Here is a 57,671-nt window from a genome sequence, read left to right as displayed (position 1 = left end):
TGGCCAGGTCCAGCACGATCTCGGCGTAGTCGCGCATGACGGCGGGGTTGGCCCAGTTGACGTCCCACTGCCAGGAGTTGAAGGTCGTCCACACCCAGCCCTGCACGCCGTCGTCCCAGGTGAAGTTGCCGGGCGCGAAGTCGGGGAAGACCTCGGGCAGGGTGCACTCGTAGGCATCCGGACCCTGGGGCCCGCCGCGGTCGTCGAAGATGTGGAAGTAGTCGCGGTGGACGGCGTCGCCGGCCCGGGCGGCGACCGCCCAGGCGTGCTCGCGGGCCACGTGGTTGAGCACCAGGTCGAGCACCAGCGAGATGCCGCGCCGCCGCAGGGTGGTGGCCAGTGCGCGCAGGTCGTCCATCGACCCCAGATCAGGGCGCACGCGGGTGTAGTCGGCCACGGCATACCCACCGTCGTTGTCGCCCTCGCGGGGCAGCAGCAGCGGCATGAGGTGCAGGTAGGTGACCCCGAGCTCCTCGAGGTAGGGGACCTGCTCCCCGACGCCCTCCAGCGTGCCGCCGAAGCGGTCGGCGTAGGTCGCGTAGCCCAGCATGCGGGGCGACTGCAGCCAGTCGGGCTCGAGCAGGCGCCGCTCGTCGAGCAGGTGCAGCTCGTCGTCGCGGGCCCCGTATGCCGCCGCCGCCAGCGCGACCAGCTGCGTGGCCAGGACCCGCCCCTCCTGCGCCCCGTGCAGCCGCACGAGGGGCTCGAGCAGGTCGTCCCACCAGCGGTCGAGCCGCAGGGCGAAGGTCTGGCGACGGTGGGTGGGGGCCGAGGCGAGCGCCGTGGCGGCGACGTCGTGGGCGGAGGCCGGGGCGGCCGACAGTGGCATGTGGCCATCGTGCCGAATGCGCCCGTCCTCAGGGAAGGGACACGCGGAAACGTTTTCGCCGAAGCACCCGAGATGCGCCAGGCCTGCTGGGCGCGACCTGCACGCGGGCGAGGTCGTTCAGCGGCGCGGACGCTCGGGCTCCTGCGCTACGGGCTGTTCGTGCGGCTGCGTCGCCGGTGGCGGGCGCAGGACTGAGGCGCTCGGGGCGGCCCCTAGAGTGGCGCCATGTCCACGCTCCACCTCGGCGGTCACGTCGACAGCACCGATCCCGTCGCCGAGGCGCAGGCGCGCGGCGCCCGCCTCAGCCAGTTCTTCCTCGGCGACCCGCAGAGCTACAAGGGCCCCGTCATCGCGTACGCCGCGGGGCCGGCTGCGCTGAAGGCTGCCGCCGAGGCGGCGGGGATCGACCTCTACGTGCACGCGCCGTACCCGATCAACGTCGCCTCGCTCAACAACCGGATCCGCATCCCGGGCCGCAAGCTGCTCCAGCAGCACCTGCTCGCCGCCGCCGAGATCGGGGCGAAGGGGGTCGTCGTGCACGGCGGTCACCTCGGGGCCGACGACGACGCGCTCAGGGGCTTCGACAACTGGCGCAAGTGCGTCGACGGGCTCGAGATGCCCGTGCCGCTGCTGATCGAGAACACTGCGGGCGGTGACAACGCGATGGCCCGCCGCCTCGAGGCGATCGGACGGCTGTGGGACGCGATCGGTGCCGCGGAGGGCGGCCACACGGTCGGCTTCTGCCTCGACACCTGCCACGCGCACGCAGGCGGCAACGAGCTCGAGACCGTGGTCGAGAAGATCCGCGGCATCACCGGGCGCATCGACCTCGTCCACTGCAACGACTCCCGCGACGACTTCGACTCCGGCGCCGACCGCCACACCAACCTCGGGTCGGGTCTGATCGACGCCGCCGACCTCGCCCACGTCGTGCGGGAGGCCGCCGCTCCGGTGGTCGTCGAGACGCCCGGCGGGGTGCAGGGTCAGGCCGACGACATCGCGTGGCTGCGCGAGCACCTGGCCTGACCCCGCGGCATACCGGATGGGGGCGATGGTGAGGTGGCCGTCGGGAAGGGTCAGGCGGCGGTGGAGCCGGCCAGCAGGGCCCCGTGGAAGCCGCCGAGCGTGGTCAGCCGGGTCGAGGCCACCTGGGCCCGTATGTCCTGCACGGCCTGCGGGTCGGCGACGTGGCCGAAGGGCATCGCCCGGCTCCTGGTCGTGATGACGGGGACCGCCGTGACCGGCAGCCCCAGGGCCAGGGCCCGCAGCGCGTACTTCTCCGCGGGGGGTCGCCCACCCGCCAGGTTGCCCGAGCTCCTGGCGACGAGCGCGACCCCCCGCACCCGCTGGGTGACCGTGGCGGGGTGCAGGCCGGCATACGCCATCACCGTCATTCCGCCCATGGAGTGGCCGGCGAGCACCACCGGACCCTCGGGCGCGACGGACTGCAGGACGGTGTCGAGATCGCGGGCGAGGCGCCTGATGCTCAGGCCCCGGGCGCGGTAGCGACCTCCGGCGAGGGTCGAGCCCTCGTGGCCGCGCTGGTCCCAGGTGACCACCCGCAGACCGGGGCGCCGGTGGCTTCGGGCTCGTGCACCTGCACGGACAGCAGCGCTCCGTCGTCGGCCACCAGCCGGTGCGCGCGAGCGGGGTGCAGGTTGGTGGTCGTCACAGCGCGAAGCCTGCTCTCGGAACCAGTTGAGGGGGGTGACCGCCGGGATGCGGCCCGCGCCGGCCGGGGGTCGACCCTAGGGTGGGGCCATGTCGACTGCACTCGTCACCGGCGCGACCGCCGGGATCGGTCTCGAGTTCGCCCGCCAGCTCGCCGAGAAGGGGCACGACGTCGTGCTGGTCGCCCGCGACCGCGCCCGGCTCGAGGACGTCTCCGACGACCTGCGTCGCACGTTCGGCGTCGAGACCGAGATCATCGCCGCCGACCTCGCCGACCGGGCCCAGGTGGGCAAGGTGGCCGAGCGTCTCGACGACGACGCCCGGCCGATCGACCTGCTGGTCAACAACGCCGGCTACGGCCTGGGGCGCTCGTTCCTGCAGAACGACGTCGAGGTCGAGGAGCAGCTCTTCGAGGTGCTCTGCCGGGCCGTGCTGGTGCTGTCGCACGCCGGCGCGAGCGCGATGCGGAGGCGGGGTCACGGCGCGATCGTCAACGTCTCGTCGGTCGCCGGCTTCGCGGCGATGGGCACCTACTCGGCAGCCAAGTCGTGGGTCACCGTCTTCTCCGAGGGGCTCGCCACCGAGCTGCTGGGCACCGGGGTCACGGTGACTGCGCTCTGCCCGGGCTTCGTGCACACCGAGTTCCACGACCGGGCGGCCCTCAACATGTCGGCGCTGCCGGCCCGCCTGTGGCTCGAGACGCCCGCGTTGGTGCGACGGGCGCTCGACGACGTCAATCGCGGGCGGGTCGTATCGGTCCCGGGTGTGCAGTACCGCGCGCTCGTGGCGCTCATGCGGGCGCTGCCCCGTTCGGTGGTGCGGCAGAGCTCCGGATCACTGCACAGACGACGGCGCAGGACGGGGTAGTCGTCCGCACCGTCACCACGTCTGGCTGATCTCCCCCCAGCGTCAGGCTGCGGTCGGACAGTAGGCTCGGCTCTCGTGACCGCCGACGTGACCAGTGCCCGCAGCCGCCTGCTGGAGATCATCAAGGAGAAGGCGATCGTCCACGGACGGGTCACCCTCTCGTCAGGCAAGGAGGCCGACTACTACGTCGACCTGCGCCGCATCTCGCTCGACGGCGAGGCGGCCCCGCTCGTGGGCCTCGTGCTGCGTGACCTGACCAAGGACCTCGCCTACGACGCGGTCGGCGGGCTGACGCTCGGCGCCGACCCCGTGGCGACCTCCATGCTCCACGCCGCCGCCGCAGCGGGAGAGCGGCTCGACGCCTTCGTCGTGCGCAAGGAGGGCAAGGCCCACGGCCTCCAGCAGCGCATCGAGGGCCCCTCGATCAGCGGGCGGCGAGTGCTCGTCGTCGAGGACACCACGACGACCGGGGCCTCGCCGCTCACGGCTCTCGACGCCGCCCGCGAGGCGGGGGCGCAGGTGGTCGGCGTCGCGACGATCGCCGACCGGGCCACCGGCGCCGGCGGCGTCATCGAGGCTCGCGGGGTGCCTTACCTCTTCGCCTTCGGCCTCGACGAGCTCGGTCTGTCGTAGGCCTCCCCTAGGATCAGGGCAGGCCACCGTCGCACCGTGTGGCCCACCTCCGGAGGGAACGCGCATGGTCACGCTCATCGTCATCCTGGTCGTCGTCGTCGGTCTGGCCCTCGTGCTGGTCGGGATGTACAACGGCCTGATCAAGACGCGCAACCTCGTGCAGGAGGCCTGGGCGCAGGTCGACGTCGAGCTCAAGCGCCGGCACGACCTCATCGGCAACCTCGTCGAGACGGTGAAGGGCTATGCCACCCACGAGCGGGGCACGCTCGACGACGTCACCCGGGCCCGGTCGCAGGCCATGACCCCCGGTCAGAGCCCTGGTCAGGTGGCCGCGTCGGAGGCGCAGCTGACCCAGGCGCTGGTGCGGCTCAACGCCGTCTCGGAGGCCTACCCCGACCTCAAGGCCAACCAGGGCTTCCTGGCCCTGCAGGCTGAGCTGGCCTCCACCGAAGACCGCATCGCCAGCGCCCGGCGCTACTACAACGCCAACGTGCGCGAGCTCAACACCAAGGTCGAGTCCATCCCCACCAGTCTCCTCGCGGGGCCGGCGGGGGTCAGCAAGGCGGAGTACTTCGAGGCCGAGGGCATCGAGCGTCAGGCCCCGCAGGTCAGCTTCGGGTCGAGTGCGCCGAGTCCTGCGGCGCCCGCGGTGGCGCCGCCCCCGGTGGCGGCGTCCCTCCCTCCGGCCGCACCCCAGGACGCGCCGTACCCCCCGGCGTCGACGACGCCACCGCCGGCCTGAGCGGCAGCGGGCCGAGCGCATCGAGGAGGCCGACGGTGCCCAGCGCGCCGAGGGTGCCGACGGTGCTCCGGCGGCTGACCGGCTTCACCGTGCTGCCCCTGCTCTCGCTGGTCACGCCCTTCCTGCTGCTGCCGGTCGTGGCCCGGGTGGCCGGCCCGGCCGGCTGGTCGAGCGTGGTCGCGGGGCAGGCGGTCGGCACCGTCGGCGCCACGGTCACCTTCTGGGGGTGGAACGTCATCGGCCCGGTGGCGGTCGCCCGCGCCGCAGACCCGGCCGTCCGCACCGAGCTGTATGCCGCGAGCCTGCGCACCCGTCTGCTCCTGCTGCTGCCCGTGGTGCCGGCCGCCGCCGCCGTGGCCGCGGTCGTCGCGCAGCCGGGCTACCGGGTCGTCGGGGTCTCGATGGCCGTCGCCACCAGCCTGCTCGGGCTGTCCCCGGCGTGGTTCGGCATCGGGGTCGGCCAGCCGTGGCTGCTCTTCTGGTTCGACACGCTCCCCCGGGTGGGGGCGGCCGTGCTCGCCGTGCCGGTCGTGCTCGTGACCCGGGCGGTGTGGACGTATCCGGCGATCCTGGTCATCGCCACCCTCGTGGGTCTGGTCGCCTTCCAGCGTCGGCACGCCCCCGGCGCCGACTGGTCGCCCCTGCCCGTGGGCCGACCGGTGCGCGAGCTGCGCGAGCAGGGCGGTACGGCCGGGGTCAACCTCGTCGCCACGGCCTACGCCTCGACCCCCGCGCCGATCGCCACCTCGACCTTCGCCGCGCCCGTCGCCGCGGGGCTGTCGTCGGCGGACGCGGTCTACCGGCTGGGGCTCTTCGCGGTCGTCGCCGCCGGCAACGCCTTCCAGGGGTGGACCCTCGAGCCCGACCTCCCCGGGGCGGGCGACCGGGTGCGGCGACACCTGGCCGCCCTGGTGGCCCACACGGTGCTCGGGGTCGTCGGGGGAGCGGTCCTGCTGGGGCTCGGGCCCTGGGTGACCGGCCTGCTCTTCGGTGACGCCGTCGCCGCCCCGCGTGAGGTCTGCGCGGGCTACGCCGTGTCGTTCCTGCTCATCTGCGCCAGCACCCCCTTCGTGCGCAACCTGCTCATCCCAGCCGGCCGCACCCGGCTCGTGCTGGGGTGGACGGCCGCCTCCGCCGTCGTCGGCCTCGGCGTCATGGTCACGGCGGCCGGGGACGGCTGGCTGGCTGGTGTCGCCTGGGGGATGGCGGCCAGCGAGGCGGCGCTGCTGCTCGGGCTCGCGCTGCCGGCCTGGCGCGAGCTGCGCGCACCGGCGCTCACCTCGGGGGTCCCGCGGTGACCCTCGGGGCGGTCATCGCCTGTCTCGACCCGCCCGCGTCCCTCGTCGAGGCCGCGGCTGAGACCCTGCGGCAGCTGCGCGAGCTCGGGGCGGGGGCCCGTGTCGTCGCGGTCGACGACGGATCCGGCGCGAGCGCCGCCCCCGTCTTCGCCGCTCTCGAGGCGATCGGTGTCGAGGTGCTCCATCAGGCCAATGCCGGCATCGCCGCGGCCCTCAACGCCGGCATCACCGCGTTGCGCGACGGGGTCGGCCCTGCCGGGGCCGGTGCGCTGACGCACGTGCTCACCCTCGACCAGGACAGCCGGCTGGAGCCGGGCTACGCTGCGGCCGCGATCGCGGCGGCGGTGCGCCTGGCTGAGGCCGGGGCGGCCTACGGCTTCGTCGCGAGCGAGACCTACAGCGACCGGCGGGCGCCGACCGACGGGCCGGTGCCGGGGGTGGCGGGCCTGTGGCGCGCCTTCGACCCCATGCAGTCCGGGTGGGTCGTGCCGGTGTCGACCTTCGACGCGGTGGGCCTGCTCGACGAGGGCCTCGTCATCGACGGGGTCGACTCGGAGTTCACCGTGCGCTGCCGCGCCGCCGGGCTGTCCCCGGTTGTCGCACCGGGCGCAGGGCTCGCGCACGGGCAGGGGGAGCGGGTGCCCGGCCGCGTCCTCGGTCGCTCGGTCGGCGCGGTCAACCACCACAGCCCGACCCGCGTGCGCTACATGGCGCGCAACGGCACGCTCATCACCGTCCGGTATGCCGCGTCGCAGCCGCGGTGGGTCGCCCGCCGTCTGGTCGAGGAGGCCATGGCGCACCTGCTGCGGCTGGCGCTCGACCCCGACCGCCGGGCCCTCGGTGCGGCGATGCTGCGGGGGTGGCGCGACGGGCTGCTGGGGCGCACCGGCCCGTTGCCTGTGCGGAGGTCCTGAGCGCGGGGTCGTCCTGAGCGCGAGGTCGTCCTGAGCGCGAGGTGATCCCGGACTACCCGACGGCGTCGTCGATGGCCTTGCGGTGGCGCCACCACTCGATGGCGACCGGCAGCAGGGAGAGCGCCACGATGACGACGATCGCGACGTCGAGGTTCTTGCCGATGGCGGGGAAGGCCGACCCGAGGAAGTAGCCGAGCAGGGTGACGACGAGCACCCAGAGCACGGCTCCGACGCCGCTCCACACGAAGAAGTGGCGGCGTTGCATCCGGCTGGCCCCGGCGACGAGGGTGATGAAGGTGCGCACGAACGGGACGAACCGGCCGATCACCAGCGCCTTGCTGCCGTGGGTGTCGAAGAAAGTGCGTGACTGGTCGAGGTACTTCCGCTTGACGATGCGGCCGTTGCGCTCGTAGAGCGGCACGCCGATGATCCGGCCGAGCTCGTAACCCGCGACGTTGCCGAGGAAGGCCGCGACCATCAGGGCGGCCAGGGCGACCGGCAGCGAGGGCAGGTGCGGCTTGTCCGTGGCGATGAACAGGCCGATCGCGAAGAGCAGCGAGTCCCCGGGCAGGAAGGGGAAGAGCAGCCCGCACTCGATGAAGACGAAGACGAGGGCGAGGACGAAGAACGTCGCTCCATACGTCTCGAAGAGGTAGTTGGGGTCCAGCCAGCTGGGGCCGAGGGCGGGGGCCGTCAGGTGCGCGAAGGTGGCGAGGGTGGTCATCACGGTGCCAACGGTAGGGGACGAGTCCCGGTCCCGGCGCCACGTCTCGCCGCGCCCCTGCTGCGGGCGGCACTACGGTTCCTGCTGTGAGCCAGCCCCCAGCCGCTGCACCGCACCAGCCCGACGCCGGCACGGTCGGCGTCGGCCCGTGGGTCGGGCCCCTTCCTGTGGGGGACCGCTGGGATCCCGACCTGCTGACCGGGGGCGACCGGCGCAACGTCCTCGACCGCTACCGCTACTGGCGCCACGCGGCGATCGTCGCCGACCTCGACACCCGTCGGCACCCGCTGCACGTGGCGGTGGAGAACTGGGAGCACGACTTCAACATCGGCTCGGTGATCCGCACCGCCAACGCCTTCAACGTCGCGGCCTTCCACATCGTCGGCCGTCGGCGGTGGAACCGGCGCGGGGCGATGGTGACCGACCGCTACCAGCACGAGCACCACCACTCGTCCGTCGCCGACCTCGTGGAGTGGGCGGCGGGTGCGGAGCGGGTCGACGGGGGGCGGGGACTGCCGCTCATCGGGATCGACAACCTGCCAGGGTCGGTGGCGATCGAGACGGCCGTGCTGCCGCGGGAGTGCGTCCTCGTCTTCGGTCAGGAGGGGCCGGGGCTGAGCCACGAGGTGCGCGCCGCCTGCGAGGCCACCCTGCACATCACGCAGTTCGGCTCCACCCGCTCGATCAACGCCGGCGCCGCCGCGGCGATCGCGATGCACACCTGGGTGCGCCAGCACGCCGACCTGACTACGGTGAGCCGTATGGAGCCCACCCCGTGACCAGCGCGTCCAGCCCCGGTCTGCCGACCCTCGAGACGATGGGGCGCGAGCAGTTCGTCTCGCTGTCGACCTACCGCAAGGACGGGTCGGTGGTCGCGACCCCGGTGTGGGTCGCCTCGACCCCCGAGGGCCTGGTCGTCACGACCCCCGCCGGCAGCCACAAGGTCACGCGCCTGCGCGCCCGCCCCGAGGCGACCCTCCAGCCGTGCACCCGCAGCGGCAAGGTCGAAGCCGGTGCCCCGCTGCTGCCGGTGACGGTCGAGATCGTCGAGCCGGATGACCAGTCGACGACGGCGGCGGCGGTGCGGGCCCTCAGCGGCAAGTACGGCCTGATGTACAAGATGATCACCGGCGTCGAAAAGCTCATGACCGTCGCCCGCCGCACCAGCGGCGAGCGCGTGATCCTCCGCCTCACCTGACCTGACCTCACCCAGCCCACTTGTTGCGGCTGGCGCTGCGTTGTTGGGGCTGGAAGACTGAGATGTCCGGCGCCCACCGCAACAAGTGGGTGTGTACGGAGGGGTCGGGTCACGTCGGGTCAGGCCAGGTCGACGACGACGGGGGCGTGGTCGCTCGCACCCTGTCCCGCCCGCTCGTCCCGGTTGATGAAGGCGTCGGTCACCCGGGCCGCCACTGCCGGGCTCCCCAGCAGGAAGTCGATCCGCATCCCCCGGTTGCGCTCGAAGCGCTGCCGGTAGTAGTCCCAGTAGGTGTAGACCTGCGGCCCGGGCGTATGGGGCCGCGCCAGGTCGGCCCAGCCTGCGTCCACGAAGGCCTCGAACGCCGCTCGCTCCGGCGGGGTCACGTGCGTGTCCTTGGCGAACGCCGTGATGTCGAAGACGTCCTCGTCGCGCGGGGCGATGTTCCAGTCGCCGACGAGCACGGTCGGCTCGGCCAGCCAGCCCTGCGCCGCGACCTCGAGCCGGGCCAGCCAGTCGAGCTTGTAGTGGTAGTGCGGGTCGTCGACCTTGCGGCCGTTCGGCACGTAGAGCGACCACACCCGCACGCCCCCGCAAGTGGCGCCGATGGCGCGCGCCTCGGTGGCCAGCGGCTCCCCGTACCCCGGCTGGTCGGGGAAGCCGACCTCGACGTCGGTGAGACCGACCCGCGAGATGACTGCGACGCCGTTCCACTGGCTGACACCCGCCGCGGCGACCTCGTAGCCCGCCGCCTGCAGCCCCATCACCGGGATCTGGGCGACCTTGGCCTTGGTCTCCTGCAGCGCCAGCACGTCGACGTCGTGCCGCAGCAGGAAGGCCTCGACGCGGTCGATGCGGGAGCGGATGGAGTTGACGTTCCAGGTGGCGATGCGCACGGGGCGAGGCTATCCGTCCGGCCGGGCGCCGCCGACTCGCCGACGCGTTTTACTCGTCCGGGACCACCGGGGTGCCGATAGACCAGAGGTCTCGACCTGCTGCCACCACGACCCGGGCCCCCGCAGGAGGGACCGACGGAGGTGGGCCATGGCGCAGGCACTCAGGATCACGACGCGCGCGCGGCGTCTCGTCGTGGCGACCGTCGTCCTCCTCGGGGCGACCGGCACGGGCTCGGTCTGCGGCGCCACCCTCAGGCACCCGGTCACGAGCGTCCAGGGCCTCGCCGAGCAGGCCGAGGGCCGAGGGAACGTCGTGTGCGCGCGACCGGCCGCTCCCGACGTCACCGGGGCGATGTCCGTCAGCTGCGTCAACGCCCTGGGCGATCCAGTGACGCTCCTCTACAGCTCGGACGCCAAAATCCTCGGGGCGGCCAGGCTGGTGCTCGTGCGCTCGGGGTGGTCGGTCGCGGGGAGCGGGCGTGTCCTCGTCGGCGTCCGAGGAGCCCTCGCCCCCAGCATGGCCGCGGGCATCGCCGGAACCCTCGGCTGACCTCCCCCTCCCGCGCCCGGTCGTCGACTAGTGACGCCGCCCGAGCACGTAGAGCCGCCCGGTCGTCTCGCCCCGCCCGGCCAGGGGGCCGCGCAGGTACCACTCCACGTCGACGAGCCCCGCGCTCGCGAACGCCGCCCGCACGACCTCGGGGTCGTGCAGCACGACATCGAGGTCGATCTCGACGTCGAACCACGAGTCCGTGTGCCGCACGGACGCGCCCGCGTGCATGGCCACCACGAGCAGCCCTCCGGGAGCCAAGGGTCGCGCCAGCGCGCCCACGGCAGAGGCGATCTCGCTCTCGGCGAGGTAGATCAGCGAGTACCACGCGAGCACGGCGCCCCACCCGCTCGCCCCCGCGGGGCGCATCAGCTGGCGCAGGTCGCCGACCTCGAAGGTGAGCTCGGGGTGTCGCTCGCGGGCCACGGCCACCATGGCCGGCGAGAGGTCGAGACCCTGCGCCGCGACGCCCGACTCGGCCAGCCACGCCGTGACCTGCCCGGGACCGCAGCCGACCTCGACCACCGGCGCGTCGTCGACCTCGACCGCCACCCGGTCGAGCAGCCAGCGCTCGAACGGCAGCCCGCGCACCTCGTCGCCGTGGGCCTCGGCATACGGCACCGCCACGGCCTCGATCGAGCGGAGCACCCGCTCGTCGCGCGCGGCACCGCCCCCGCGCAGGACGCTCTCGCGGTCGACCACCGGCGCGACCGCCGTGCCCCCGCTCTCGTCGGTCGGCAGCGGCCCCAGCAGGTGCGCCCAGCGGGAGTCCTGCTGGCCCGGCCGCCGCTCGAGCTCGACGACCAGGGGGGCGAGGGGCTCGGCCCGTCCCGCCATCGCCTTCAGCGTGGCCTCCACGGCCGCCCGGTCGGCGAAGGCGTGCAGCCGCTCGGTGCGGGTGCGCAGCTCGCCCGGCGACTGCGGTCCGCGCAGCAGCAGCACGGTGAGCAGGGCCCGCTCGTCCTCGTCGAGCGGCACCACCTCGTCGAGGGTCTGGTGGTACTTCAGGGTGCGGCTGCCCGCACCCGTCCACACGATGCGCACGAGCGAGCGTGCCTTGAGGGTGCGGCACGCGTCCTCGATGCGCGAGTCGTCGTACGCCGTCACGGGGTCGCGGCTGCTGCTCTGGTTGCACGCCGTGCGCAGCGAGTTGAGCGTCATGGGGTAGGAGGCCGGCACGGTCTTCTGCTTCTCGAGCAGGCTCCCCAGCACCCGCTGGTCGACGGGATCGAGCACGGGGAGAGCGGTCGGGTCGTCCACAGTGACGACCCTATGCCGGACGTCGCCCCGGCGCGTCGTGCTGCCGTGGAAGGATGCGGACAGCCCACCACCGCAGACTCGAAGGAGAGCCAGTGCCCATCGCCACCCCCGAGGTCTATGCCGACATGCTCGACCGGGCGAAGGCTGGCCGCTTCGCCTACCCCGCCATCAACGTCTCGTCGTCGCAGACCCTCAACGCCGCCCTCAAGGGCTTCGCCGACGCCGGCAGCGACGGCATCATCCAGGTCTCGACGGGCGGAGCGGACTACCTCTCGGGCTCGCTGAAGAGCATGGTCAGCGGCTCGCTCGCCTTCGCGGCGTATGCCGAGCAGGTCGCCAAGGGCTACGACGTCAACATCGCGCTCCACACCGACCACTGCCCCAAGGACAAGCTCGACGGCTTCGTGCGCCCCCTGCTGGCGGCCTCGACCGAGCGCGTGAGGTCCGGCGGCCTGCCGTGGTTCCAGTCGCACATGTGGGACGGCTCGGCCGTGCCGCTCGAGGAGAACCTCGAGATCGCCCAGGAGCTGCTGACCCTGTGCCAGGCCGCGAAGATCGTGCTCGAGGTCGAGATCGGCGTCGTCGGTGGCGAGGAGGACGGCGTCGAGGGAGAGATCAACGACAAGCTCTACTCCACGCCGGAGGACGCCATCGCCACGGCGACGGCGCTCGGCACCGGCGACCGCGGCTACTACCTGACCGCCCTCACCTTCGGCAACGTGCACGGGGTCTACAAGCCGGGCAACGTCAAGCTGCGCCCGGAGGTGCTCGACGCCGCCCAGAAGGCCGTGCACGCGGCCTTCCCCGACACCGACGAGAAGCCCTTCCACCTGGTCTTCCACGGCGGGTCGGGGTCGGCCCCCGAGGAGATCTCGGCTGCGGTCGACTACGGCGTGGTGAAGATGAACGTCGACACCGACACGCAGTACGCCTTCGCCCGGCCCATCGCCGGCTGGATGCTGGCCAACTACGACGGCGTGCTCAAGATCGACGACGAGGTCGGCGACAAGAAGAAGTACGACCCGCGGGCGTGGGGCAAGGCCGGTGAGGTCGGCATGTCGGCCCGGGTCGTCACCGCCTGCGAGAACCTGCGCTCGGCCGGGACCCACTCATGACGGACGGCGGACTGCTCGGCATCCCGGAGACCCGACTGCCCGTCGATCCTGCGGCGGCGATGCTCGCGGGGGGTGACGACCCGGTCGCGGTGGCCACCTCGCACCCGACCTCGTCGCTGGCCTGGGCCACGCTGGCCGAGCAGGCGCTCGACGCCGACCACCCGGTCGAGGCCTATGCCTACGCCCGCACTGGCTACCACCGGGGTCTCGACACCCTGCGCAAGTCGGGCTGGCGCGGCCAGGGTCCCGTGCCATGGGCGCACGAGCCGAACCGCGGCTTCCTGCGGGCGCTCGCGGCCCTGGCGCGCGCCGCCCGGGCCATCGGGGAGTCGGACGAGGAGGCGCGCTGCTCGGCGTTCCTGCGCGAGTCGTCGCGGGAGGCCGCCGAGGCCCTCGGCGCCTGAGCCACCAGTGGGCGGCGCTCGGGCAGGCGCCGGTGCCGGAGAGCGGACCCCCGAACGTCCACTCCCCGGCACCGCCACCGGCTCGTCCGGCCGGGTGCGACCAGCCCATGTCGCCTTGTGGGCGACCGTCCACCCAGGACGGAATGAGCACATATAAGCATCGGTCACCCCTCGCGGGAGTGGTTTTTGCTGCCAATGGCCCTAAGATGCCACCATGACCAGCGGGGCGGGACCACGGCAGGGCACATCAGGGCAGGGCACACCACGGCAGGGCACACCACGCGCCTCCCTGGTCGACGAGGACCCCCGCGAGATCCTGCTGCGGGCCCTGGCCAACCTCCAGACCCGCGCCACGCAGGACGGGGTCGAGCTCGCCGAGGCGCGGCACGCCCTCGCCCGTCTGGGGGATCCCGCCCGGCAAGCGTCCAGCGAGGTCGCCCGCGTCACCCTCGAGGTCGCCTCGAGCCTGATCCACGACCTCGCCGGCTCGACGAGCGGGCCGATGCGCCAGCTGATCATGACGGACGAGGTGGGGGCCTCCGCCCTCGACCAGGACATGGACGCGTACACCCGTGAGGTCATCGCCGGGGGACGGGTGCAGCTGGCGATCTACGACTCGAGCCTGCTCGACCGGCCCGACGCGGTCGCCCGCGCCCAGGCCTTCCGCACGGTCGGCGAGCAGCAGCGGGTGGTCGACGGCGCGACCACGGAGTTCCTCACCTTCGGCACCGAGGCCGTGGTCTGCGTCGAGGTCTGGGGCGACCCGGCCTCCGACTACGTGCTGGTGCGCGACCCGATGCTCGTCTCGCTCTTCGTCGCCTACTTCGACGAGGTCTGGGCCCGGGCCCTGCCCTTCCCTGCCTCGCGCTCGGTCGACGACGACGAGGACGAGCAGCTGCTCGACCTGCTGGCCCGCGGCTTCAAGGACGAGGCGATCGCCCGCTACCTCGGCTGGAGCCTGCGCACCGTGCGGCGCCGGGTGGCGCGGCTGATGGACGAGCTCGGGGCCCGCACCCGCTTCCAGCTCGGGGCGCAGGCGGTCCTCTCGGGACGGATGTCGCAGGCCCCCCACCCGCAGGCCCTGCCGGGTGCCCGGTTGGGTCGTCCACCGCGCAGCCGATAGCCTCCTGCTTGCGCCCGGGCGAGCCGCCGGGGGGTAGTCGCTCAGGGAGCGCGCCGAAGCAACGGACGAGGGAGTGGCGATGCCGGCGATCGTGCTGGTGGGTGCCCAGTGGGGCGACGAGGGCAAGGGCAAGGCGACCGACCTGCTCGGCAGCGCGGTCGACTACGTCGTGAAGTTCAACGGCGGCAACAACGCCGGGCACACGATCGTCATCGGTGAGGGTGAGGCGGCGCAGAAGTACGCCCTCCACCTGCTGCCGAGCGGCATCCTCACCCCGACCTGCACCCCGGTCATCGGCAACGGCGTGGTCATCGACCTCGGGGTCCTGTTCGAGGAGATCGCCGGCCTCGAGGCGCGCGGGGTCGACACCAGCCGACTGGTCGTCAGTGCGAGCGCGCACGTCATCACCCCGTACAACCGCACGCTCGACAAGGTGACCGAGCGCTTCCTCGGCTCGCGCAAGATCGGCACCACGGGCCGCGGCATCGGCCCGACCTACGCCGACAAGATGTCGCGCACCGGTATCCGCGTGCAGGACCTCTTCGACGAGGGCATCCTGCGCCAGAAGGTCGAGGCCGCACTGGAGTTCAAGAACCAGGTGCTGGCCAAGATCTACAACCGTCGTGCCGTCGTCGCCGACGAGGTCGTCGCCGAGCTGCTGTCGTATGCCGAGCGGCTGCGGCCCATGGTCGCCGACACCACCCTGCTGCTGCAGCAGGCCCTCGACCGGGGTGACACCGTGCTGCTCGAGGCCGGCCAGGCCACGCTGCTCGACGTCGACTTCGGCACCTATCCCTTCGTCACCTCGTCGAACGCGACGGCCGGTGGCGCGTGCACCGGCTCGGGCATCCCGCCGACCCGCGTCGACTCGGTCATCGCGATCCTCAAGGCCTACTCGACGCGCGTCGGTGAGGGCCCCTTCCCGACCGAGCTGCACGACGCGCAGGGTGAGTTCCTGCGCAAGACGGGCGCCGAGTTCGGCACCACCACCGGCCGGCCACGACGCTGTGGGTGGCTCGACACCGTGGTCGGCCGCTACGCGACCCGCATCAACGGCGTCACCGACTTCGTCATCACCAAGCTCGACATCCTGACCGGTCTCGACATGGTGCCGGTGTGCGTGGCCTACGACATCGACGGCGTGCGCCACGACGAGATGCCGGTGGGGCAGAGCGACTTCCACCACGCCGTGCCGATCTACGAGGAGCTGCCCGGGTGGTGGGAGGACATCTCCGGCTGCCGCACCTTCGACGACCTGCCGGCCAATGCCCAGGCCTACGTGCTGCGGGTCGAGCAGCTCATCGGCGCCCGCGTCTCGGCCATCGGCGTGGGGCCGCAGCGCGACGCGATCATCGAGCGGCACGACATGCGCCCGGTGCGCTCGACCCCGGCCTCCGTGCCCGCCCTGTCCGACGCCCGCGGCTAGGCGGCCGACCTCCGTGGCGACCGCCTACCACCTGCGACCCCGTCGGGGCTGGCTCAACGACCCCAACGGCATGCTGCACCGTGACGGCAGGTGGCACGTGTTCTTCCAGCACAACCCCGCCGCGCCGCTGCACGGCGACATCCACTGGGGTCACGCCTCCAGCCCCGACCTCGTGACCTGGGTCGAGCACCCGGTCGCCTTCGGCCCGACCCCCGGGGCGCCCGACGCGGCGGGCTGCTGGAGCGGGGTCGCGCTCGACCTCGGCTCGCGCGTCGCCGCGGTCTACACCGCCTGCGAGGTCGACTCGCGCACGACCACCGTCTGCGTCCGGTATGCCGCTGACGCCGGGCTCGACGAGTGGTCGGCCCCGGTCGTGGTCGCCCACCAGCACGACGCGCCCGCCGCCGACCGCGTGCGCGAGATGCGCGACCCCTTCCTCTTCACCGCCGGTGGGCGGCGCTGGGCGGTGCTCGGCGCCGGTCTGGGCGACCCCGGCACGGCGCCCGCCCAGTGGAGCCCGGCGCTGCTCCTGTGGTCGTGCGACGACCTCGAGGCGTGGACCTACGAGGGGATCTGGCTCGACGACACCGACCCCGTGCTCGCCGGCCCCACCGCGCGCCCGGCTCACGTCTGGGAGTGCCCGCAGCTGGTCGAGGTCGACGGCCTCGCGGTGCTGCTGGTCTCCCTCTGGCTCGACGACGAGCTCACCGGGGTCGCCCAGGCGCTCGGTGAGCTCGTGGTGGACGACGGCGGGCGGCCGCGGCTGGCGCTCCGTACGCTCTCGGCCTTCGACGTGGGTGATGCCTGCTACGCCCCGCAGGTGGCACTCGACGACGACGGCCTGTGGGCCATGGGCTGGGTCCTGCAGCGGGTGGCGCCCGGCGCAGAGCCCGACGACGGCGTCGCCGGCTGCCTCACCCTCGTGCGCCGCGCCCGGCGCGACGGGCCGCACGTGTGGTGGGAGGCCGACGTGCGCGCCGAGTCGCTGCTGGGCCGGGGGGTCGAGACGGTCGCCGCCACCTTCCGAGGCGAGCTGCCACCGGCGTCGCGGGTCGTCCTCGAGTCGGCTGCGGTCGTGAGGAGCGGCGAGGTCGCCGTCGACCTGGCTGCCGGGGCCACGGCCTGGGTCGACCAGGACGTGCTCGAGGTCTACCCCCCGAGCGGGCCCCCGTCGACCTGGCGCGCGCCCGGACCGGGCCCCTGGGTGCTCGGCTAGGGACCAGCACAGATCGGTGCCCCGGGTGACGCAACCTCGGGTGGGGGCTGCGCGACTACTGGTCATGAGCTGGAGCCAGGTGCTCACCACGGTGGGAGAAACAAGCAGGGGGGCACGGATGAGTCTCGAGGTGGGCGCGACGGCGCTGCGCGAGGAGGTCGACGTGCCGGCGATCTACCAGTCGCACTGGCGCTCGATGGTGCGCCTCGCGGTGCTGCTCGTCGATGACACCGCGGCCGCAGAGGACGTCGTGCAGGACGCCTTCATCGCCCTGCACCAGCAGCAGCACAGGCTGCGCAGCCCTCACGCCGCTGTGGCCTACCTGCGCACGACGGTGGTCAACCGCTCGCGCTCGGCCCTGCGCCGGCGGATGGTGGCGCGCAAGCACCTCCGGGTGGCCGAGCCCGAGGGGCTGCCGGGCGCCGACATCGAGGTGGTGCTCCACGAGGACCACGCCGAGGTGGTGGCCGCCCTGCACGCGCTGCCCGACCGGATGCGCGAGGTGCTGGTGCTGCGCTACTGGACGGGCCTGTCGGAGAACGAGATCGCCCAGACGCTGGGCATCTCGACGGGGACGGTCAAGTCCACCGCGAGTCGAGGGATCGCGCACCTGCGCAAGGGTCTGGAGGGATCACGATGAGCGCGAAGGAGGGTCATGACATGAGCGGGGTCGAGCGCGACGACGACATGGAGCGCCTGCTGCGTGAGGCGTTCGACGCGCGGGCCCGGCAGGCGGTGCCCGACGACCGGCGCCCGCCGCCCATCGTGTGGGCCGACGCGCCGAGGGCCCGTCGGCCGTGGATCGCCCCGCTGGCCGTCGCCGCGAGCATCGCGGTGGTCGCCGGAGGCGTCGGTCTCACCGTGCTCCACCAGCGTCCGGTGGCGGCCCCCCCGGCCGCGCAGGTGACGAGCGGATCGCCCACCCCGGGGCCGACGAGTGCCACCACGGCGTCGAGCACGCCCTCGACCACCGGGACGACGGCGCCCACCTCACCGGCGACGGGTTCGGGGACGGGTTCGGCGACGGGTTCGGGGACGACGGGCCCGACGAGTGCGCCGCCGGCCGCCGGTCGGACGCTCACCTTCGCGGGGGCGACGGTCGTCCTGCCGCCGGGGTGGGGCGCCACCCCGAGCAGCTTCGCCACCAACGACCAGCGGCGCTACGAACAGCTGTGCATCGACCCGGTCGCCTCCCACGGCTCGTCCAACCTGTACGGCTCCCCCGACTGCACGATCTTCCTCACGACCTCGGGGGCCGACTGGCCGATCGACACCAACATCCAGGGTGGCTACGAGACCAACCCGAGCTACTGCGGCGCCTCGGTCGTGGGTCAGCCCCTGAAGGAGTACCGCGACGTCACGATGGGTGGGCGCCTGGCGGAGTACCGACGGTGGGTCTTCACCTGCTCCGACGGCAAGAACGGTGCCACGATCGAGCAGTACCAGGTCCCCACCGTGAGCAGCTGGGTGCTCTGGTCGGAGCACGCAGCCGACCCGGCAGTCCACACCGCGCTCGCGGCCATCGCCGGGTCGGTCACGCTCCCGGCCGCCACCTCCAGCACCCGGCTCGCCGACCACGGCAACGTCACCGCGGCTGTGCCGCAAGCCGATGGGAGCACGCTGATCCAGCTCGACCGCGTCATCCAGGGAATGCCGAACCAGAGCCCGGCGGTCTACACCTACCGGGTGCCGGCGGGGCTCACGTTCGTGCTGATCGGGCTGCCCAAGCAGGACATCCCCGCCTCGGGCCTCGTGGGCCGCACGGTCACGCTGCACACGAACGGCAAGGTCGTGACCGACGGTCTCATCACCGCGAGCTGAGGCCGACAGCAGGGGGCGGGTCGCCAGTCTCAGCCCCGCAGCACCGTCATCCGGTGCGCTGCGCGGGTCATCCCCACATAGGTGACCCGCGCCCCGCCGGGTGACTCGCGGGTGATCTCGTCGGGGTCGACGAGCACGGTGGCGTCGTATTCGAGGCCCTTGGTCGACATCGGGTCGATGACCTGCACCCGGCCGTCGCCGGCGCCGGCCAGCGGCGCGAGGGCGGCCGCATACCGGTGGGGGGTGATGACGGCGATCGACCCCTCGACCTGCTCGAGGAGCAGGTCGAGGGCCTCGCGCGTCGTCGTCAGCACGTCGCCGCCGAGCGGCACCTCGACCGGCTCGATGCCGGTCTCGCGCACGGCGTCGGGGATGTCGGCGTCGGGCACGTGGGCCCGGATGAAGGCCTCGGCGTAGGCGAAGATCTCGGCGGCGTTGCGGTAGTTGGTCTGCATGTGGAAGCGGTGCCGCGGCTGCCCACCGAACGCCTCCTCACGGGCGGTCGCCGACTCGGCAGCGCCGCCCCACGAGCTCTGCGCGGCGTCACCGACGACGGTCCAGGACGCGTGACGCGCACGCCGACCGAGCATCCGCCACTGCATCGGCGAGAGGTCCTGGGCCTCGTCGACGAGGACGTGCGCGTACTCGTCGGGTCGGCCCATGCGCCCCAGCATCAGGCGCTCGCGCATCGACTCGGGAGTGGTGGTGTAGGCGCGGCGCACGATGTCGGGGCGGGTGTCGGGACCCATCTGCGACCGGTCGTCGGGCCGGCTGTCGGGCTCGCCCGCGCGACCCACCTGCTGCACCTGGGTCATGCCGTAGGACGCGAGGTCGTCCAGCTCCTCGACCTCGAGCCAGTCGCGCTCGGCGCGCTCGGTCTCCTGCACCGGCCCCAGCAGCGCCGAGAGGTCGTCGAGGAGGGCGACGTCGGCGACCGACCAGGTGCCGGTGCGCAGGGTCGTGACCAGCGACTCGTGCAGGAGCGTGGTCTCCGCCGGGGTGAGGATGCCCAGGCCGTAGCGGCGCGCGCGCTCCTCGTCGGTGAGCCAGAGCAGCACCTGACGGGCGTCGACCTGCGGCCACCAGTCGCGCACAAAGGCCTCGACCTCGCGCGAGTCGTCGAAGCGGTCGAGGAAGGTGGCGCGGTCGGGGTGCCCGCTCTCGCGGTAGGCCAGGTCGCCCAGCTCCTTGAGGACGGCCGAGCGGCCGACGTTGCGCTGTGTGCTGCGCAGCACGCGGCCGCTGAGCTGGGCGAGCATCGGCGGGGTGAGCCGGATGGCCTGGCCGGCGACGAACGCGCGAAACTCGGCCGGCGCCCCCGGCACGGTGTCGCGGGCTGCCCGGGCGAGCACCTGACGGATGCGCAACGACCCCTTCACCAGGGCCGCCTCCGGGGAGTCGAGCCGCTCGGTGCTGACGACGTCGACGACGTCGCCGAGCGAGCGCAGAGCCACCGTGTCCTCGCCGAGCGACGGCAGGACGCGCTCGATGTAGGCGGTGTAGGCCGCAGACGGGCCGACGACGAGGATGCCGCCCGACTCGTAGCGCCGCCGGTCGGAGTAGAGCAGGTAGGCCGCGCGGTGCAGCGCGACGACGGTCTTGCCCGTGCCGGGGCCGCCGGTGATCTCGGTGACGCCGCGCGCCGGAGCGCGGATGGCCTCGTCCTGGTGCACCTGGATGGTCGCGACGATGTCGCGCATGCGAGTGCCGCGGCTGCGGGTGAGGGCCGCCATCAGCGCGCCGTCGCCGACGACGACGAGGTCGTCGGGGGCCTCGGGCACCATGAGGTCGTCCTCGACCCCGACGACCGCAGCACCCTTGCAGCGCAGCACCCGTCGCCTCAGCACGCCGAGCGGCGCGACCGGGGTCGCGCGGTAGAAGGGGGAGGCCGCGGGCGCGCGCCAGTCGATGACCAGCGGCTCGTAGTCGTCGTCGCGCACCCCGAGCCGGCCGATGTAGCGCACCTCGCGCTCGAACGCCGGGGCGTCCGCAGAGGGGGAGGCGGTCGAGGGCACCCGGTGGTCGAGGTCGAGGCGTCCGAAGACGAGGCCTTCGTACTGGCTGTCGAGCGCGTGGCGGCGGCGGGCCGCGTGCATGACCATCGCGTCGCGCTCGAAGAGCCCGGTCAGCTCCTCGTCACGGGCCTCCCCCACGCGGCTGGTGCGACCACGGGCGAGGCCGTCGGCGGCGACGAGGTCCGCGCGCACACCGGCCTTGGCAAGCTCCTCGTAGACGCGGTCGACGTGGCGTTGCTCGGCCGCGATCTCGGCGGTGACCTCATCGACCTGGGCGGCCTCATCGACCTGGGCGGCCTGGATGGCCGGGTCGGCCACCCGTGGTGTCGTCGGGTCGGGACTGCTGCTCACGCGCTCCGCCTTGCTCGTCTCGAGACTCCTGCGACACCAGCCGCCGACAGGACGGTCGAGTCTAGTCTGGGCCGATGAAGCCGCCCGCGACGCGTCCCCCCACCGGCCTGCCGCTGGTCGGGCGGGTCGTGCGGCTCGACCCGGTCACCCTGGACGACACCCCCGGCCTGTATGCCGTGTGGTCCGACCCCGAGGTCTACCGTCACGGGTTCCTCATGAGCGATCGCCTCACCGACGAGGCGCAGGCTCGGGCCGCGGTGCAGGTGCAGCAGGCCGCCCGGCCGGGGCGGACGGCATACACGGTGCGGCTGGTCGGAGACAGCGGGCTCGGCGCCGCGGGCACGGTGGTGGGCACCTCGTCGCTCGGCGACGTCGAGGTGGCGACCGAGCAGGTGCACCTGGGGTGGACGACCTACGGCTCGCGCTGGTGGGGCACTGCCGTCAACCCGGAGACCAAGCTGCTGCTGCTCGGGCACGCCTTCGACGACTGCGGATTCGGGCGGGTGCGGATCCAGACCGACGTGCTCAACGACCGCTCGCAGGCGGCGATCGTCCGGCTGGGGGCCGTGCGCGAGGGCGTCCTGCGCCGGATGGTGCGACGGGCCGACGGGTCGTGGCGCGACACCGTGGTCTTCAGCATCCTCGCCGACGAGTGGCCCCGTGTGCGCAGCGGGCTGCTCGCACGACTGGGACGGCCCGCACCACCGGAACGGCCCGCACCACCGGAAGGGCCGGAAGGACGCGCGCGGGGCTAGAGCCAGCCGCGTCGCACCGCCTGCGCGCCGGCCTGGAAGCGGGTCCCCGAACCGAGCTGCTCCATCAGCGTGCGGATCCGCCGCTCGACGGTGCGCTGGGAGACCCCGGTCTGCCGGGCGATCGACGCGTCCGCGACCCCGGCCGACATCAGGCGCACGATGGTCAGGTCGCGCCGGTCGATCTCGTCGCTCGAGGGGCCGCGGTTGACGGGGCTGGCCAGCTCCCACATCCGCTCGAAGAGGGTCAGGAGGCTCGCGACCATCCCGGGCGTGTGGACCACCAGCCCGACCGGCGCGTCCGGGTCACCCGGGGGGTCGGCCGTCCACTCGACCAGGCAGACGGCCTGGTCGACGGCGACGAAGGTGAGGGGCACGCGGGGGAGGAACCGCTGCTCCTCACCGCCTGTGCGCCGGGCGCGCAGCACTTCGACCGCGCCGGGGGTCTCGAGCAGCGCGGTGTCCCAGAGGGTGCGGTGGCGCAGGGGGCGGGAGTCGAGCCCGAGCGTCCGCTCACGGTGCGACTCCAGGGGTGCCGAGAGCAGCTGCATCGACCGGCTGGTCGGCGCCCGGCTCACGCAGACCTGCTCGACCGCGCCGGCGACGAGCGCGTCGGTCTCGGCGCTCACCTCGTCGAGGTCGTGCAGGAGCACGAGACCGTTGTCGGGGTATCGCTCCCGGGCGCGGGCGTTGTAGAAGACCTGAGTCAGCTCGTAGGCGCTCGCCCGCAGCACCTGCGCCCGGCGCTCGAGGTCGCTGGCGTGCTGGGGCAGGGTCGCGATCGGGGGCGGCACGTCGAGGCTCCCCCGCGGGCCGACGTGCACGAGACCTCGGCCGTGCAACAGCGCGAGGGCGGGGTCGAGGACGGAGGCGGGGATGCCCTGCTCGAGCAGGAGCTCGCGGCTCGCCCCTGGGGTGCGCAGGGCCGCGAGGTAGACCCTGGACGCAGAGGCCTCGGACGCGTGGTCATCCAGCACGGGCACCACGGGGGCCGAGCGGTCGTGATCGTGGTCGGATGGTCCGGACAAGGCGGGCCTCCGCTCGTCGAGTGGTCTGCTCCCCGAGTGGTCCGGACCCAGCCTCAGCAGCACGTGGCGGAATCCCGACAGTGACTGTACTCCGCCAACCGCCGGACCGTCACTGCGCGTCGGACTTTGCCATGGTGGAGACCTCATCCTCGCTCGTGGCGCGGACGACCACAGACGCGCGGTGTCCCCGGGTGAATGTCCCCCCTGCCTCTCGGGGGCACCGCGCTCCTGTCCCACCGGCGGCGCTCCCGCCCCTAGGCTGGCTGGCGTGGTGGTCCTCGTCCTCGGCTCCGGTGCCCGTGAGCACGCCCTCGTCCGCGCCCTGCTCGCCGACCCCGGCGTCGAGCAGGTGGTCGCGGCGCCCGGCAACCCCGGTATCGCCCGCGAGCCGGGCGCCTCGTGCGAGCCGGTCACGCCGACCGACCCGGCGGAGGTGCTCGCGCTCGCGGAGCGCACACGCCCCGACCTCGTGGTCATCGGTCCGGAGGCACCCTTGGTCGCGGGGGTGGCCGACACGCTGCGCGAGGCCGGGTATGCCGTGTTCGGCCCCTCTGCCCGGGCAGCCCGGCTCGAGGGCAGCAAGGCCTTCGCCAAGGAGGTCATGGCGGCTGCCGAGGTGCCGACCGCGCTGGCCCACGTCTGCTCGACGCTGCCCGAGGTCGAGTCGGCCCTGGACGCCCTCGGGGCTCCCTTCGTCGTCAAGGAGGACGGGCTCGCCGCCGGCAAGGGGGTGGTGGTCACCGACGACCGGGTCGTTGCCGTCGACCACGCGGCGGCCTGCCTGGCCCGCCCCGGCGGGCGCGTCGTCGTCGAGGAGTTCCTCGACGGCCCCGAGGTGTCGGTCTTCTGCGTGACCGACGGCACGACCGTGCTCGCGCTGCCGCCGGCTCAGGACTTCAAGCGGGTCTTCGACGGTGACGTCGGGCCCAACACCGGTGGTATGGGAGCGTACTCGCCGCTCGAGTGGGCCCCGGACGGTTTTACCGACGAGGTCGTGGCGCGGGTCGCGCAGCCGACGATCGACGAGATGAGGCGGCGGGGCACACCCTTCGTCGGGGTGCTCTACGTCGGGCTGGCCCTCACCTCGCGCGGGATGCGGGTCATCGAGTTCAACGCGCGCTTCGGTGATCCCGACGGGCAGGTGTCGATCGCCCGGCTCCGCACCCCCTTCGGTCTGCTCCTGCGGGCGGCCGCGACGGGCACGCTCGACGATCTCGGACCCCTGCGGGTCGGGCCCGAGCACGCGGTGACGGTGGTGCTGGCCGCGCAGGGATATCCGATGGCGCCCGTCACCGGTGGCGTCATCAGCGGTCTCGACGTCGCCGACGAGGTGCCCGACGCGGTCGTCCTCCACGCGGGGACGGCGCTCTCGACGGACGGGCAGGTCGTCAGTGCCGGGGGGCGGGTGCTCGGCGTCGTGGCGACGGGCGAGTCACTGGCGGCGGCGCGCGCGACGGCATACGGGCTCGTCGGCCGGATCGGCCTCGAGGGCTCGCACTTCCGCACCGACATCGCCCTCGCCGCCGAGCGCGGCGAGACCCATCCCGCTGGACCCGAAGGAGCCTGACCGATGGTCGACACCGCACCGGTGCTGCCCGGCTACAGCCACGTCTACAGCGGCAAGGTGCGCGACCTGTATGCGCCCGTGCTGTCGGGCGGTGGCCTGGACGACGAGCGGCTGCTGCTCGTCGCCTCCGACCGGCTCAGTGCCTACGACTTCGTGCTCGACACGATGGTGCCCGACAAGGGGGTCGTGCTGACGCAGCTGTCGCTGTGGTGGTTCGAGCAGCTCGCCGACCTCGTGCCGCACCACGTCCTCGCGAGTGACGGCGCCGACATCCCCGACACCGTCGGCGGTCGGGCGGTGCTCGTGCGACGTCTCGACATGGTGCCGGTCGAGTGCGTGGCCCGGGCCTACCTCACCGGCGGGGGGCTGGAGGAATACACCGCCACCGGATCGGTGAGCGGGATCCCGCTTCCCGCAGGGCTGCTCGATGGATCGCGCCTGCCCGAGCCGATCTTCACCCCCTCGACCAAGGCGCCGGTCGGCGAGCACGACGAGCCCATCTCGGCGGCCCAGGTCGACGCGCTCGTGGGCGAGCCGCTGCGGCGTCGTGTCTCCGACCTCACGACGCGGATCCTCGCGCGGGGCAACGAGATCGCCACGGCGCGCGGCATCATCCTGGCCGACACCAAGGTCGAGTTCGGGCGCGCTCCGGGAGCTGGCCCCGACGACCTCGACGTCGTGCTCGCTGACGAGGTGCTGACCCCCGACTCGTCACGTTTCTGGCCAGCTGAGACGTGGTCGCCAGGGCGCCAGCAGCTGTCGTACGACAAGCAGTTCGTGCGTGACTGGCTCACCTCGGCGGCTAGTGGCTGGGACCGTCACTCGGGTGAGGCGCCGCCGTCGCTGCCCGACGAGGTGGTCGAGCGCACCCGAGCCAAGTACGTCGAGGCCTACGAGCGGCTGACGGGTCGGACCTTCGGCTGACCCGGCTCGACCCCTACCGGCTGACGCTCGCTGCGGTGCCGGCCTGCCGCTCCCGCAGCACCCGCTTGAGGATCTTGCCCGTCGCGTTGCGCGGCAGCTCGTCGACCAGCTCGAGGCGACGGGGCGCCTTGTAGTGCGCGATCCGCTCGCGGGTCCACGCCACGACCTCGTCGGGGTCGACGGCGCCCTCGGTGACGGCCACCGCCACGACCGACTCGCCCCACGTGGGGTCACTGACGCCGATGACCGCGACCTCGAGGATCGAGGGGTGGCGGTGCATGACCTGCTCGACCTCGATCGGGTAGACGTTCTCACCCCCCGTGATGATCATGTCCTTGCGGCGGTCGACGAGGGTGACGAAGCCCTCGGCGTCGGCCACCCCGAGGTCGCCGGAGCGGAACCAGCCGTCGTGCATGGCCGCCGCGGTCTCCTGCGGGTTGCCCCAGTAGCCGGCGAAGACGGTCGGCCCGCGCAGCTCGAGCTCGCCGATCGCTCCCACCTGCGCCAGCGACCCGTCGGCGTCGACGAGTCGGGCGTCGACGTTCAGGAACGGCCGCCCGACCGAGCCGGCGTGGGTGGCGATCTCGCTCGCGTCGAGGAAGAGGGCGGCCGGTGACAGCTCGGTCATCCCGAACCCCTCGCAGAGGACGTATCCGAGGTCACGGAAGTGCTCGATGACGGTGAGGGGGCAGGGCGCGCCGCCGACCAGGCCCCACCGCAGCGCCGGCAGCGGGTGGTGCTCGAGGTCGCCGTACCGCGCGAGGGCAGCCCACATGGCCGGCACGAGGAACTGGGTGGTGACCGCCTCGCGGGCCATCAGGTCGACCAGGGCCACCGGGTCGAAGGCCGGCACGACGACGACCGTGCCCCCGGCATACAGCACCGGCAGGGCCGAGAGGCCGAGGGCGCCGATGTGGAAGAGCGGGGCGGCGGCGACCGTCACGTCGTCGCGCGAGAGCCCCTTGCCCGCCGTGACCAGGTTGACGGCATTCCAGAACATGTTGTCGTGGGTGAGGATCGCGCCCTTGGGTCGACCGGTCGTGCCGGAGGTGTAGATGATCGCGCAGGGTGTGCTGCCTCGGGCGCCGTGCAGCGGGAGGTCCTCGGGCTCGCCGGGCGCGCCGGGCGGGCCGGCGAGGCCGAGCACCCGCTCGACCGGGGTCGGCCGCTCCAGCGCACCCTCCGCCAGTGCGGACAGCGCGGGTGAGTGGACGAGCACCCGCGAGCCCGAGTCGCCGATCATGTACGCCACCTCGTCGGGCGACAGGCGGGTGTTGAGGGGCACGGCGACCGCGCCCGTGCGGGCGACCGCGAAGAGCCACTCGAGGTAGGCCGTGCTGTTCTCCCCCAGCAGGGCGACCCGGTCACCCGGGCGCACCCCCTCGCCCACGAGGGTCGACGCCCGGGCGCTGACCCTCGCCTCCAGCTCGCGGTAGGTGAACCGCTCACCGGTCACCCCGTCGACCAGCGCGACCGCGTCGGGCTGGCGTGCGGCCCGACGGGTGACCCACGTGTCGATGCCGTCGTCGATGCCGGGGTTCTTCACGCCAGGGCCGTCCACGCCAGACTGTTCCACGCCAGACTGTTCCACGCCGGACTCCTTCGTCGGACTGGTCGCCCCGTGCGGGCGTGGGGCCATCCTCGGGGTCGCGAGCGGGCCACGGCAAGAGCGGGTACGAAGAAACAATCATTCGTGCTTGATTCACCCACCGTTCCGTGGCACGGTGTGGGCATGGCCGACCTCGCAGGCGTTCTCGCCGACCTCGCAGCCGAGGGTGGGGCGCTCGAGGCCCTCGTCGACCGCGCTCCCGACTGGTCGCTCGCGACCCCCGCGGTGGGCTGGACGATCGCGCACCAGGTCGGTCACCTCGCGTGGACCGACAGCGTCGCCCGGGCCTCGGCCCGGGGCGGTGCGGAGTGGGACGCCGTGGTCGAGGCGGCGATGGCCGACCCCGCCGGCGTCGTCGACACGGCCGCCGCGACCTGGGCCGGGCGACCCGATCTGCGTGAGGTCTGGTCGGCCGGGAGGGCCTCTCTGCGGGAGGCCCTCGTCTCGACGACCACCGCCAAGCTGCCGTGGTTCGGCCCCTCGATGAGCCCGACCTCGATGGCCACGGCCCGGCTGATGGAGACCTGGGCCCACGGCCAGGACGTGGCCGACGCCCTCGGCATCACCCGCGAGCCCACCGACCGTCTGCGGCACGTCGCGCACCTCGGGGTGCGCACCCACGGCTTCGCCTTCGCCGCCCGTGGGCTGGCGCCGCCGACCGACCCCGTGCGGGTCGAGCTCACCTCGCCGTCCGACCAGACCTGGGTATGGGGCCCCGACGACGCGCCCCAGCGGGTCACCGGTCCCGCGCTCGACTTCTGCCTGCTCGTCACCCAGCGCCGTCACCGGGACGACCTCGCACTGGTGGCGCAGGGCGCCGGTGCCGACCACTGGCTCGGCATCGCCCAGGCCTTCGCCGGGGCTCCCGGAGTCGGTCGACCGCCCCTCGCGCCGGGGGGTCCGGGGTGAGCGCCCAGCCCGCCTCGCCCCTGATCATCGGCAACTGCAGCGGCTTCTACGGCGACCGCGCCTCGGCGATGCTCGAGATGATCACCGGTGGTGAGCTCGACGTCCTGACCGGTGACTACCTCGCCGAGCTGACCATGCTGATCCTCGGCCGCGACCGGCTGAAGGACCCTGCCCTCGGCTACGCCCGCACCTTCCTGCGCCAGCTCGAGACCGCCCTCGGTGAGGCGATGGACCGGGGTGTGCGCATCGTCACCAACGCCGGCGGGCTCAGCCCGGCTCGGCTCGCCGAGAACGTGCGCGAGCTCGCCGCCCGGCTCGGCCTCGAGGTCGCCGTCGCCCACGTCGAGGGGGACGACCTCCTCGCTCGCGCCGACGAGCTCGGCCTGGAGCAGGGTGGTCCGGCCCAGGGTGGTCCGGCGCGACCGCTGGCGGCGAACGCCTACCTGGGGGCCTGGGGCATCACCGCCTGCCTCGACGCCGGCGCCGACGTCGTCGTCACCGGCCGCGTCACCGACGCCTCACTCGTCGTCGGGCCGGCGGCCGCCCACTTCGGCTGGAGCCGGACGTCGTACGACGAGCTGGCGGGGGCGATGGTCGCCGGGCACGTGCTCGAGTGCGGACCGCAGGCCACCGGCGGCAACTACGCGTTCTTCACCGAGCTGGGGCTCGACGGTCGGGCCCTCGGCTTCCCGGTCGCGCAGGTGCACGCCGACGGGTCGTCCGTCATCACCAAGCACCCGGGCACCGGGGGAGCCGTCACCGTCGGCACGGTCACGGCGCAGCTGCTCTACGAGATCGGTGGCGCCCGCTATGCCGGGCCGGACGCGACCGCGCGGTTCGACACGGTCGAGCTGGCTCAGGTGGGGCCCGATCGTGTGCGGATCAGCGGGGTCCGGGGGGAGGCACCGCCACCGACGGCCAAGGTCGGGCTCAACATCCTCGGCGGCTTCCGCAACGAGGTCACCTACGTGCTCACCGGGCTCGACGTCGAGGCCAAGGCTGCCCTCGTGCGCGCCCAGCTGGCGCGACTCGATGCGTCCCTCGACCTGCGGTGGACGCTCGCCCGCACCGACCACCCCGACTCCCCCGCGCAGGAGTCCTCTGCCGCGCTGCTGCACTGCGTCGCCCGCGGGTCCGACCCGGCGCCCCTGGGTCGGCCCTTCAGCGGTGCGGCGGTCGAGCTGGCGCTCGCGTCGTACCCCGGCTTCCACCTCACCACCCCGCCGGGTGAGGCGACCCCGTACGGCGTCTTCACCTCGGCCTCCGTCGACGCGTCGCTCGTGCCGCACGTGGCTGTGCTCCCGGACGGGAGCCGGGTCGACATCGCGTCGGCCGAGGAGACGCTGGTGCTCGAGCCGGTGCCCCAGCCTGCGGTGACGACCCGCGACCTCGGCCCGACCCGGCCCGCGCCGCTCGGCACGGTGGTCGGTGCCCGTAGTGGTGACAAGGGCGGCAGTGCCAACGTCGGGCTCTGGGTGCGCTCCGACGACGCCTACGCCTGGCTCGTCGAGCGGTTGACCGTCGACGAGCTGCGGCGGCTGCTGCCCGAGGTCGCCGACCTACCGGTCACCCGGCACCTGCTGCCCAACCTGCTGGCCGTCAACGTCGTCGTCGACGACGTGCTCGGTGAAGGCGTCGCGGCCAACGTGCGACACGACCCGCAAGCCAAGGCGATCGGCGAGTGGCTGCGCTCGCGGGTCGTCGACATCCCGGAGGTGCTACTGCCATGACCATGGCCCCCAGTCGTCGTCCCGGCACGCTCGAGACCGACGAGCGACGAGCCCTGCGCAGCTCGGTCCGAGCCTTCGTCAAGCGAGAGCTGCTGCCCCACCAGGAGGCGTGGGAGGTCGCCGGGGAGCTGCCGCGATCACTCCACCAGGCAGCTGCCGCAACGGGACTCATCGGGCTCTCCTTCCCCGAGGCGGTCGGCGGCGGTGGGGGAGACCTGGCCGACGCTCTCGTGCTCGCCGAGGAGTTCCATCTCGCCGGCGGGTCGAGCGGGGCCTTCGCCTCGCTCTTCACCTCGGGCATCGCGCTGCCGCACCTCGTCGTGGCAGGTGACCCCGATCAGGTCGAGCGCTGGGTGAGGCCGACGATCGAGGGGCGCCTCATCGGGTCGCTCGCGATCACCGAGCCCGATGGCGGCTCCGACGTCGGAGGTCTACGCACCCGAGCCGTCCGCGACGGCGACAGCTACGTCGTGAGCGGCGCCAAGACCTACATCACGTCGGGGGTGCGGGCCGACTTCGTCGTCACCGCGGTGCGCACCGGCGGCCCGGGCGCCCGCGGGATCTCACTGCTCGTGGTCGAGCGGGGGATGCCCGGTTTCACTGTCTCACAACGGTTGTCCAAGATGGGCTGGCTCTGCTCCGACACCGCCGAGCTGTCCTACGACGACGTGCGGGTGCCGGTCGGCAACCTGGTGGGGGCCGAGGGCACCGGCTTCGCCCAGATCGCCCGCCACTTCGTCAGCGAGCGGATCAGCCTGGCCGTACAGTCCTACTCCTGCGGTCAGCGCGCGCTCGACCTGACGGTCGCGTGGTGCCGCGACCGGTGCACCTTCGGTGAGCCCCTGATCAGCCGCCCGACCGTGCAGGCGACCCTGACCGAGATGGCCCGCCGGCTCGAGGTGGCCCGGGTCTACACGCGGTCGGTGGCCCAGCGCGCGGCGGCCGGTGAGACCGACCTCGTCACCGAGGCCTGCTTCGCCAAGAACACGGCGGTCGACGCCGGCACCCATGCCGTCGACCAGTCCGTGCAGCTGCACGGCGGGCTCGGCTACATGAGGGGGGTCGAGGTGGAGCGGCAGTACCGCGACATGCGGATCATGGGCATCGGCGGCGGCACGAACGAGATCCTCACCGGGCTCGCCGCCAAGCGGCTGGGCTACACCGCATGACGACGCTCACGACGACGGTGGACCCGTCCTCGCCCGAGCACGTCGCGAACCGCACCGCCCTCCTGGCCTCGATCGCCGCGGTCGACGCCGAGCACGCGAAGGCAGTCGCCGGTGGGGGCGAGCGCAGCGTCGCCCGTCACCACCAGCGCGGCAAGCTGCTGGTGCGTGAGCGGATCGAGCTGCTCCTCGACCCCGGCTCGCCGTTCCTCGAGCTGTCACCGCTGGCCGGCTGGGGCTCTGACTTCACCGTGGGGGCCTCGGTCGTGACCGGCATCGGGGTCGTGGCGGGCGTCGAGTGCCTCATCAACGGCTCGGACCCGACCGTGCGCGGTGGCGCCTCGAACCCGTGGACGCTGCGTAAGGCCCTGCGCGCCAACGAGATCGCGCTCCAGAACCGCCTGCCGGTGATCAGCCTGGTCGAGTCCGGCGGGGCCGACCTGCCGACCCAGAAGGAGATCTTCATCCCCGGTGGGCGCCTCTTCCGCGACCTCACTCAGCTCTCTGCGGCGGGCATCCCCACGATCGCCATCGTCTTCGGCAACTCGACCGCCGGCGGGGCCTACATCCCGGGGATGAGCGACTACGTGGTGATGATCAAGGAGCAGTCCAAGGTCTTCCTCGCCGGGCCACCGCTGGTCAAGATGGCCACCGGCGAGGAGTCCGACGACGAGTCGCTCGGCGGAGCCGAGCTGCACGCCCGCCAGTCGGGGCTCGCCGACTACCTCGCGCTCGACGAGCGCGACGCGATCCGTCTGGGTCGGCAGATCGTGGGCCGACTCAACTGGCGCAAGCAGGGGCCCCGGCCCCGGCCCGGCTCCCGACCCCCGTTGCACCCGGAGGAGGACCTCCTCGGCATCGTGCCGACCGACCTCAAGGTGCCGTTCGACCCGCGCGAGGTCATCGCCCGGATCGTCGACGGCTCCGACTTCGACGAGTTCAAGCCGCTCTACGGGTCGTCGCTGGTCACGGGGTGGGCCGACCTGCACGGCTACCCCGTCGGTGTCCTCGCCAACGCCCGCGGGGTCCTCTTCAGCGAGGAGGCCCAGAAGGCAGCGCAGTTCATCCAGCTGGCCAACCGCACCGACACCCCCTTGGTCTTCCTGCAGAACACCACCGGCTTCATGGTCGGCGCCGACTACGAGCGGCGGGGCATCATCAAGCACGGGGCGCAGATGATCAACGCGGTCTCCAACTCGACCGTCCCGCACCTGACCGTGACGATGGGGGCGTCCTACGGGGCCGGTAACTACGGCATGTGCGGGCGGGCCTACGGGCCCCGCTTCCTCTTCACCTGGCCGTCGGCGAAGTCGTCGGTGATGGGCCCGGCCCAGCTCGCCGGGGTGCTCTCGATCGTGGCGCGGCAGTCGGCTGCGGCCAAGGGTGCGCCCTACGACGAGGACGGTGACGCGCAGCTGCGGGCGCTCGTGGAGGCGCAGATCGAGGAGCAGTCGCTGGCGCCCGTCATGTCGGGGATGCTCTACGACGACGGCATCATCGACCCACGGGACACCCGCACGGTGCTCGGGCTCGCGCTCTCCGCGATCCACACCGCGCCCTGCTCCGGGGCGAGTGGCTACGGGGTGTTTCGGCTGTGACCCGCATGATCACCTCGGTCCTCGTCGCCAACCGGAGCGAGATCGCCCGGCGGGTCTTCCGCACCTGCCGCGACCTCGGCCTCGACACCGTGGCCGTCTTCTCCGACCCCGATGCGGCGTCCCCGCACGTGACGGAGGCCGATGCGTCCGTCCGGCTGCCCGGCGCCACCCCGGCCCACACCTACCTGCGAGGCGACCTGCTGATCGCGGCGGCGCTTGCCACAGGAGCCGACGCCATCCACCCCGGCTACGGGTTTCTCTCCGAGAGTGCGCACTTCGCCCGGGAGGTGATTGCTGCCGGCCTGGTCTGGATCGGTCCGAGCCCCGACGCGATCGCGCAGATGGGGAGCAAGATCGAGTCGAAGCGGCTGATGGCCGGCTCGGGTGTGCCGGTCCTGAGCCAGCTCGACCCGGCGACGGTGACCGCCGCCGACCTGCCGGTGCTGGTGAAGGCCTCCGCCGGGGGTGGCGGCCGGGGTATGCGGGTCGTGCGCGACCTCGCCTCGCTGTCGGGTGAGATCGAGCTGGCTCAGGCCGAGGCGCTGAGCGCGTTCGGTGACGGTGCGGTCTTCTGCGAGAGGTATCTCGCGACCGGCCACCACGTCGAGGTCCAGGTCATCGCCGACGAGCACGGCACCGTGTGGGCGGTCGGTGAGCGCGAGTGCTCGATCCAGCGCCGCCACCAGAAGGTCGTCGAGGAGGCCCCGTCACCGCTCGTGGAGCGCACCCCCGGTATGCGGGCGGCCCTCTTCGGTGCGGCCCGTGCGGCGGCCGCAGCGGTCGGCTACACCGGCGCGGGCACGGTGGAGTTCATCGCCGACGACGACGGTCGGTTCTTCTTCCTGGAGATGAACACCCGCCTGCAGGTGGAGCACCCGGTCACCGAGTGCACCACGGGGCTGGACCTCGTGGCCCTGCAGATCGAGGTCGCGCGCGGTGGGCGGCTCGCCCCCGAGCCGCCACCGTCAGCGGGCCACGCGATCGAGGTGCGGCTCTACGCCGAGGACCCTGCGGCCGGGTGGCAGCCGCAGTCCGGCACCCTCACCCGGGTCGACCTCCCGGGGGTCGACGTCGCGTTCGCGACCGCGGCGGGTGCCGCGGGGCTGCGACTGGACAGCGGCGTGGTGGACGGCTCCGTCGTCGGCATCCACTACGACCCCATGCTCGCCAAGGTGATCGCCTGGGCGCCCCAGCGTCGCCAGGCGGCCGCCCGGCTCGCCCGCGCCCTGTCTCGGGCGACGGTGCACGGCGTCGTGACCAACCGCGACCTGCTGGTCCGTGTGCTCCGGCACCCGGCCTTCCTCGACGGTGACACCGACACCGCGTTCTTCGACCGGCACGGTCTCGACGTCCTGTCCTCACCCCTGGCCGACGAGGCCACGACGCGGCTGTCGGCCCTGGCCGCGGCCCTGGCCATCGATGCGGAGGAGCGCTCTGCCGCCTCGGTCCTGGCCGGTCTGCCCTCCGGCTGGCGCAACGTCGTCAGCGCGCCCCAGGTGGTCGTCTTCGACGGTCACGAGGTCCGCTACCGCCTCTCCCGCGACGGTCTCCGGGCCGAGGGTCTCCACATGGTCGCCCTGGTTGCTCACAGCGCCGACCGAGTCGTGCTCGACGTCGCCGGTGTCCGCCGCACCTTCGCCGTGGCCGTCGCCGACGACGTGGTGCACGTCGACTCGGCGCTCGGGTCCGTGCGCCTGGTGAGGGTGCCACGCTTCGTCGACCCGGCCTCCCAGGTCACGCCCGGCTCGCTGGTCGCAGCCATGCCCGGATCAGTCGTGCGTCTCGCCGTGGCGCAGGGTGACACCGTCGGGGCGGGCGACCCGATCCTGTGGCTGGAGGCCATGAAGATGCAGCACCGCATCGATGCACCGGTCGACGGCATCGTCGTCGAGCTGGCGGTCGTCCTCGGTCAGCAGGTCGACGTGGGAGCGGTGCTGGCCGTCGTGGTGGCTGGCCCGGATCAGGACCCGGCGTCGGAGCAGGATCAGGAGCAGGACTCCGCGCGGGATCCCGCGCGCAGTGGTGAGTGAGCACGTGACGAGGAGTGGGCATGGACTTTGCTGAGACCGAGGAGCAGATCGCGCTGCGCAAGGCGGTCGCCGAGCTGGGGCGCCGCTACGGGCACGCCTATGTTGCGCCGAGGGCGCGGGCCCACGAGCCGCTGACCGAGCTGTGGGACGAGGCGGGTCGCGCCGGGTTCCTCGGGGTCAACCTGCCGCTGGAGCACGGCGGGGGTGGTGCGGGGATGACCGAGCTCGCGATCGTCGAGGAGGAGCTGAGTGCCGCCGGCTGCGGGCTGCTGATGATGGTGGTGTCGCCGGCGATCAACGGCACGATCATCGCCCGCTTCGGCACCCAGGCCCAGAAGCGGCGCTGGCTGCCGGGCCTGGCCTCCGGCGAGACGATCATGGCCTTCGGGGTCACCGAGCCCGACGCCGGCTCCAACACCCACAAGATCACGACGACGGCCCGTCGCGACGGTGACGACTGGGTGCTGTCGGGCCGCAAGTGCTACGTCTCCGGGGTGGACCACGCCGACGCGATCCTCATCGTCGCCCGCACCCAGGATGCCGGCTCGGGCACGCTCGCACCGGCCCTCTTCGTCTTCCCCACCGACACCCCGGGCTTCGAGTTCACGCCGATCGACATGGACGTCGTCATGCCGGAGCGCCAGTTCATGCTCTTCCTCGACGACGTGCGGCTGCCGGCGGACGCGCTCATCGGTGAGGGTGACGCCGCGCTGGCGCAGCTCTTCGCCGGGCTCAACCCCGAGCGGATCATGGCGGCCGCGAGCTCGGTCGGCATGGGCCGGTATGCGCTCGACAAGGCCGTCGCCTACGCGAAGGACCGCAGGGTGTGGGGGGACCAGCCGATCGGCACCCACCAGGGGATCTCGCACCCGCTCGCCAAGGCCAAGGTCGAGCTCGAGCTGGCGCGGCTGATGATGCAGAAGGCGGCCGCGCTCTACGACGCCGGCGACGACATGGGCGCGGGGGAAGCGGCCAACATGGCGAAGTACGCCGCCGCCGAGGCCTCCATCGCGTGCGTCGACCAGGCCGTGCAGACCCACGGTGGCAACGGTCTGGCGCACGAGTACGGTCTCGGGACCATGGTGCTCGGGGCGCGGGTGGCGCGGATCGCGCCGGTCAGCCGTGAGATGGTGCTCAACTTCGTCGCCCAGTTCAGCCTGGGTCTGCCCAAGTCCTACTGATCTGATCTCAGGAAGGTTTCCTCATGACGGAGCCCGTGCAGGCTGAGCTCGTCCACCACCGCGTCGACCGCGGCATCGCCACCCTCACGCTCGACTCGCCCGCGAAGCGCAACGCGCTGTCGACCCAGCTGGTGGTCGAGCTCGCCGACCACCTCGAGACCGCCGCCCGCGACGACTCCGTACGTGCGGTCGTGCTGTCGCACACCGGCCGCGTCTTCTGCTCCGGCGCTGACCTCAGCGACGCCTCCCCGGGCGGCGGCCCGGCCGACTCGATGCGCCGGATGCTCGCGGTGCTGCGCTCGATCCTGACCATGCCGAAGCCGGTCGTGGCCCGGGTCGACGGGCCGGCCCGAGCCGGTGGGCTCGGGCTGCTCGGGGCCTGCGACATCGTGCTGGCGAGCGGTGCCGCAAGCTTCTGCTTCACCGAGGTGCGGCTCGGGCTGGCCCCCGCGATCATCTCGCTGACGACGATGCCGGGCATGACGGCGCGGGCTGTGAGCCGCTACTACCTGACCGGCGAGACCTTCGACGCGACGGCGGCCGAGGCGGCAGGCCTGGTGACCATGGCCCTCCACGGCACCGCCGACCTCGACGCCGAGCTGGAGACGATCCTCGACGCGCTGCGCCGGTGCTCGCCCCAGGGGCTGGCCGAGACCAAGGCGCTGACCGCGCGGGCGGGTCTCGCCGCGCTCGACAGCGGTGCCGACGAGATGCGCGCCCTCTCGGCCCGGCTCTTCGCCTCCGAGGAGGCCCGTGAGGGGATGGCGTCGTTCCTGCAGAAGCGGCCACCGCGGTGGGCCCCGGGCGCGCCGTGACGTCGCCGACCGACCAGCGCGAGCCGCAGCAGGACCGCTCCCGGGCCACCCGGGCGCGGCTGCTCGAGTCGGCCATCACCTGCCTGGCCGACCGGGGCTACGCCGCCAGCACCGTGGCCGTGGTCGCGCAGGACGCGGGCGTGTCGAGGGGCGCGGCGCAGCACCACTTCCCCACCCGAGAGGCGCTCTTCACCGCGGCCCTCGAGCACGTGACGCACGAGCGGGGCGAGCAGATGCGCCGCGAGCTGGGGGAGCAGCGGGCGCAGCTCGATACCGAGGCGGTCGTCGCGATGGTGTTCGAGCTGTTCACGGGCCCGCTCTTCCGGGCGGCGCTCGTGCTCTGGGTCGCCGCGGCGTCCGACCCGCAGCTGCGCGAGCAGGTCGTGGTGCTCGAGGCGCGGGTCGGTCGGGAGGTCCACCACGTCGTGCTCGACCTGCTCGGCGTGGACGAGTCGGAGCCCGGGGTGCGCGAGACCGTGCAGGCCACCCTCGACCTGGCCCGCGGCATCGGCCTGGCCAACCTGCTGACCGACGACGGCAAGCGGCGCAGCCGGATCGCGACGCAGTGGGCGCGCACGCTGGAGGCGTCGCTCGGGCAGGCTCGGAGACCAGCGGACGACCGTCTCGCCCGACGGAAGAGCGTTCCGCCTCTCGATCCGGAGGGCCTGCGGCCTGACCTCGACCGTTCCGTCCATCCGAGCCTGTGACTGCCAGCACGTCGGCTCCGGGAGCGTTCCTGGCGTGGCGTGAGGGGGTCGGGCGTGGGTTTCATCGGCACGCTGGTGGCGTGGCGCGGCAGCGTCGATGACGGACCAGAGGACGGGGTCGCTGACGACCACCCCTTGGAGGACTACGAGAGCAGGGGCGGCTCGAGCGACCGCGGATTCGTCAGTGGGCTCGACCTCGACGGTGTCCTGTCTGACGGTGGGAGTCGTATCGGGCACACCGGGAACCGGGGTGGTCGCCCCGACACTCACCTGTCCGTTCTGTCGCCCGCTACGGCCTGACAAAACAGTCACGGGGGTGCTGTGAAGACCACCCGCCTGGCGCGCGGGCTCCTAGAGGGTGACGCGGGCGGTGCCGCGGAGGTCTCGTGAGGAGGCGCCGACGATGACGTCATACGTTCCGGGACGGACGACCCAGGCGTGGGAGGCGACGTCCCACTGGGCGAAGTCCTTGCTGCCCAACGTGATCCGCACGACCTGACGGGCGCCCGGCTGGATGGCTATGCGGCGGTAGGCGCGCAGCACCTTCGGTGGCGCCCCCGGGTCGCCTACCCGCGCGACGTAGACCTGGACGACCTCCTCACCGGCCCGGTCGCCGGAGTTCGTGACCGGGACGGAGACCTGCACGCGGAGCGAGGGGTCGGCCGCCGCGCCGCTGACCGACGCCAAGACGCCGCCGTAGGTGAAGGTCGTGTAGGCCAGTCCGTGCCCGAAGGGGAACACCGGCTCGGTGTGCTGCGCGTCGAGGTAGCGGTAGCCGACCAGCAGGCCCTCGTCGTAGTGCTCCTCGAGGTCGAGGCCCTCCTGGTGGGACCCGGTGGCCGGGACCCCCGGGTACTGCGACGGGGTCCGCGCTGGGTAGTCGGACGCCTGGCGGGCGAAGGTCACGGGAAGCCGCCCGGCGGGGGAGACCTCGCCGGCGAGGAGGCGGGCGAGGGCGGCGCCGACCTGCTGCCCGCCGTACCAGAGCTGGAGGACGGCGGGCACGCTGGCCAGCCACGGCATGAGCACGGGACCACCTGACTGCGACACCACCACCGTGCGCGGGTTGGCCGCCGCCACCGCGGCGATCAGCTGGTCCTGCTGGCCGGGTAGCGCCAGCGACTCGCGGTCGCTGCCCTCGGTCTCGACGTCACCCACCACGACCACGGCGACGTCGCAGTTCGCCGCGAGGCGGGCGGCGGCCCGGACGAGGCTGTCCGCCGGCTCGAGCCACCGGAAGCTCAGGCTGGCACGAAACGTGCGCTGCACGTAGTCGACCCGCAGGGTGTAGCGGCGACCAGCTAGGAGATGCACCTGGCCGGAGCGCACCCGCAGCCCGTGCTCGCCGCCGTTGTCGACCACGAGCGACCCGCCGACCCACACCCACGAGTCGTCGTCCGAGCGGGTGGAGATGGTGTGGGTGCCCGTGGTGCGGGCTGTGAGGGTGCCGGTCCAGCGCACCGAGAAACCCTCGGCAGGAATCCCGTGGCCCGGACCGTTGGTCCCCCAGGTCCGGCCGACGACACCGTCGACACGGGTGAACACCGCTGTGCCGGAATGGTTCTCGTTGGCGAAGTACGCAGCGAGCAGGCCGTGCGTCGAGCCGCCACCCGGCGGGAGCAGGACCTCCGGGGGCACCACCCCGGCCTCGGCGACGGCGCCGGGCGCCGTGCGCACAGTGGCCCCGGGGAAGTGGGCGGCGATGCCGTCCACCGGGGACACCGCAGTCAGGGGTGAGACGTGCGAGCTCCCGTCGCCGCCGATCCGGGGGATCGCGGCGTAGGGGCCGATGACGGCGATCGAGCGCGTCACCTGCGGCGAGAACGGGAGCAGCGGCAGGCCACCGACCAGCTCGTTGCGCAGCAGCACGGCGCCACGCTCGGCCACCTCCTGCGCCAGGTCGGCGTGAGCGGGCGTGTTGACCTCGCCCGCTCCGCCGCGGGTGCTGGTTCCGCCGCCGTCGAGGATGCCGAGGGCGATCACGGTGCGTAGCACCCGCTCGACCTTGTCGTCCAGCACCGCGACGGGCACGGTGCCGTCGACGACGGCCTGGCGCAGGGGGGCGCCGAACCACTGGTCGTCGGGCAGGTCGAGGTCGAGCCCGGCGAGTGCGGCCAGCACGGTGTCGTGGGTGGCGGAGTAGTCACTGCAGACGAAGCCGGCGAAGCCCAGCTCGACCTTCAGCAGGTCGTGGAGCAGGGCGGCGCTCTGGGCGTTGTAGGCGCCGGCGACACCGTTGTTGGCGGCCATCACCGCACCCGCGCGGCCCCCGATCACGGCCTCGACGAAGGGAGCGAGATAGACCTCGCGCAGGGTCCGCTCGTCGAGCTCCACGGAGACGAGGTGACGGCTGTCCTCCTGCTCGTTGGCCAGCCAGTGCTTGACGGTGGCGACGACCCCCATCGACTGGATGCCGAGGACGACCTCGCGGCCGATGGCGCCGGTGAGCACGGGGTCCTCGCCGAGACCCTCGAAGAGCCGGCCACCCTCCGGGACCCGGGCCAGGTTGACGATGGGGGCGAAGAGCACGTTCTGTCCCTTGGCCTTCGCCTCGCTGCCCAGCGCGCTGCCGAGCCTCCGGGCGAGGGCGTCGTCGAAGGTGGCCGCCAGCGTGATCGGGGCGGGAAAGGCCGTGGACGGGCCGTCGGTCGTCTTCGGCTGACGGATCCCGGCCGGGCCGTCGGTCAGGCGCAGGTCGGGGATGCCGAGACGCGGGAGGCCGGGCACGAAGCCGACGTCGGCATCGGAGGGGCCGCCGTGGACCAGGGCGATCTTCTCGTCGAGGGTCATCGCCCGCACGAGCGCGCGGGCGCGACTGTCCGCCGACGAGATTGCGCCGCCGGAGGATCCGGCCGTGAGCGGGACCGCTGTCGCGCCCACGCCCGCGGCCAGCAGGCTGCGCCGGGTGAGGTGTGCGCTCATCCGGCCACGCTCGTCACTGCGGCAGGCGTTGTCAAGGACGGCCTGCGTGTCCGGCACCACCCGTCGGGGCCGATATCCTTGGGTCGACCGCGCAGAGCCACCGCACCGAAGGAGCCCCCCGTCATGGGAGCCATCGTCGTCGACGTCATGCTCAAGCCCGAGATCCTCGACCCGCAGGGGCAGGCCGTCGGCCGGTCGCTCCCGCGCCTCGGTTTCGAGGGGTTCACCGACGTGCGCCAGGGCAAGCGCTTCGTCCTCACCGTCGACGGCGAGGTGACCGACGAGCACCTCGCGCAGGCCCGCTCGGCGGCCGAGACCCTGCTGTCCAACCCCGTCATCGAGGACGTCGTCGCCGTGCACGCGCTCGAGAGCGCCCAGTGACGGCCCTGCCCGGCACGGCCTCGACCGGACTGCGCGTCGGCGTCGTCACCTTCCCCGGCTCGCTCGACGAGCGCGACGCGCAGCGCGCCGTCCGGGCTGCGGGGGCCGAGCCCGTCATGCTCTGGCACGGCGATGCCGACCTGCACGGGGTGGATGCGGTCGTCCTGCCGGGCGGCTTCTCCTACGGCGACTACCTGCGGTGCGGCGCGATCGCGCGCTTCGCCCCGGTGATGGACGTGCTCGTCCCCGCCGCGCAGGGTGGGCTGCCGGTGCTGGGCATCTGCAACGGCTTCCAGGTGCTCTGCGAGAGCCACCTGCTGCCGGGCGCCCTGATCCGCAACGACCACCGCAAGTTCGTCTGCCGTGACCAGGCTCTGCGCATCGAGAACGCCTCGACCGACTGGACTGCGGACTACACCGCCGGTCAGGAGATCGTCGTGCCGCTGAAGAACGGCGAGGGCGGCTACGTCGCCGACGAGCACACGCTCGACGAGCTCGAGGGCGAGGGGCGGGTCGTCGCTCGTTACCTGGGAGACAACCCGAACGGCTCCTACCGCGGCATCGCCGGCGTGACCAACGCCCGCGGCAACGTCGTCGGTCTCATGCCCCACCCCGAGCACGCGATCGAGCCGGGCTACGGCCCGTCGGTCGACGGCCTCGGCTTCTTCACCTCCGTCCTCACCCGTCTCGCTCAGGGGGTCTCCGCGTGAGCACCAGCACCCAGCCGTCGGTCGCCGGGGTCGACACGGTCTCCGCCGCCGCGACCACGCCCGACACCGAGCAGCCGTGGGCCGAGCTCGGGCTCAAGGTGGACGAGTACCAACAGATCCGCGAGATCCTCGGCCGCCGACCCACCTCGGCCGAGCTCGCGATGTACTCCGTGATGTGGAGCGAGCACTGCTCCTACAAGTCGAGCAAGGTCCACTTCTCGCTCTGGGGGGAGAACACCACCGACGAGATGCGTGAGAAGCTCCTCGTCGGCATCGGTGAGAACGCCGGCGTCGTCGACATCGGCGACGGCTGGGCGGTGACCTTCAAGGTCGAGAGCCACAACCACCCGTCCTACGTCGAGCCATACCAGGGCGCCGCGACCGGCGTCGGTGGCATCGTGCGCGACATCATGTCGATGGGCGCGCGCCCGCTCGCGGTGATGGACCCGCTGCGCTTCGGCAGCCTGCACCACCCCGACACCCTGCGCGTGCTCCCGGGGATCGTTGCGGGAGTAGGCGGTTACGGCAACTGCCTCGGCCTGCCCAACATCGGCGGCGAGGTCGTCTTCGACGAGTGCTACCAGGGCAACCCGCTCGTCAACGCCCTGTGCGTCGGCGCCATGCGCATCGAGGACATCCACCTCGCGTCGGCCCGCGGGGCCGGCAACAAGGTCGTGCTCTTCGGAGCCAAGACCGGTGGTGACGGCATCGGCGGTGTCTCGGTCCTTGCCTCGGAAACCTTCTCCGAGGGTAGCCCGACCAAACGCCCCGCCGTGCAGGTCGGCGACCCCTTCGCCGAGAAGGTGCTCATCGAGTGCTGCCTCGACCTGTATGCCGCGAAGGTCGTGGCCGGCATCCAGGACCTCGGCGGCGCCGGGCTCTCCTGCGCCACCAGCGAGCTCGCCTCGAACGGCGACGGCGGCATGCGGGTGGAGCTCGACACCGTCCCCCTGCGTGACGCGACGCTGGCCCCCGAGATGATCCTCATGTCGGAGTCGCAGGAGCGGATGATGGCGATCGTCGAGCCGTCGCAGCTCGACGCCTTCCTCGCCATCACCGACAAGTGGGACGTCGAGGCGGTGGTGATCGGCGAGGTCACCGACGGCGACCACCTGGTCATCACCTGGCACGGCGAGACCATCGTCGACGTGCCGCCGCGCTCGGTGGCCCATGACGGCCCCGTCTACGACCGCCCGCTCGCCCGTCCCGCGTACCTCGATGGCCTGGTCGCCGACACCACGGCCCACCTGCCGCGGCCGCACGCCGCCGAGGGTCTGCGCGAGACGCTGCTCATCATGCTCGGCAGTGCCAACCTCTGCGACACCTCATGGGTCACCGACCAGTACGACCGCTACGTGCAGGGCAACACCGCGCTCGCGATGCCCGACGACGCGGGGGTCGTGCGGGTCGACGAGGAGACCGGCCGCGGGGTCGCGATCTCCACCGACTGCAACAGCCGCTTCGCCAAGCTCGACCCCTACACCGGCGCCCAGGCCGCACTGGCCGAGGCCTACCGCAACGTCTCCACCAGCGGCGCCGCCCCGCTGGCCGTCACCGACTGCCTCAACTTCGGCTCGCCCGAGGACGCGGGCGTGATGTGGCAGTTCCGCGAGTCGGTGCGAGGCATCGCCGAGGGCTGCAAGACCCTCGGCATCCCCGTCACCGGCGGCAACGTGTCGTTCTACAACCAGACCGGTGACGTGGCCATCCACCCGACCCCCGTCATCGGGGTGCTCGGGGTGCTCGACGACGTGTCGGTGCGCACCGGGTCGGGCTTCTCCGTCGACGAGTCGCGCATCTTCCTGCTCGGCGACACGCTCGACGAGCTCGACGGCTCGGAGTGGTCGCGGGTCGTGCACGGCCACCTCGGCGGCGTGCCGCCGCGCGTCGACCTCGCGCACGAGATGGCGCTGTCGGCGGTGCTCCAGGAGGGTGCGGCCGCAGGGTGGTTCACCACTGCCCACGACCTGTCGCAGGGTGGCCTCGCGCAGGCTCTCGCCGAGTCGGTGCTGCGCCACGGCGTCGGGGCGAAGGTCTCCCTCGCCGGCCTCGGGGTCGACCCTTTCACCGCCCTCTTCTCCGAGTCGACCGGCCGTGTGCTCGTGGCCTGCTCGCCCGGGGCCGAGGGCGACTTCCTCGCCGCCGTGGGCAGCTCAGTGCCCCTGGTCGAGCTCGGGGTCGTCGACACCGAGACCGACGGACTGGCGGTGAAGGCCGCCTCGGCGTCCGGTGAGGACCTCTCCTTCCACATCGACCTCGAGACCCTCCGCGAGACCCACACCGCGACGCTGCCGGCGGTCTTCGGGCGCTGAGCCGATGCGTCCGCGTCCCGGTGGGTAACAGCCCGCCCCGGCGCGGACGCAGTTGGCCCCCTCTTCCGTGCGTCCGCCTCGAGGTGGGTAGGAGCCCTCCTCGGCGCGGACGCAGGGAGCGGTTGGCTGGTCGTCCACACCCCCTGGGTGCCTCGAGCCTGTCCACAGGAGTCGTCGGGATCCTCGGCCGGGTGGTCGGCGCGCGTCATCCTCGCTCGTATGCCGCGCCGCCACGACCCCCTCAACCTCCGGTCCGTCGAGGCCCAGGCAGCGACGACCGCCGGGGTCGTGAGCCTGTCTGCGTTGCGGGCGGCCAACATCACCCGGTGGCAGCGGGAGGCGCAGGTCGGGGCCCGACGCTGGGTCGCGGTCTCCCGGCGCGGCATCGTCACGACCACCGGTGTGCCGCACGGAGAGGCCGCCATCCGCATCTCACTTCTCCGGGTCGGACCGACTGCCGCTCTCGGGGGAGTCACCGCCCTCCAGTGGCGTGGGCTCACCGGCTTCGACGAGCGGCGCGGACTGCACCTGTGGGTGCGCAAGTCGGGCTTCAAGACGCGTTGCCCTGGTGTCGTCCTCCACGAGACCCGGCGATGGACGGAGGACGACGTCGACAGCGCGGGGATCAGGCACTCGCACCCCACCGCTGCGACGGTGCAGGCGGCCCTGTGGGCCGGCTCCGCGCGACAGGCGACGCTGCTGCTGACGATGGCGGTGCAGCAGCGCATCGTCCGGGCTGACGACCTGGTCGACCCGTTCTCGGCCGTGCGACGCCACCCCTACCGGGCCGTTCTGCTCGCGGTGCTCGGCGACGTCCGCGGCGGGGTGCACTCGCTCAACGAGCTCGACTTCGCGCGGATGTGCCGTGACCACGGGCTGCCCGAGCCCGACCGTCAGGTGCGCCGCCAGTCGTCGCAGGGCCGCGTTCATCTGGATGTCTACTGGGACCGGTTCGGCGTCGCCGTCGAGGTCGACGGTGCGGGTCACGGAGTGCTGACCCAGGCGATGAGCGACGAGATCCGCAGCCTCGACCTCCAAGCGGCCGGTGACGCCGCCGTCCAGGTGTCGTCGGTGACCCTGCGCATCGCGCCCGCGCCGTTCTTTGCCGCGCTCGCGCGTCTGCTGCGCGCCCGCGGCTGGGGCGGTTGACCCCCGACGTCCGTGCCCCGGAGGGCAAGAGCCCACCTCGACGCGGACGCAGCAGGTCTAGGACCTCACGAGGCGGGCGATCGCCGCCGAGGCCTCGGTGAGCTTGGCCTCCGCGGCGGGTCCGCCGTGGGCGACCGCGTCGACGACGCAGTGGCGCAGGTGGTCCTCCAGCAGCCCGAGCGAGACCGCCTGCAGGGCCTTGGTCATCGCCGACACCTGGGTGAGGATGTCGATGCAGTAGGTGTCGGACTCGACCATGCGCTGCAGACCGCGGGCCTGTCCCTCGATCCGCTTGAGCCGCGCGAGGTAGGCGTCCTTGTGGCCGATGTAGCCGTGTGGGCCGTCGTGCGCGCCCTCAGCCGACGCCTCGGACGACGTAGCGGGGGGCCCCGGCTCGAGGAGTGCCTGCGGCACGGCATCCGGCAGCACGTGCTCCACTGGGAGCGTGATGTCGAGGGAGTCGGGCATGGCTCACTGCTCCTTTGAGACGGGCGACGGGTTGGCACCAGCATGAGGGACGGCAGGAGCGTATGCCGTGCCGGCCCGGCCGGTGAATCGGCGCAGCCGCAGGGCCCTCCGCAGACGAGGGCCCTGCCGGCGGGGGTCACTGGTCGAGGGCGACCATCCCGGTGCGGAACCGGCGGGAGGCGACGTCGACGACGAACTGCCTGGCCGCGAGCGTGTTGGCGTCGAAGCGCCAGTCGTTCGTGACCTCCTGGCCGTTGACGAGCGTGGTGGCGACGTTGTTGTTCCACAGGAATCCGACGACGTGCGCGTCGGCCGAGAAGGCGGTCAGGGTGTTGTGGATGAAGTCCGCCTTGAGCTGGGCCACGTCGGTCGCTCCGTCGGTCTCGATGGCCCCGATCTCGGCGAAGAACAGCGGCTTGGTCGTGACCGCCTCCAGGGCTGCGACGGTCCGGCCGAAGGTCGCGTCGTAGGTCGAGCCCGTGCTGGCGTGGCGCAGGTAGACCGAGGCACCGACCCAGTCGACGTACTGGTCACCGGGGTAGGAGTCGGCCATGGCCGTGAGGCCGTTGGTCGGCGACGGGTGCAGGTCGTCGATGCGGCTGGGCGACCACAGCCAGATGGCGTTGTCGTTGGCACCGACCTCCTGGAAGACCGTCCAGACGTGGATCCAGGCCTGCTTGTACTTCTCGGCGCTGTTGTTGTAGTCGTCGCGCCCCGACGACCAGCCGTACCAGCGCCCGTTCATCTCGTGGCCGTAGCGGATCACGACCGGCAGGTTCTGCCGCACGATCGCCCCGGCATACCGCCGGAGGTAGACGTCCTGGGCCCCCGCGATGATCGAGGTCAGGCTGACGTGGTTGGCGCCCGTGCCCGTGGGCATCCACGTGAAGACGGGGAGGGCTCCACGCGACCACGACCGCTCGACGAGGTCGCCGCGGAAGTCGTCGTCGAACGACTGGTACCAGCCCACCGAGCTGAGGGCCTTGCCGGTCGTGGCCTCGAGGGCGTCGAACTTGGTGGTGTCGGCCGGGAGGCCGTCCTGCGTGAAGCCGTAGAACGCGGACTGCGAGCCCACGATGGCGGCCTTGGTCTCCGCCGACGCAGTGGGGGGCACGTACTGCCCGACCGGCTTCGACGCCGCCCGGGTCGGGTCGACCGGCAGGTCGGAGCAGGCGATGCCGTCGCTGTCGTAGGGTCCCGGCGCGCCGTCGAGGCCGTAGGGGTCGGAGAGGTTCGAGGCATACACTGTCTGGGCGTCCTGCTGCCAGGTGAACTGCCAGCACTTGGTGCGCAGGGGGGTGATGGCCGCGGGGGTGGTCGGGCTCTGCGTGACGGTGACCGTCGGCGTCGGGACCGGAGGGCGTGAGCCGGACCCCGTGGACCCCGTGGACCCGGTGGACGACGGCCGCGACGACGCCGAGGACGGCGAGGGCCGCAGGCGGTAGAGCGCGTTGGTCAGGCCCGTGAGGCCCGTCAGGCTCGAGGCGCTGGTGCCGGCGAGCACCCTGCTCGTCGAGGAGCCCGACGAGCTCGAGGAGCCCGACGAGCGGGAGCCCGACGCGGTCGTGGAGGAGGTGCGGCCGGACGGCGTCGTCAGCCCGGCGCCGCCCGAGGGGGCGGTGGCCGAGGGCGCCGGCAGGCCGCCGCCGATGCCGGCGGCCTCGCTCACACCCTTGACCCCCGACTCGACGGCCTTGGGCAGTGGCGAGAGGTAGAGCGCCGAGCCGATCGACAGGATGGCCAGGGTCAGGAGGGCGATGTTGAGCTTGCTGACGGTGATGATGCCGGCCGACGGGGCGGACGGGATGGCGTAGGACGACAGCGGCGGGGGGGTCGACGGCGGGGTCGGGGGGCCAGCGTTGTCGGACAGGTGATCAGCGGACGAGGGTGTCATAGAGAACTCCGAGGGGGACGAGAGCAGTGACGAGCAGGTAGGGGACGAGCGCCCGCGGGTCGCCGCTGACCAGGGGGGGATGAGTGCGTGGGGCACGGGTGGACAGAGACGAGGTGGATGAGCGGGACGAGCCGGGCGAGCCGGATGAGCTGGAGGGGGAGGCGACCGCGACGTCGAGCTGCTGGTCGGCGCTGTAGGCGGCGGCCCGGGTGCCCCAGCCGCCGACGTGGCCGAGGCGCAGGAAGCCGTAGGCCCTGATCGGCATGAGGAAGACGGTGCTGAAGAGGATGTAGACCGGCATCCAGAACAGGTCGACCGGTCGCTCCTCGATGTGGCGCAGCTGACGGACCGTCATCGACAGGGCTGACATCAGCACCGTGATGGCGACGATCGCGGGCAGCATCCACGGTCGGCCCTCGGCCTGCAGCAGCCCGACGTAGAGGTTGACGTCGGTGCCCTGCTGACGACGCAGTACCCAGGCGATCAGGATGGTGGAGAGCAACATCGGCATGACGATGTCGCTGACGAAGAAGAAGGCCAGCACGGGGGTGTGGCGCAGCATCCAGGGCAGCATCCGCAGGGTGTTGTACTGGCTGCCACGCGACCACCGCAGCTGCTGCTTCAGCAGCTTGCGCAGCTGCAGCGGGGCGTCGGTGTAGCAGAGGCTGGTCGACTGGTAGACGGTGCGGAAGCCCTTCTTGAGGGTCAGGTTGGTGAGCGTGCGGTCGTCGGAGACCTCGAGGAAGACCCCCAGGAAGCGCTGCGTCATGAAGTCCTCCATGACGTCGACCAGGATGCTGCGGCGGAAGGCGATGGTCCGCCCCGGCAGGCACCCGACCGCACCGAGCACGCTCTGGGCCGGCATGGAGTACTGCGCCCGCGAGTTCTCCATCCAGTCGGCCCACCGCGTGTAGAACGAGCGCTCGGCGGCGAGGATGCGCTGTCGGGTGGTGACGCCGCCGACGCGCTCGTCGGCGAAGGGCTTCAGCAGCTCGTCGAGCGTGCCAGGCGTCCACACCGTGTCGCTGTCGACGAGCAGCACGATGTCGCCGACGCAGTGCTCCACCCCGACGCGCACCGCGTTGCGCTTGCCGGCGATCGGCGTCCAGGTCCAGGCGACGGCGGGCGCGAACTCGGCGCACACGGCCTCGAGCTGCGGGTTGCGAGGGCCGTTGATGACGACCAGGGTCTGGGTCGGCTGCTGCTCGACGATGCGGGCGAGCACGTCCCGGAAGAGGTCGAGGGGCTCGTCGACGACGGGGATGACCACGCTGGTCGTGGCCTCGTGCGGCTCGGTCCAGGGCCGGTAGCGGCTGGCGAGCGCGACCTTGAGCAGCCACACCAGCCAGGTCAGGGCGACGTAGAAGACGAAGAGGTAGAGATGGCCGTGGTCGAGGACGGCAGCGCGCAGCTGCAGGATCGCGATGAACACCGGGTCAGGCCTTCGTGGGGAGGGCCGTGGCGATGGCGGGAGCCAGCCAGCGGCTGTAGGGAACGGTCATGTGCGACTCGTTGCGGTAGACCAGCACGTTGCCGACCACCGAGGGGCAGCGGTCGGCTCCGCAGAACCACGCTGCCGGGTCGAGCGTCGTGACGCCGGAGGCCGTGAGGGCCGGTGCCAAGGCGGCGTGCCGGGCCGGGTAGCGGTAGGCCGTCGACCGGTCGTAGGAGCACGCCCGGGCGTCGTCGAGGTGGGTGGCGATGCAGCCCGGCAGGTCGGTCCCCGGGGTCGGGATGTCCTGCACGAAAGCCAGCCGTCGCGCCCCGGCAGCGCTGAGGTCCTTCAGCGTCGCCACGGTCGCCGCGGCGAACTGCGCCGGCGAGACCGATGATGACGCGACGTTCTCCGACTGCGACACCAGGACCAGGACCGGGCGCAGGGCGCCGATGCGGGCGATCGTGGCGCCCCGCCACGCGTCGCACTCGGTGTAGGAGCGGTTGAGCGACGGGTTGAAGACGGTGAGCCGGGCAGCGGGACAGGCGGCCTTCGTCCAGCTGACGACCCGGAGGTGCTTGTCCTTGGCGGCGATGTCGAGGGCGGGTAGCCACTGCTCGGCGTGCGAGTCGCCGAAGAGCACCACGGTGTCGGTGGCCCGCACGTCGCCGTAGACGCAGTCGCCCTGGGTGACGGCGGTGAAGCCGGCGTGGCACCCGTTGGTCGAGGTGGGCGGCAGGGACGAGGCAGCGTCCTGCGGGGCGGGAGTGAGGTTGGCCGGCACCGCGCGGGTGTCGACCGAGGCGGCGACGGTGCGGGCGATCAGGTCGCCCACGGTCGGGGCGGTCAGGGCGGTCGCGGCGGCGGACCCCTTCGCCCCGGTGGTCGCGGCCCCGCCGGTCGCGGGCACGGCCACGCTCGCGAGCGTGGCTGCGGCACCCGAGCCGGTGGTGCGCGGGGCGAGCACGGCGACGCCGAGCGAGCAGGCGGTGACCGTGGCGATGATGAGACCGCCGCTGCCGACCCACTGCCACGTGGGCCAGGTCAGGTGCCGCACCGGTTGCTCGACCCACACGAAGGACGCGATGGCGACGACGAGGGAGAGCCAGAGGATGGCGCCCCGCTCCCAGCTGCCGAGGGCTCGACCGGCGGCGTAGGGCGCGATGACCAGCATCGGCCAGTGCCACAGATACCACGAGTAGGAGACGCGTCCCAGGCACTGCATCAGCGGCTCGGCGAGCACGCGCTCGGCGCCCACCCGGGCGCCGCACCCGGCCGCGATGACTGCTGCCGCGCCGCCGACCGGGATCCAGGCGGCGGTGCCGGGGAAGGGGGTGGCCTGCGTGAACCGCACGGCGCTGTAGGCGATGGCGGCGAGGCCGGCCCAGGCCAGCACACCGGCGAGCCGGCGGGGGAGGTCGACCAGGCGTTTGGCGGTGAGGGCGAGCAGGGCACCGACTGCGAGCTCCCAGGCGCGGGTGTGGATGCCGAAGTAGGCCCAGGGCGCCGAGGTGGCGGTCAGCTGCGCGGACGCGATCGCGGAGGAGGCGATGACGGCGACGACGACCCCGAGCAGCATCAGGCGCCCGGCACGACGCCCGAAGAAGCGACCGGCGAGCAGCAGGCCGGCGACGACGAGCGGCCACACCACGTAGAACTGCTCCTCGACCGCCAGCGACCAGAAGTGCTGCAGCGGCGAGGCCGCGGTGCCCACGTGCTGGTAGTCGGTGCCGAGCGCGGCCAGGCGGTAGTTGAGAGCGGAGACGGCGGCGAAGACCCCGTCGGTGGTGACCTCGCGCACCTGGAGCGGGGGGCCGAAGAAGCGGAAGGCCGTCACCGTCGCGACCGTGGCGAGGGCGGCGGCGGGCAGCAGCCGCCGGATGCGCGAGGCGTAGAAGGCGGGCAGCGCACCCAGACCCTTGCGGCTGACCGAGCGGGTCAGCTGCTTGGTGATCAGGAACCCGGAGATGACGAAGAAGACGTCGACCCCGACGTAGCCACCGGGTAGGGCGAGTCCCGCGTGGTAGACGACGACGGCGACGACGGCGACGGCACGCAGGCCCTCGATGTCGGGGCGGAAGTCGCGGTCGGCCGGCCGCCGGAGGCGGGCGATGACCTTGCGCGCAGTGCGGGCGCGGCGCACGGTCAGGGGGCGACGCGTGCGGCCCGGCCAGGCCGAGGGGAGGGGGCGATCGTCCGAGCGGCGGTAGATGGCCGCGCTCGGGCTCAGGGTTACGGTCATGGGGGTGGGGGGCCCTTGCCTGTCGTGTCACCCTCCCGTGGGGGGGGAGGGGCTGGCTGGAGCGCGACTACGGCGGCGGCTCAGTGACAGGGGCAAATCTACTGGAACAGACTTAAGGCGCAATACGGCTAAATGTACTATCTCCGAATAGGTCGAACGGACGGTCCAGGCTCTGCCCTCAGCACGAAATCTGCTCAGCGCATCCCTCAGTGCACCCTCAGCGCACCCTCCAGCGCCCCGGGTCGGGAGACGGTGGCGACGGCCGGGGGTCGTCGACGGTCAGCGGTCGCGCCGAGCGCGCCATCCGCTCGACGTCGCCGCCCCGGCGCAGTCCCGTCGGGAGCGGTGAGCGCGCGACCCGGGCCGCGAGGGTGGAGACGTCGAGGGGCGTCGCCGACGCGGCGACGACGACGTTGCCGAAGCGTCGCCCCTTGAGCACCTCCTGCGTCGCGAGCAGTGCCACCTCGCCGAGGAGACCTGTCGCGGCGAGCGACGCGACGACCCGGGCGACGTAGCGCAGGCCCGGCTCGTCAGCGAGGTTGAGCAGCGCCACCCCGGTGGGCCGGAGCACCCGGGCGACGTCCGCGAGGTAGGCCGTCGTCGTCAGCTCGGCCGGCACCTGTCCGTGGTCGAAGGCGTCGACCACGACGACATCGGCGCTCGTGTCCGCCAGGGCCGCGGTGCCGGTGAGGCCGTCGACGGGACGCACCCTGATGCGGTGTCGCCGCGGCAGCGGCAGCTCGTGGCGCACGAGCTCGGTGAGCGCGGCATCCGGCTCCATGACGATCTGCGGCGAGCCGGGGCGGGTGTGCTCGACCCACCTGGCCAGCGTCATGGCGGCGCCCCCGACGTGCGTGACGGCCAGGGTCGCCGGGGCCGGTGGCGCCGTCGCGTCGATGACGAGCGCCAGGTGGGCGACGTACTCGAAGGCGAGCAGGCCGGGGTCGGACAGCTGCACGTGCGACTGGGGTGACCCGTCCAGCAGGAGGGTCACTCCGCCGCGGTCGTCCGGGACGAGCTCGACGTGACCACCCGGCATACGGGTCAGCCTAGGCCGCGGGCCGAGCGTAAGGTCGCAGGATGCGCTTCGGCCTCACCATCCTGCCCGAGCTGCCGTGGCGCGAGTCGGCTCCGCGCTGGCGGGCGGCCGAGGAGATGGGCTTCCACCACGCCTGGACCTATGACCACCTCGTCTGGGGTGGGCTACCCGAATCTCCCTGGTATGGAACGACGCCCACTCTCACTGCGGCCGCCCTGGTGACGTCGCGCATCCTGCTCGGCACGTTTGTCGTCAGCCCCAACTACCGCCACCCGGTCGCGCTGCACCGCGACGTGCAGTCGCTCGACGACCTCAGCGGCGGTCGCTTCCTGCTGGGTGTGGGGACCGGCGGTGACCTCGACTCACGGCTGCTCGGGGGCCCCGAGCTGACGGTCGGCGAGCGCGTCGACCGCTTCCAGGAGTTCACCCGGTTGCTCCTGCGGCTGCGCGACGACGACCACGTGAGCGTCGAGGGCCGGTGGTTCAGCGCTCGCGATGCCCGCACCCTCCCTCGGGTGGCGCACGTGCCGGTGCTCGTCGCGGCCAACGGGCCGCGGTCACTGCGCTTCTGTGCCCGTCACGCCGACGGCTGGGTGACGACCGGGCCGAAGGTCGAGCATCTCGACGACTGGTTCGCCGCGCTGGGGACCGCACGCGACACGCTCGAGGCGGAGCTGCGCGAGCTCGGTCGCGACGTCGCCACCTTCCCTCGCTACCTCAACCTCGACTCCTCTCCGCGCTACGCGCTCGAGAGCGTCGACCTCTTCGAGGAGATGGCCGGACGCGCCGACGAGCTCGGCTTCACCGACGTCATCACGCACTGGCCACGCCCCTCGAGCCCGTATGCCGGGTCGGTGGCCACCCTCGAGCAGGTGGCCCGCGTGGTGGTGGCGAGGGCCTGACCGGTGCTGCGTGCCTGTTAGTCTGGTTTAGGGATATATAGGGGTAAATCGGGCTACGGTTGTCATGTCGGCGCCTGACCTGGCGACGGCCCTCCGTGCACCCTCACGATCTGCGCACCCGAGACCAGGAGCACCTCACATGCACCGCGTCCTGCCCGTGGTGGCCGTCCTCACTGCCACCGTCCTCACTGCCACCGCCGGCATCTCCAGCGCCGGCAGCGCTCCGGCTGCGGCCACCTCGAGCCTCCCGGCGACGGCAGCCTCGGCGCCGCAGCTGGTCTCGTCCAGGGTCCCGTCACCCGCCGCACCCCTGGCGACCCCGCTGGCCCGCGCTGCCGCCGCGCGCGGCGCCGACGCGCTGGTCCGTGCGCGACCGGCCCGGCTGCACGCCGGGCCCGGTGACACCTTCACGGCCCGCACCGTGGTCTCCGGCGACGGCGGCCTGCAGCACGTCGCGTACGAGCGCACCTACCGCGGGCTCCCGGTCGTGGGTGGCGACTTCGTCGCCACGACCGACTCCAGTGGCCGCGTGCTGTCGGTCAGTGACGGCCAGCAGACATCGGCGCTGACCCTCTCCACGCGGCCCCGCCTGTCGCTGGCTGCCGCGGCCACGGTCGCCCGGACGCGCGGGGCCCAGGGCCCGCGGGTCGTGAGCACCCGCCTCGTCGTCCTCGCCACGCCGGCGGCCAACGCCCTGGCCTACGAGTCGGTGGTCACCGGCCACCGCGGCACCCTGCCGAGCCGACTCCACGTCTTCGTCGACGCCACCAGCGGCGCCGTGCTGCGCTCCATCGACGAGGTCACCGACAACGCCGGGAGCGGGGCGGGGTGGCTCAACGGCCCCAGCCCCTTCACGATCACGACCACCGGATCGGAGTCGGCGTTCTCGATGACCGACCCCACCCGCCCTGGCCTCTCGTGCCGTGACTACTCGTCCCGCGCGGTGCTGACCGGCACCGACGACTCGTGGGGCAACGGCGTGGGCACCGCGGTCGAGACCAGCTGCGCCGACGCTCTCTACGGGGTGCAGCACGAGTGGGACATGCTCTCGACCTGGCTCGGCCGCAACGGCATCAACGGCTCCGGCTCGGGCTTCCCGGTCTACGTCGGCCTCAACGCGATCAACGCCTACTGGGACGGCACCAGCGTCTCGATCGGCCACAACACCGCAGGGAAGTACATCGCCTCGCTCGACGTCGTGGGGCACGAGTTCGGGCACGCGATCGACTCCACCACCCCGGGCGGCATGTCCGGCAACGGCGTGTCAGAGGCCACCGGTGACATCTTCGGCGCCCTCACCGAGTTCTACTCCAACGAGCCCGCCCCCTACGACACGCCCGACTACAGCATCGGCGAGACCGTCGACCTCGTGGGCAACGGACCGATCCGCCAGATGTACAACCCGTCCCTCGTGGGTGACCCCAGCTGCTACTCGTCCTCGGTCCCCCGGATGGAGACCCACTCCGCCGCGGGCCCGCTCGACCACTGGTTCGTGCTGCTGGCCCAGGGCAGCGCCGCCAGCGGCGGCCTGCCCGCGAGCCCGACCTGCAACGGCAACAGCGTCACCGGCGTCGGCATCGTCAACGCGGGCAAGATCTTCTACAACGCCATGCTCACCAAGACGTCGGGCATGACCTACCTGTCCTACCGCAAGGCCACGCTGGCGGCGGCGAAGAACCTCTACCCCGGCAACTGTGTTCCCTACGCCACCGTCAAGGCGGCGTGGGACGCGATCAGCGTCCCGGCCCAGTCGGGTGAGGTCACCTGCGTCGTGTCGGCACCGAAGGTGACCAACCCGGGCACCCGCACCACGGCGCGCGGGGTGGCGATCAGCCTCCAGCTGGCGGCCACGGGCGGGACGGCGCCCTACACCTGGAGTGCCACCGGGCTGCCGGCCGGCCTGACGGTCAACCCCTCGACGGGTCTGATCTCGGGCACACCCACCAGTGGCGTCACGTCGTCGGTGACCGTGACGGCCAGTGGTGGCGGGGGTGTCGGGTCGGCGACGTTCAGGTGGGTCGTGACCACCGCGTGCGCCAGGGCCACCCAGGTGCTGGGCAACCAGGGCTTCGAGACGGGCACCTCGAGCTGGACCGGTGTCGTGGCCAACATCGGGGCCTGGCGCGCTGCGCAGCCCGCCCACGGCGGCACCCGGTCGGCCTGGCTGGACGGCTACGGCCTGTCGACGCACGAGGCGATCAGCCAGAAGGTCGCCATCCCGGGCGGCTGCCGCGCCACCCTCGGGTTCTGGGTGCACGTGGACACGGCAGAGACCGACCCGACGGTGCACGACCAGCTGACCGTCAAGATCGGGACCCCGGCGCCCACCACGCTGCAGACCCTGTCCAACCTCGACGCCCGACCGGGCTACGTGCAGTACACCTATGACGTCTCGTCCTTCGCCGGCCAGACCGTCACGGTGACCTTCGAGGGGGCAGAGGACGCGTCGCGGCAGACGTCCTTCGTCGTGGACGACACGTCCCTGACCACCTCGTGAGCGGGTGGGGCTGCGGCGCCGTCAGCGCCGCAGCCCCTACGCCGCCGGCATCCTCTCGACCGACACCGCGGCTGGCTTGGACCCCGTGTAGAGCCACCCCCGCAAGAAGGCCTGCAGGTCCTGCCCGGTGAGGCGCTGGGCGAGCCCGATGGACTGTCGGACCGACCCGTTGCCACCGCGGTGGGTGAGGGCCCACTGCCGCATCAGCTGGAGGAACGCCGGGTCGCCGACCCTGTTGCGCAGGGCCTGCCGCGCCATGGCCCCACGGGTGCAGGCGGGCGAGGCGAGTTCGCTGCCCTTGCCCGGGTCGCCGATCGGCTGACGCCAGAACGACGAGCCGGAGCCGATCTGCCCGTAGTAGTAGGCCATCATGTCCTGGGCGCTCCCCTCCTGGGTCTCGGACCGCCGCCACTCGGCGAAGGACGCGAACCCCTCGTCGAGCCAGATGTCGCGCCAGCTCTCGACGCTGACCGAGTCGCCGTACCACTGGTGCGCCAGCTCGGGGACCAGGACCTAGACGTTGGACGAGCTGCGCCAGAACACCCAGGGTGTAGACCGGGCGCGTCTGCCTCCCGAGCGCGAAGCCGAAGTCGACGTCGGCCGCGATGCTGCCGACGCCCTCGACGGGGTAGGGGCCCCACTGGCTCGCCCGGTCGATGACCTCGGGAACCCGCACGAAGTCGGCCCAGCGAGGTAGGACGTCATGGGGTGGCTCTCGCGCCAGGCCCAGGTGACCCGTCCGCCGGAGGCCCGACGGGAGGGGAGCTGCCCGTTGCTCAGCGCCTTGAGCCCCGTCGGGGGTGCTCAGCCAGGGGCTGACCCGGCCGTCGCTGACCGTCGAGGGGGTCTCGGCGTAGCGCACCTCCACGGTGATCGCAGCGCCCTTGCTCAGCGGGGCCGCGGGCGTGACCACGAGCTCGCGCGGCACCTGGCGGAATCGCGCCGGCGTGCCGTTGACGACGACGGAGGTCTCCGTCAGCACCAGGTCGAGGTGGCAGCTCGGCAGATCCTGGGTCGCGGTGGCCGTGATGACGGTGTCGCCGGTGAGGCGGTCGGTCGGCGGCGCCGACGGCGGTGCGGGCCGACGGCGGTGCGGGCCGACGGCGGTGCGGGCGGTGCGTCTCGACGGAACTCCTGGTCAGGGGTGTTGCGGGTGGGTGGTGATCCCCGCCGACACACCCGTGGCACCGACCACCACCACCGCAGTGGCAGCATGGCGAGGGTGCCCGCCCGCCGTCGTGTCGACCCCGCCGAGGGTCGTGCCGCGCTCGCGGCCACCCGAGCCTCCGGGTCGGACCCCCGGCTGGTGGATCGCACCGTGCTCGGCACCGCGGTGCGCTACGCGCTCGAGGAGTTCGCCGCGCGCCACCCCGGCCGCTCGGTCGAGCTGCGCGTGCCCCCCTACGGCGCCGTGCAGTGCATCGAGGGCCCGCGCCACACCCGTGGCACACCGGGCAACACCTTCGAGACCGACGCGCGCACCTGGCTGCGGCTCGTCGACGGCGCTCTCACCTGGGCGGAGGCGCTCGACGCCGGCGTCGTGCAGGCGTCGGGCCGCCGCGCCGACCTCGGCGCCTTCCTGCCGCTCACGGACATGTGACGTACTCGGCACCCACTGCGCTCGAAGCGCTCGCGACACCCCTGACGCAGTCGCCTAAACTGGGAGCATGTCGACCGCCACCCGGGCCCGAGCCCGCCGCCGCACCCCTGACTTCAAGCGCTGGATCGGCTCCGGCGCGCTCATCGGGTTCTTCGTGGGCTTCGTCGTCTCCATGCTCAGCGACCGCGCCCAGGCCTACAGCGCGAGCTCCGAGATCGGCTACCTCGGGATCATGTTCGCCTTCCTCGGCGCGCTGGTCGCCGGGCTGGTCGCGGTGCTGGTCGATCGCCGCCACTGATCAGCACTGTGTGACACTGGAGCCGTGGCACGCGGCGACGGCAGACTTTCCCACGACCTCAACCTTCTCGACCGAGCGGACAAGGGCCCCCAGGACGCCTGTGGGGTGTTCGGGGTCTGGGCGCCCGGCGAAGACGTCGCCAAGCTCACCTACTTCGGTCTCTACGCGCTGCAGCACCGCGGCCAGGAGTCGGCGGGCATCGCCACCGGTGACGGCGACAAGATCCTGGTCTACAAGGACATGGGGCTGGTCAGCCAGGTCTTCGACGAGACGGCGCTGAGCTCGCTGCGCGGTCACCTCGCGATCGGGCACACCCGTTACTCCACCACCGGGGGCTCGACCTGGGAAAATGCCCAGCCGACGCTCGGTGGCGGCGGCCAGAGCACGGTCGCCCTGGCCCACAACGGCAACCTGATCAACACCGTCGAGCTGCGCGATCTCGTGCACGAGCGGGTCGGGGCCGACGCCGCCCGCCGTGGCGAGCTCGCCCGGGGCAACACCAGCGACACCGCGCTCGTGACGGCGCTGCTCGCCGCAGACCAGGACCGCACGCTCGAGGCCTCCGCCCTCGAGGTGCTGCCCCTGCTCAAGGGCGCCTTCTGCTTCGTCTTCATGGACGAGCACACCCTGTATGCCGCCCGCGACCCCTACGGCGTCCGACCCCTGGCCCTCGGCCGGCTCGAGCGGGGCTGGGTCGTCGCCTCCGAGACCGCCGCGCTGCAGACCATCGGCGCCAGCGTGGTGCGCGAGATC

Annotated in this window: 51 protein-coding genes (2 of these 51 only partly in view); 36 read left to right on the top strand and 15 right to left on the bottom strand. The window is 72.7% G+C overall.

Annotated elements, in window-relative coordinates:
• On the bottom strand, positions 1–829 hold the start of the coding sequence (locus V3N99_10005; protein ID MEO3937078.1) for an alpha-amylase family protein. 1,127 nt of this gene lie to the left of the window's left edge; the window shows 829 of its 1,956 coding nt (coding positions 1–829); the start codon lies at positions 827–829; its stop codon lies beyond the left edge, outside the window.
• Between the two features lie 225 nt (positions 830–1,054).
• Here V3N99_10005 and V3N99_10000 point away from each other — a divergent pair, with 225 nt between their 5' ends.
• Complete coding sequence (locus V3N99_10000) at positions 1,055–1,855, top strand: deoxyribonuclease IV (protein MEO3937077.1); 801 nt, start codon at positions 1,055–1,057, stop codon at positions 1,853–1,855.
• A 50-nt stretch (positions 1,856–1,905) separates the two neighbouring features.
• Here the strand turns inward: V3N99_10000 and V3N99_09995 are convergent, their stop codons facing one another.
• The gene (locus V3N99_09995) at positions 1,906–2,550 is read right to left on the bottom strand and encodes an alpha/beta fold hydrolase (GenBank protein MEO3937076.1); all 645 of its coding nucleotides are present in this window, start codon (positions 2,548–2,550) and stop codon (positions 1,906–1,908) included.
• Between the two features lie 40 nt (positions 2,551–2,590).
• Between V3N99_09995 and V3N99_09990 the strand changes: the two genes are divergently transcribed.
• The 5 genes from V3N99_09990 (at position 2,591) to V3N99_09970 (ending at position 6,954) form a co-directional block, all read left to right on the top strand.
• Positions 2,591–3,367 (top strand): SDR family oxidoreductase, encoded by a 777-nt coding sequence (locus tag V3N99_09990; protein ID MEO3937075.1) that lies wholly within the window; start codon positions 2,591–2,593, stop codon positions 3,365–3,367.
• 75 nt (positions 3,368–3,442) lie between these two features.
• Complete coding sequence (gene pyrE / locus V3N99_09985; GenBank protein MEO3937074.1) at positions 3,443–4,000, top strand: orotate phosphoribosyltransferase; 558 nt, start codon at positions 3,443–3,445, stop codon at positions 3,998–4,000.
• A gap of 64 nt (positions 4,001–4,064) precedes the next feature.
• Complete coding sequence (locus V3N99_09980) at positions 4,065–4,742, top strand: LemA family protein (GenBank protein ID MEO3937073.1); 678 nt, start codon at positions 4,065–4,067, stop codon at positions 4,740–4,742.
• A gap of 35 nt (positions 4,743–4,777) precedes the next feature.
• The gene (locus V3N99_09975) at positions 4,778–6,040 is read left to right on the top strand and encodes a polysaccharide biosynthesis protein (protein ID MEO3937072.1); all 1,263 of its coding nucleotides are present in this window, start codon (positions 4,778–4,780) and stop codon (positions 6,038–6,040) included.
• Positions 6,037–6,954 carry a glycosyltransferase gene (locus V3N99_09970; GenBank protein ID MEO3937071.1) on the top strand — a complete coding sequence of 306 codons (918 nt, stop codon included), beginning with the start codon at positions 6,037–6,039 and terminating at the stop codon, positions 6,952–6,954. Before V3N99_09975 ends, V3N99_09970 begins: the two co-directional genes overlap by 4 nt.
• Positions 6,955–7,006: 52 nt before the next feature.
• Here V3N99_09970 and V3N99_09965 read toward each other — a convergent pair whose 3' ends face one another.
• The gene (locus V3N99_09965; GenBank protein ID MEO3937070.1) at positions 7,007–7,678 is read right to left on the bottom strand and encodes a VTT domain-containing protein; all 672 of its coding nucleotides are present in this window, start codon (positions 7,676–7,678) and stop codon (positions 7,007–7,009) included.
• An 86-nt stretch (positions 7,679–7,764) separates the two neighbouring features.
• Here V3N99_09965 and V3N99_09960 point away from each other — a divergent pair, with 86 nt between their 5' ends.
• Both V3N99_09960 and V3N99_09955 read left to right on the top strand, forming a co-directional pair.
• Positions 7,765–8,457, top strand: a complete 693-nt coding sequence (locus tag V3N99_09960; GenBank protein ID MEO3937069.1) for a TrmH family RNA methyltransferase — start codon at positions 7,765–7,767, stop codon at positions 8,455–8,457.
• Positions 8,454–8,876 carry a PPOX class F420-dependent oxidoreductase gene (locus V3N99_09955; GenBank protein ID MEO3937068.1) on the top strand — a complete coding sequence of 141 codons (423 nt, stop codon included), beginning with the start codon at positions 8,454–8,456 and terminating at the stop codon, positions 8,874–8,876. Before V3N99_09960 ends, V3N99_09955 begins: the two co-directional genes overlap by 4 nt.
• Before the next feature lie 119 nt (positions 8,877–8,995).
• Here the strand turns inward: V3N99_09955 and V3N99_09950 are convergent, their stop codons facing one another.
• Positions 8,996–9,772 carry an exodeoxyribonuclease III gene (locus tag V3N99_09950; GenBank protein ID MEO3937067.1) on the bottom strand — a complete coding sequence of 259 codons (777 nt, stop codon included), beginning with the start codon at positions 9,770–9,772 and terminating at the stop codon, positions 8,996–8,998.
• Positions 9,773–9,920: 148 nt separating this feature from the next.
• Here V3N99_09950 and V3N99_09945 point away from each other — a divergent pair, with 148 nt between their 5' ends.
• Positions 9,921–10,322, top strand: coding sequence for a hypothetical protein (locus V3N99_09945; GenBank protein ID MEO3937066.1), 402 nt, complete (start codon positions 9,921–9,923; stop codon positions 10,320–10,322).
• Positions 10,323–10,349: 27 nt separating this feature from the next.
• Here V3N99_09945 and V3N99_09940 read toward each other — a convergent pair whose 3' ends face one another.
• Positions 10,350–11,582, bottom strand: a complete 1,233-nt coding sequence (locus tag V3N99_09940) for a DUF480 domain-containing protein (GenBank protein ID MEO3937065.1) — start codon at positions 11,580–11,582, stop codon at positions 10,350–10,352.
• Between the two features lie 92 nt (positions 11,583–11,674).
• Here V3N99_09940 and fbaA point away from each other — a divergent pair, with 92 nt between their 5' ends.
• The 7 genes from fbaA (at position 11,675) to V3N99_09905 (ending at position 18,687) form a co-directional block, all read left to right on the top strand.
• A complete protein-coding gene (fbaA, locus tag V3N99_09935) occupies positions 11,675–12,697 on the top strand; it encodes a class II fructose-bisphosphate aldolase (protein ID MEO3937064.1) in 1,023 nt (340 codons plus the stop codon).
• The gene (locus tag V3N99_09930; GenBank protein MEO3937063.1) at positions 12,694–13,101 is read left to right on the top strand and encodes a DUF3151 domain-containing protein; all 408 of its coding nucleotides are present in this window, start codon (positions 12,694–12,696) and stop codon (positions 13,099–13,101) included. Before fbaA ends, V3N99_09930 begins: the two co-directional genes overlap by 4 nt.
• Positions 13,102–13,315: 214 nt before the next feature.
• On the top strand, positions 13,316–14,224 hold the full coding sequence (locus V3N99_09925; GenBank protein MEO3937062.1) for a helix-turn-helix domain-containing protein: 909 nt from the start codon (positions 13,316–13,318) through the stop codon (positions 14,222–14,224).
• A gap of 79 nt (positions 14,225–14,303) precedes the next feature.
• Positions 14,304–15,650 (top strand): adenylosuccinate synthase, encoded by a 1,347-nt coding sequence (locus V3N99_09920; protein MEO3937061.1) that lies wholly within the window; start codon positions 14,304–14,306, stop codon positions 15,648–15,650.
• Between the two features lie 13 nt (positions 15,651–15,663).
• Positions 15,664–16,866 carry a glycoside hydrolase family 32 protein gene (locus V3N99_09915; GenBank protein MEO3937060.1) on the top strand — a complete coding sequence of 401 codons (1,203 nt, stop codon included), beginning with the start codon at positions 15,664–15,666 and terminating at the stop codon, positions 16,864–16,866.
• Positions 16,867–16,984: 118 nt separating this feature from the next.
• A complete protein-coding gene (locus V3N99_09910) occupies positions 16,985–17,506 on the top strand; it encodes a SigE family RNA polymerase sigma factor (GenBank protein MEO3937059.1) in 522 nt (173 codons plus the stop codon).
• A gap of 20 nt (positions 17,507–17,526) precedes the next feature.
• The gene (locus tag V3N99_09905) at positions 17,527–18,687 is read left to right on the top strand and encodes a hypothetical protein (protein MEO3937058.1); all 1,161 of its coding nucleotides are present in this window, start codon (positions 17,527–17,529) and stop codon (positions 18,685–18,687) included.
• A 29-nt stretch (positions 18,688–18,716) separates the two neighbouring features.
• On the opposite strand, the gene V3N99_09900 is transcribed toward V3N99_09905, so the two are convergent.
• Positions 18,717–21,005, bottom strand: a complete 2,289-nt coding sequence (locus V3N99_09900) for a UvrD-helicase domain-containing protein (GenBank protein MEO3937057.1) — start codon at positions 21,003–21,005, stop codon at positions 18,717–18,719.
• A 122-nt stretch (positions 21,006–21,127) separates the two neighbouring features.
• Here V3N99_09900 and V3N99_09895 point away from each other — a divergent pair, with 122 nt between their 5' ends.
• Complete coding sequence (locus V3N99_09895; protein MEO3937056.1) at positions 21,128–21,808, top strand: GNAT family protein; 681 nt, start codon at positions 21,128–21,130, stop codon at positions 21,806–21,808.
• Here the strand turns inward: V3N99_09895 and V3N99_09890 are convergent.
• Positions 21,805–22,782, bottom strand: coding sequence for a LuxR C-terminal-related transcriptional regulator (locus V3N99_09890; GenBank protein ID MEO3937055.1), 978 nt, complete (start codon positions 22,780–22,782; stop codon positions 21,805–21,807). The two genes, V3N99_09895 and V3N99_09890, sit on opposite strands and share 4 nt — an antisense overlap.
• 319 nt (positions 22,783–23,101) lie before the next feature.
• Here V3N99_09890 and purD point away from each other — a divergent pair, with 319 nt between their 5' ends.
• Positions 23,102–24,400, top strand: a complete 1,299-nt coding sequence (gene purD, locus V3N99_09885; GenBank protein ID MEO3937054.1) for a phosphoribosylamine--glycine ligase — start codon at positions 23,102–23,104, stop codon at positions 24,398–24,400.
• Between the two features lie 3 nt (positions 24,401–24,403).
• Positions 24,404–25,324 carry a phosphoribosylaminoimidazolesuccinocarboxamide synthase gene (locus V3N99_09880; GenBank protein MEO3937053.1) on the top strand — a complete coding sequence of 307 codons (921 nt, stop codon included), beginning with the start codon at positions 24,404–24,406 and terminating at the stop codon, positions 25,322–25,324.
• A 13-nt stretch (positions 25,325–25,337) separates the two neighbouring features.
• Here V3N99_09880 and V3N99_09875 read toward each other — a convergent pair whose 3' ends face one another.
• The gene (locus V3N99_09875) at positions 25,338–26,915 is read right to left on the bottom strand and encodes a long-chain fatty acid--CoA ligase (GenBank protein MEO3937052.1); all 1,578 of its coding nucleotides are present in this window, start codon (positions 26,913–26,915) and stop codon (positions 25,338–25,340) included.
• Positions 26,916–27,056: 141 nt separating this feature from the next.
• On the opposite strand from V3N99_09875, the gene V3N99_09870 reads away from it, so the two are divergent.
• From V3N99_09870 to V3N99_09835, 8 genes are read left to right on the top strand one after another with little or no spacing between them, the layout of a single operon-like run.
• Positions 27,057–27,842 (top strand): TIGR03084 family metal-binding protein, encoded by a 786-nt coding sequence (locus V3N99_09870; protein MEO3937051.1) that lies wholly within the window; start codon positions 27,057–27,059, stop codon positions 27,840–27,842.
• Complete coding sequence (locus V3N99_09865) at positions 27,839–29,572, top strand: acyclic terpene utilization AtuA family protein (protein MEO3937050.1); 1,734 nt, start codon at positions 27,839–27,841, stop codon at positions 29,570–29,572. Before V3N99_09870 ends, V3N99_09865 begins: the two co-directional genes overlap by 4 nt.
• Positions 29,569–30,741 carry an acyl-CoA dehydrogenase family protein gene (locus V3N99_09860; GenBank protein ID MEO3937049.1) on the top strand — a complete coding sequence of 391 codons (1,173 nt, stop codon included), beginning with the start codon at positions 29,569–29,571 and terminating at the stop codon, positions 30,739–30,741. The genes V3N99_09865 and V3N99_09860 overlap by 4 nt, the downstream gene beginning before the upstream one ends.
• Positions 30,738–32,336 (top strand): carboxyl transferase domain-containing protein, encoded by a 1,599-nt coding sequence (locus tag V3N99_09855; GenBank protein ID MEO3937048.1) that lies wholly within the window; start codon positions 30,738–30,740, stop codon positions 32,334–32,336. The genes V3N99_09860 and V3N99_09855 overlap by 4 nt, the downstream gene beginning before the upstream one ends.
• A 5-nt stretch (positions 32,337–32,341) precedes the next feature.
• Positions 32,342–34,366 carry a biotin carboxylase N-terminal domain-containing protein gene (locus tag V3N99_09850; GenBank protein MEO3937047.1) on the top strand — a complete coding sequence of 675 codons (2,025 nt, stop codon included), beginning with the start codon at positions 32,342–32,344 and terminating at the stop codon, positions 34,364–34,366.
• A gap of 20 nt (positions 34,367–34,386) precedes the next feature.
• Positions 34,387–35,547, top strand: a complete 1,161-nt coding sequence (locus tag V3N99_09845; protein MEO3937046.1) for an acyl-CoA dehydrogenase family protein — start codon at positions 34,387–34,389, stop codon at positions 35,545–35,547.
• Positions 35,548–35,570: 23 nt separating this feature from the next.
• Entirely contained in the window at positions 35,571–36,362 is a 792-nt protein-coding gene (locus tag V3N99_09840) for an enoyl-CoA hydratase family protein (protein ID MEO3937045.1), read from the top strand.
• Entirely contained in the window at positions 36,359–37,069 is a 711-nt protein-coding gene (locus V3N99_09835) for a TetR/AcrR family transcriptional regulator (GenBank protein ID MEO3937044.1), read from the top strand. The genes V3N99_09840 and V3N99_09835 overlap by 4 nt, the downstream gene beginning before the upstream one ends.
• A gap of 351 nt (positions 37,070–37,420) precedes the next feature.
• On the opposite strand, the gene V3N99_09830 is transcribed toward V3N99_09835, so the two are convergent.
• Entirely contained in the window at positions 37,421–39,991 is a 2,571-nt protein-coding gene (locus V3N99_09830) for a glycoside hydrolase family 3 C-terminal domain-containing protein (protein MEO3937043.1), read from the bottom strand.
• A gap of 123 nt (positions 39,992–40,114) precedes the next feature.
• On the opposite strand from V3N99_09830, the gene purS reads away from it, so the two are divergent.
• The 4 genes from purS (at position 40,115) to V3N99_09810 (ending at position 44,543) form a co-directional block, all read left to right on the top strand.
• Positions 40,115–40,372 carry a phosphoribosylformylglycinamidine synthase subunit PurS gene (purS, locus tag V3N99_09825; GenBank protein MEO3937042.1) on the top strand — a complete coding sequence of 86 codons (258 nt, stop codon included), beginning with the start codon at positions 40,115–40,117 and terminating at the stop codon, positions 40,370–40,372.
• Positions 40,373–40,401: 29 nt separating this feature from the next.
• The gene (purQ, locus tag V3N99_09820) at positions 40,402–41,082 is read left to right on the top strand and encodes a phosphoribosylformylglycinamidine synthase subunit PurQ (protein ID MEO3937041.1); all 681 of its coding nucleotides are present in this window, start codon (positions 40,402–40,404) and stop codon (positions 41,080–41,082) included.
• A complete protein-coding gene (gene purL / locus V3N99_09815) occupies positions 41,079–43,394 on the top strand; it encodes a phosphoribosylformylglycinamidine synthase subunit PurL (GenBank protein ID MEO3937040.1) in 2,316 nt (771 codons plus the stop codon). The genes purQ and purL overlap by 4 nt, the downstream gene beginning before the upstream one ends.
• A 219-nt stretch (positions 43,395–43,613) precedes the next feature.
• Positions 43,614–44,543 carry a hypothetical protein gene (locus V3N99_09810; protein MEO3937039.1) on the top strand — a complete coding sequence of 310 codons (930 nt, stop codon included), beginning with the start codon at positions 43,614–43,616 and terminating at the stop codon, positions 44,541–44,543.
• Between the two features lie 57 nt (positions 44,544–44,600).
• Here V3N99_09810 and V3N99_09805 read toward each other — a convergent pair whose 3' ends face one another.
• The 5 genes from V3N99_09805 to V3N99_09785 form a co-directional block, all read right to left on the bottom strand.
• A complete protein-coding gene (locus V3N99_09805; protein MEO3937038.1) occupies positions 44,601–45,011 on the bottom strand; it encodes a metal-sensitive transcriptional regulator in 411 nt (136 codons plus the stop codon).
• A gap of 136 nt (positions 45,012–45,147) precedes the next feature.
• Positions 45,148–46,905, bottom strand: coding sequence for a glycosyl hydrolase (locus V3N99_09800; GenBank protein ID MEO3937037.1), 1,758 nt, complete (start codon positions 46,903–46,905; stop codon positions 45,148–45,150).
• On the bottom strand, positions 46,886–48,337 hold the full coding sequence (locus tag V3N99_09795; GenBank protein MEO3937036.1) for a glycosyltransferase family 2 protein: 1,452 nt from the start codon (positions 48,335–48,337) through the stop codon (positions 46,886–46,888). The genes V3N99_09800 and V3N99_09795 overlap by 20 nt, the downstream gene beginning before the upstream one ends.
• A 4-nt stretch (positions 48,338–48,341) precedes the next feature.
• On the bottom strand, positions 48,342–50,582 hold the full coding sequence (locus tag V3N99_09790) for an acyltransferase family protein (GenBank protein ID MEO3937035.1): 2,241 nt from the start codon (positions 50,580–50,582) through the stop codon (positions 48,342–48,344).
• Between the two features lie 217 nt (positions 50,583–50,799).
• Complete coding sequence (locus V3N99_09785; protein MEO3937034.1) at positions 50,800–51,621, bottom strand: fused MFS/spermidine synthase; 822 nt, start codon at positions 51,619–51,621, stop codon at positions 50,800–50,802.
• 41 nt (positions 51,622–51,662) lie between these two features.
• Here V3N99_09785 and V3N99_09780 point away from each other — a divergent pair, with 41 nt between their 5' ends.
• Positions 51,663–52,523, top strand: coding sequence for an LLM class flavin-dependent oxidoreductase (locus V3N99_09780; protein ID MEO3937033.1), 861 nt, complete (start codon positions 51,663–51,665; stop codon positions 52,521–52,523).
• Between the two features lie 139 nt (positions 52,524–52,662).
• Positions 52,663–55,020: a M4 family metallopeptidase gene (locus tag V3N99_09775; GenBank protein MEO3937032.1), complete on the top strand. Its 2,358-nt coding sequence runs from the start codon at positions 52,663–52,665 to the stop codon at positions 55,018–55,020.
• A 36-nt stretch (positions 55,021–55,056) separates the two neighbouring features.
• Here the strand turns inward: V3N99_09775 and V3N99_09770 are convergent, their stop codons facing one another.
• Positions 55,057–55,518: a M1 family aminopeptidase gene (locus V3N99_09770; GenBank protein ID MEO3937031.1), complete on the bottom strand. Its 462-nt coding sequence runs from the start codon at positions 55,516–55,518 to the stop codon at positions 55,057–55,059.
• 715 nt (positions 55,519–56,233) lie between these two features.
• Between V3N99_09770 and V3N99_09765 the strand changes: the two genes are divergently transcribed.
• From V3N99_09765 to purF, 3 genes are all read left to right on the top strand, one after another.
• Positions 56,234–56,620, top strand: coding sequence for a sterol carrier family protein (locus V3N99_09765; GenBank protein ID MEO3937030.1), 387 nt, complete (start codon positions 56,234–56,236; stop codon positions 56,618–56,620).
• Between the two features lie 67 nt (positions 56,621–56,687).
• Complete coding sequence (locus V3N99_09760; GenBank protein ID MEO3937029.1) at positions 56,688–56,918, top strand: hypothetical protein; 231 nt, start codon at positions 56,688–56,690, stop codon at positions 56,916–56,918.
• A gap of 24 nt (positions 56,919–56,942) precedes the next feature.
• A protein-coding gene (gene purF, locus V3N99_09755) for an amidophosphoribosyltransferase (GenBank protein ID MEO3937028.1) crosses the window boundary here: on the top strand, positions 56,943–57,671 show its start. It continues 855 nt past the right edge of the window; the window shows 729 of its 1,584 coding nt (coding positions 1–729); it begins with the start codon at positions 56,943–56,945; its stop codon lies off the right edge, out of view.

This window comes from Dermatophilaceae bacterium Soc4.6, assembly GCA_039889245.1.
Lineage (GTDB): Bacteria > Actinomycetota > Actinomycetes > Actinomycetales > Dermatophilaceae > Lapillicoccus.
The sequence above is the reverse complement of the archived record's forward strand: the minus strand, read 5'-3'. Positions and strand labels throughout refer to the sequence as shown.

Coding starts and splice junctions, on each gene's coding strand:
- V3N99_10000 (MEO3937077.1), top strand. CDS start 1,055: ATGTCCACGCTCCACCTCGGCGGTCACGTCGACAGCACCGATCCCGTC.
- V3N99_09990 (MEO3937075.1), top strand. CDS start 2,591: ATGTCGACTGCACTCGTCACCGGCGCGACCGCCGGGATCGGTCTCGAG.
- V3N99_09980 (MEO3937073.1), top strand. CDS start 4,065: ATGGTCACGCTCATCGTCATCCTGGTCGTCGTCGTCGGTCTGGCCCTC.
- V3N99_09965 (MEO3937070.1), bottom strand. CDS start 7,678: ATGACCACCCTCGCCACCTTCGCGCACCTGACGGCCCCCGCCCTCGGC.
- V3N99_09945 (MEO3937066.1), top strand. CDS start 9,921: ATGGCGCAGGCACTCAGGATCACGACGCGCGCGCGGCGTCTCGTCGTG.
- V3N99_09930 (MEO3937063.1), top strand. CDS start 12,694: ATGACGGACGGCGGACTGCTCGGCATCCCGGAGACCCGACTGCCCGTC.
- V3N99_09925 (MEO3937062.1), top strand. CDS start 13,316: ATGACCAGCGGGGCGGGACCACGGCAGGGCACATCAGGGCAGGGCACA.
- V3N99_09920 (MEO3937061.1), top strand. CDS start 14,304: ATGCCGGCGATCGTGCTGGTGGGTGCCCAGTGGGGCGACGAGGGCAAG.
- V3N99_09910 (MEO3937059.1), top strand. CDS start 16,985: ATGAGTCTCGAGGTGGGCGCGACGGCGCTGCGCGAGGAGGTCGACGTG.
- V3N99_09905 (MEO3937058.1), top strand. CDS start 17,527: ATGAGCGGGGTCGAGCGCGACGACGACATGGAGCGCCTGCTGCGTGAG.
- V3N99_09895 (MEO3937056.1), top strand. CDS start 21,128: ATGAAGCCGCCCGCGACGCGTCCCCCCACCGGCCTGCCGCTGGTCGGG.
- V3N99_09880 (MEO3937053.1), top strand. CDS start 24,404: ATGGTCGACACCGCACCGGTGCTGCCCGGCTACAGCCACGTCTACAGC.
- V3N99_09870 (MEO3937051.1), top strand. CDS start 27,057: ATGGCCGACCTCGCAGGCGTTCTCGCCGACCTCGCAGCCGAGGGTGGG.
- V3N99_09860 (MEO3937049.1), top strand. CDS start 29,569: ATGACCATGGCCCCCAGTCGTCGTCCCGGCACGCTCGAGACCGACGAG.
- V3N99_09855 (MEO3937048.1), top strand. CDS start 30,738: ATGACGACGCTCACGACGACGGTGGACCCGTCCTCGCCCGAGCACGTC.
- V3N99_09850 (MEO3937047.1), top strand. CDS start 32,342: ATGATCACCTCGGTCCTCGTCGCCAACCGGAGCGAGATCGCCCGGCGG.
- V3N99_09845 (MEO3937046.1), top strand. CDS start 34,387: ATGGACTTTGCTGAGACCGAGGAGCAGATCGCGCTGCGCAAGGCGGTC.
- V3N99_09840 (MEO3937045.1), top strand. CDS start 35,571: ATGACGGAGCCCGTGCAGGCTGAGCTCGTCCACCACCGCGTCGACCGC.
- V3N99_09830 (MEO3937043.1), bottom strand. CDS start 39,991: ATGAGCGCACACCTCACCCGGCGCAGCCTGCTGGCCGCGGGCGTGGGC.
- purS (MEO3937042.1), top strand. CDS start 40,115: ATGGGAGCCATCGTCGTCGACGTCATGCTCAAGCCCGAGATCCTCGAC.
- V3N99_09810 (MEO3937039.1), top strand. CDS start 43,614: ATGCCGCGCCGCCACGACCCCCTCAACCTCCGGTCCGTCGAGGCCCAG.
- V3N99_09805 (MEO3937038.1), bottom strand. CDS start 45,011: ATGCCCGACTCCCTCGACATCACGCTCCCAGTGGAGCACGTGCTGCCG.
- V3N99_09800 (MEO3937037.1), bottom strand. CDS start 46,905: ATGACACCCTCGTCCGCTGATCACCTGTCCGACAACGCTGGCCCCCCG.
- V3N99_09790 (MEO3937035.1), bottom strand. CDS start 50,582: ATGACCGTAACCCTGAGCCCGAGCGCGGCCATCTACCGCCGCTCGGAC.
- V3N99_09785 (MEO3937034.1), bottom strand. CDS start 51,621: ATGCCGGGTGGTCACGTCGAGCTCGTCCCGGACGACCGCGGCGGAGTG.
- V3N99_09780 (MEO3937033.1), top strand. CDS start 51,663: ATGCGCTTCGGCCTCACCATCCTGCCCGAGCTGCCGTGGCGCGAGTCG.
- V3N99_09775 (MEO3937032.1), top strand. CDS start 52,663: ATGCACCGCGTCCTGCCCGTGGTGGCCGTCCTCACTGCCACCGTCCTC.
- V3N99_09765 (MEO3937030.1), top strand. CDS start 56,234: ATGGCGAGGGTGCCCGCCCGCCGTCGTGTCGACCCCGCCGAGGGTCGT.
- V3N99_09760 (MEO3937029.1), top strand. CDS start 56,688: ATGTCGACCGCCACCCGGGCCCGAGCCCGCCGCCGCACCCCTGACTTC.